The organism is Streptomyces sp. NPDC006624 (genome assembly GCF_040611555.1).
GTDB lineage: Bacteria > Actinomycetota > Actinomycetes > Streptomycetales > Streptomycetaceae > Streptomyces.
On record NZ_JBEXOM010000010.1, the window covers coordinates 112,764 to 167,896 of the forward strand.

The 55,133-nt window shown below is 68.1% G+C and carries 61 protein-coding genes, 3 tRNA genes and 1 pseudogene (1 of these 65 only partly in view); 58 read left to right on the forward strand and 7 right to left on the reverse strand.

Features of this window, described 5'->3' with window-relative positions; genetic code table 11:
• Both ABZY20_RS20150 and ABZY20_RS20155 read right to left on the reverse strand, forming a co-directional pair.
• Positions 1-35, reverse strand: partial view of a transposase family protein gene (locus tag ABZY20_RS20150; RefSeq protein WP_356442878.1) — the 5' end (the start) only. 736 nt of this gene lie to the left of the window's left edge; the window shows 35 of its 771 coding nt (coding positions 1-35); the start codon lies at positions 33-35; its stop codon lies beyond the left edge, outside the window.
• Between the two features lie 52 nt (positions 36-87).
• Positions 88-491: pseudogene (locus tag ABZY20_RS20155) on the reverse strand (MFS transporter); the annotation flags it as partial.
• A 253-nt stretch (positions 492-744) separates the two neighbouring features.
• Between ABZY20_RS20155 and ABZY20_RS20160 the strand changes: the two are divergent.
• The gene (locus ABZY20_RS20160) at positions 745-957 is read left to right on the forward strand and encodes a hypothetical protein (RefSeq protein ID WP_356442879.1); all 213 of its coding nucleotides are present in this window, start codon (positions 745-747) and stop codon (positions 955-957) included.
• 79 nt (positions 958-1,036) lie between these two features.
• Here ABZY20_RS20160 and ABZY20_RS20165 read toward each other — a convergent pair whose 3' ends face one another.
• Positions 1,037-1,693, reverse strand: coding sequence for an NAD(P)H-binding protein (locus tag ABZY20_RS20165; protein WP_356442880.1), 657 nt, complete (start codon positions 1,691-1,693; stop codon positions 1,037-1,039).
• 148 nt (positions 1,694-1,841) lie between these two features.
• Positions 1,842-3,086, reverse strand: coding sequence for an amidohydrolase family protein (locus ABZY20_RS20170; RefSeq protein ID WP_356443008.1), 1,245 nt, complete (start codon positions 3,084-3,086; stop codon positions 1,842-1,844).
• Positions 3,087-3,356: 270 nt separating this feature from the next.
• On the opposite strand from ABZY20_RS20170, the gene ABZY20_RS20175 reads away from it, so the two are divergent.
• From ABZY20_RS20175 to ABZY20_RS20215, 9 genes are all read left to right on the forward strand, one after another.
• Positions 3,357-3,429 (forward strand) — tRNA-Thr (locus tag ABZY20_RS20175).
• A gap of 45 nt (positions 3,430-3,474) precedes the next feature.
• Positions 3,475-3,547, forward strand: a tRNA-Met gene (locus tag ABZY20_RS20180).
• A gap of 88 nt (positions 3,548-3,635) precedes the next feature.
• On the forward strand, positions 3,636-3,800 hold the full coding sequence (gene rpmG / locus ABZY20_RS20185; RefSeq protein ID WP_003948671.1) for a 50S ribosomal protein L33: 165 nt from the start codon (positions 3,636-3,638) through the stop codon (positions 3,798-3,800).
• A gap of 101 nt (positions 3,801-3,901) precedes the next feature.
• Positions 3,902-4,354 (forward strand): MaoC family dehydratase N-terminal domain-containing protein, encoded by a 453-nt coding sequence (locus ABZY20_RS20190; RefSeq protein ID WP_356442881.1) that lies wholly within the window; start codon positions 3,902-3,904, stop codon positions 4,352-4,354.
• Between the two features lie 8 nt (positions 4,355-4,362).
• Positions 4,363-4,791: a MaoC family dehydratase gene (locus ABZY20_RS20195; RefSeq protein ID WP_356443009.1), complete on the forward strand. Its 429-nt coding sequence runs from the start codon at positions 4,363-4,365 to the stop codon at positions 4,789-4,791.
• A 142-nt stretch (positions 4,792-4,933) separates the two neighbouring features.
• Positions 4,934-5,503 carry a TetR/AcrR family transcriptional regulator gene (locus ABZY20_RS20200; RefSeq protein ID WP_356442882.1) on the forward strand — a complete coding sequence of 190 codons (570 nt, stop codon included), beginning with the start codon at positions 4,934-4,936 and terminating at the stop codon, positions 5,501-5,503.
• Positions 5,504-5,613: 110 nt separating this feature from the next.
• Positions 5,614-7,050 carry an MFS transporter gene (locus tag ABZY20_RS20205; RefSeq protein WP_356442883.1) on the forward strand — a complete coding sequence of 479 codons (1,437 nt, stop codon included), beginning with the start codon at positions 5,614-5,616 and terminating at the stop codon, positions 7,048-7,050.
• Positions 7,051-7,081: 31 nt separating this feature from the next.
• Positions 7,082-7,462, forward strand: a complete 381-nt coding sequence (locus ABZY20_RS20210) for a DUF3291 domain-containing protein (protein ID WP_356442884.1) — start codon at positions 7,082-7,084, stop codon at positions 7,460-7,462.
• A 95-nt stretch (positions 7,463-7,557) separates the two neighbouring features.
• Positions 7,558-8,613, forward strand: coding sequence for a UDP-N-acetylmuramate dehydrogenase (locus ABZY20_RS20215; protein WP_356442885.1), 1,056 nt, complete (start codon positions 7,558-7,560; stop codon positions 8,611-8,613).
• A 305-nt stretch (positions 8,614-8,918) separates the two neighbouring features.
• On the opposite strand, the gene ABZY20_RS20220 is transcribed toward ABZY20_RS20215, so the two are convergent.
• A complete protein-coding gene (locus tag ABZY20_RS20220) occupies positions 8,919-9,950 on the reverse strand; it encodes an adenosine deaminase (RefSeq protein WP_356442886.1) in 1,032 nt (343 codons plus the stop codon).
• A gap of 137 nt (positions 9,951-10,087) precedes the next feature.
• The gene (locus ABZY20_RS20225; RefSeq protein ID WP_356442887.1) at positions 10,088-11,314 is read right to left on the reverse strand and encodes a pyridoxal phosphate-dependent aminotransferase; all 1,227 of its coding nucleotides are present in this window, start codon (positions 11,312-11,314) and stop codon (positions 10,088-10,090) included.
• 262 nt (positions 11,315-11,576) lie between these two features.
• On the opposite strand from ABZY20_RS20225, the gene ABZY20_RS20230 reads away from it, so the two are divergent.
• The 16 genes from ABZY20_RS20230 to tuf all read left to right on the forward strand — a co-directional run bounded on the left by ABZY20_RS20230 (position 11,577) and on the right by tuf (position 31,154).
• Positions 11,577-11,649, forward strand: a tRNA-Trp gene (locus tag ABZY20_RS20230).
• Between the two features lie 108 nt (positions 11,650-11,757).
• Positions 11,758-12,042, forward strand: a complete 285-nt coding sequence (secE, locus tag ABZY20_RS20235; RefSeq protein ID WP_030839741.1) for a preprotein translocase subunit SecE — start codon at positions 11,758-11,760, stop codon at positions 12,040-12,042.
• A gap of 80 nt (positions 12,043-12,122) precedes the next feature.
• Positions 12,123-12,947, forward strand: coding sequence for a transcription termination/antitermination protein NusG (nusG, locus tag ABZY20_RS20240; protein WP_356442888.1), 825 nt, complete (start codon positions 12,123-12,125; stop codon positions 12,945-12,947).
• Positions 12,948-13,115: 168 nt separating this feature from the next.
• The gene (rplK, locus tag ABZY20_RS20245; RefSeq protein ID WP_003992325.1) at positions 13,116-13,550 is read left to right on the forward strand and encodes a 50S ribosomal protein L11; all 435 of its coding nucleotides are present in this window, start codon (positions 13,116-13,118) and stop codon (positions 13,548-13,550) included.
• 77 nt (positions 13,551-13,627) lie between these two features.
• Positions 13,628-14,353: a 50S ribosomal protein L1 gene (gene rplA, locus ABZY20_RS20250; protein WP_010036794.1), complete on the forward strand. Its 726-nt coding sequence runs from the start codon at positions 13,628-13,630 to the stop codon at positions 14,351-14,353.
• Positions 14,354-14,480: 127 nt separating this feature from the next.
• Positions 14,481-15,341, forward strand: a complete 861-nt coding sequence (locus tag ABZY20_RS20255) for a hypothetical protein (protein WP_356442889.1) — start codon at positions 14,481-14,483, stop codon at positions 15,339-15,341.
• Between the two features lie 92 nt (positions 15,342-15,433).
• Positions 15,434-16,264, forward strand: coding sequence for an LppX_LprAFG lipoprotein (locus tag ABZY20_RS20260; RefSeq protein ID WP_356442890.1), 831 nt, complete (start codon positions 15,434-15,436; stop codon positions 16,262-16,264).
• 298 nt (positions 16,265-16,562) lie between these two features.
• On the forward strand, positions 16,563-17,093 hold the full coding sequence (gene rplJ / locus ABZY20_RS20265; RefSeq protein ID WP_356442891.1) for a 50S ribosomal protein L10: 531 nt from the start codon (positions 16,563-16,565) through the stop codon (positions 17,091-17,093).
• Positions 17,094-17,208: 115 nt separating this feature from the next.
• Complete coding sequence (gene rplL / locus ABZY20_RS20270) at positions 17,209-17,595, forward strand: 50S ribosomal protein L7/L12 (protein WP_184987123.1); 387 nt, start codon at positions 17,209-17,211, stop codon at positions 17,593-17,595.
• Positions 17,596-18,168: 573 nt separating this feature from the next.
• Positions 18,169-21,654, forward strand: coding sequence for a DNA-directed RNA polymerase subunit beta (gene rpoB, locus ABZY20_RS20275; protein ID WP_356442892.1), 3,486 nt, complete (start codon positions 18,169-18,171; stop codon positions 21,652-21,654).
• Between the two features lie 94 nt (positions 21,655-21,748).
• Positions 21,749-25,648: a DNA-directed RNA polymerase subunit beta' gene (locus ABZY20_RS20280; protein ID WP_356442893.1), complete on the forward strand. Its 3,900-nt coding sequence runs from the start codon at positions 21,749-21,751 to the stop codon at positions 25,646-25,648.
• Between the two features lie 281 nt (positions 25,649-25,929).
• A complete protein-coding gene (locus ABZY20_RS20285; RefSeq protein ID WP_356442894.1) occupies positions 25,930-26,451 on the forward strand; it encodes a DUF1707 and DUF4190 domain-containing protein in 522 nt (173 codons plus the stop codon).
• A gap of 343 nt (positions 26,452-26,794) precedes the next feature.
• Positions 26,795-27,166, forward strand: a complete 372-nt coding sequence (rpsL, locus tag ABZY20_RS20290) for a 30S ribosomal protein S12 (protein WP_003948652.1) — start codon at positions 26,795-26,797, stop codon at positions 27,164-27,166.
• 2 nt (positions 27,167-27,168) lie between these two features.
• Complete coding sequence (gene rpsG / locus ABZY20_RS20295; protein WP_003998848.1) at positions 27,169-27,639, forward strand: 30S ribosomal protein S7; 471 nt, start codon at positions 27,169-27,171, stop codon at positions 27,637-27,639.
• Between the two features lie 39 nt (positions 27,640-27,678).
• Positions 27,679-29,805, forward strand: coding sequence for an elongation factor G (fusA, locus tag ABZY20_RS20300; protein WP_356442895.1), 2,127 nt, complete (start codon positions 27,679-27,681; stop codon positions 29,803-29,805).
• A 155-nt stretch (positions 29,806-29,960) separates the two neighbouring features.
• Positions 29,961-31,154 carry an elongation factor Tu gene (gene tuf, locus ABZY20_RS20305; protein ID WP_016434619.1) on the forward strand — a complete coding sequence of 398 codons (1,194 nt, stop codon included), beginning with the start codon at positions 29,961-29,963 and terminating at the stop codon, positions 31,152-31,154.
• A gap of 186 nt (positions 31,155-31,340) precedes the next feature.
• Here the strand turns inward: tuf and ABZY20_RS20310 are convergent, their stop codons facing one another.
• Positions 31,341-32,642, reverse strand: a complete 1,302-nt coding sequence (locus ABZY20_RS20310; protein ID WP_356442896.1) for a family 16 glycosylhydrolase — start codon at positions 32,640-32,642, stop codon at positions 31,341-31,343.
• A gap of 339 nt (positions 32,643-32,981) precedes the next feature.
• Here ABZY20_RS20310 and ABZY20_RS20315 point away from each other — a divergent pair, with 339 nt between their 5' ends.
• The 32 genes from ABZY20_RS20315 (at position 32,982) to rpsK (ending at position 55,043) form a co-directional block, all read left to right on the forward strand.
• Positions 32,982-33,629, forward strand: a complete 648-nt coding sequence (locus ABZY20_RS20315) for a hypothetical protein (protein WP_356442897.1) — start codon at positions 32,982-32,984, stop codon at positions 33,627-33,629.
• Positions 33,630-33,686: 57 nt separating this feature from the next.
• Positions 33,687-34,661: an SUKH-3 domain-containing protein gene (locus ABZY20_RS20320; RefSeq protein WP_356442898.1), complete on the forward strand. Its 975-nt coding sequence runs from the start codon at positions 33,687-33,689 to the stop codon at positions 34,659-34,661.
• Positions 34,662-34,798: 137 nt separating this feature from the next.
• Positions 34,799-39,301 carry a DUF6531 domain-containing protein gene (locus tag ABZY20_RS20325; protein ID WP_356442899.1) on the forward strand — a complete coding sequence of 1,501 codons (4,503 nt, stop codon included), beginning with the start codon at positions 34,799-34,801 and terminating at the stop codon, positions 39,299-39,301.
• Positions 39,302-39,347: 46 nt separating this feature from the next.
• Entirely contained in the window at positions 39,348-39,845 is a 498-nt protein-coding gene (locus ABZY20_RS20330) for a hypothetical protein (protein WP_356442900.1), read from the forward strand.
• Positions 39,846-40,405: 560 nt separating this feature from the next.
• On the forward strand, positions 40,406-40,714 hold the full coding sequence (gene rpsJ, locus ABZY20_RS20335) for a 30S ribosomal protein S10 (RefSeq protein ID WP_003948644.1): 309 nt from the start codon (positions 40,406-40,408) through the stop codon (positions 40,712-40,714).
• Between the two features lie 17 nt (positions 40,715-40,731).
• Positions 40,732-41,376 carry a 50S ribosomal protein L3 gene (gene rplC / locus ABZY20_RS20340; RefSeq protein ID WP_010036739.1) on the forward strand — a complete coding sequence of 215 codons (645 nt, stop codon included), beginning with the start codon at positions 40,732-40,734 and terminating at the stop codon, positions 41,374-41,376.
• Positions 41,377-41,380: 4 nt separating this feature from the next.
• Positions 41,381-42,037 (forward strand): 50S ribosomal protein L4, encoded by a 657-nt coding sequence (gene rplD, locus ABZY20_RS20345; protein WP_356442901.1) that lies wholly within the window; start codon positions 41,381-41,383, stop codon positions 42,035-42,037.
• Positions 42,037-42,456, forward strand: coding sequence for a 50S ribosomal protein L23 (gene rplW, locus ABZY20_RS20350; RefSeq protein ID WP_356442902.1), 420 nt, complete (start codon positions 42,037-42,039; stop codon positions 42,454-42,456). Before rplD ends, rplW begins: the two co-directional genes overlap by 1 nt.
• 38 nt (positions 42,457-42,494) lie before the next feature.
• Positions 42,495-43,331, forward strand: a complete 837-nt coding sequence (gene rplB, locus ABZY20_RS20355) for a 50S ribosomal protein L2 (protein WP_167991126.1) — start codon at positions 42,495-42,497, stop codon at positions 43,329-43,331.
• A gap of 12 nt (positions 43,332-43,343) precedes the next feature.
• Positions 43,344-43,625 carry a 30S ribosomal protein S19 gene (gene rpsS, locus ABZY20_RS20360; RefSeq protein WP_053759516.1) on the forward strand — a complete coding sequence of 94 codons (282 nt, stop codon included), beginning with the start codon at positions 43,344-43,346 and terminating at the stop codon, positions 43,623-43,625.
• A gap of 44 nt (positions 43,626-43,669) precedes the next feature.
• The gene (rplV, locus tag ABZY20_RS20365; protein ID WP_010036727.1) at positions 43,670-44,017 is read left to right on the forward strand and encodes a 50S ribosomal protein L22; all 348 of its coding nucleotides are present in this window, start codon (positions 43,670-43,672) and stop codon (positions 44,015-44,017) included.
• The gene (gene rpsC, locus ABZY20_RS20370) at positions 44,017-44,844 is read left to right on the forward strand and encodes a 30S ribosomal protein S3 (protein WP_030839666.1); all 828 of its coding nucleotides are present in this window, start codon (positions 44,017-44,019) and stop codon (positions 44,842-44,844) included. The genes rplV and rpsC overlap by 1 nt, the downstream gene beginning before the upstream one ends.
• Before the next feature lie 5 nt (positions 44,845-44,849).
• The gene (gene rplP / locus ABZY20_RS20375) at positions 44,850-45,269 is read left to right on the forward strand and encodes a 50S ribosomal protein L16 (protein ID WP_004984526.1); all 420 of its coding nucleotides are present in this window, start codon (positions 44,850-44,852) and stop codon (positions 45,267-45,269) included.
• Complete coding sequence (gene rpmC, locus ABZY20_RS20380) at positions 45,269-45,493, forward strand: 50S ribosomal protein L29 (RefSeq protein ID WP_010036720.1); 225 nt, start codon at positions 45,269-45,271, stop codon at positions 45,491-45,493. Before rplP ends, rpmC begins: the two co-directional genes overlap by 1 nt.
• Positions 45,493-45,780 carry a 30S ribosomal protein S17 gene (gene rpsQ / locus ABZY20_RS20385; protein WP_010036717.1) on the forward strand — a complete coding sequence of 96 codons (288 nt, stop codon included), beginning with the start codon at positions 45,493-45,495 and terminating at the stop codon, positions 45,778-45,780. Before rpmC ends, rpsQ begins: the two co-directional genes overlap by 1 nt.
• 103 nt (positions 45,781-45,883) lie before the next feature.
• The gene (gene rplN, locus ABZY20_RS20390; protein WP_003998823.1) at positions 45,884-46,252 is read left to right on the forward strand and encodes a 50S ribosomal protein L14; all 369 of its coding nucleotides are present in this window, start codon (positions 45,884-45,886) and stop codon (positions 46,250-46,252) included.
• A 2-nt stretch (positions 46,253-46,254) separates the two neighbouring features.
• A complete protein-coding gene (gene rplX, locus ABZY20_RS20395) occupies positions 46,255-46,578 on the forward strand; it encodes a 50S ribosomal protein L24 (protein WP_003992365.1) in 324 nt (107 codons plus the stop codon).
• The gene (rplE, locus tag ABZY20_RS20400; RefSeq protein ID WP_356442903.1) at positions 46,578-47,135 is read left to right on the forward strand and encodes a 50S ribosomal protein L5; all 558 of its coding nucleotides are present in this window, start codon (positions 46,578-46,580) and stop codon (positions 47,133-47,135) included. The genes rplX and rplE overlap by 1 nt, the downstream gene beginning before the upstream one ends.
• A gap of 5 nt (positions 47,136-47,140) precedes the next feature.
• Positions 47,141-47,326 (forward strand): type Z 30S ribosomal protein S14, encoded by a 186-nt coding sequence (locus tag ABZY20_RS20405; protein ID WP_003948630.1) that lies wholly within the window; start codon positions 47,141-47,143, stop codon positions 47,324-47,326.
• A 212-nt stretch (positions 47,327-47,538) separates the two neighbouring features.
• A complete protein-coding gene (gene rpsH / locus ABZY20_RS20410; protein ID WP_015658459.1) occupies positions 47,539-47,937 on the forward strand; it encodes a 30S ribosomal protein S8 in 399 nt (132 codons plus the stop codon).
• A 24-nt stretch (positions 47,938-47,961) separates the two neighbouring features.
• Positions 47,962-48,501: a 50S ribosomal protein L6 gene (rplF, locus tag ABZY20_RS20415; RefSeq protein WP_356442904.1), complete on the forward strand. Its 540-nt coding sequence runs from the start codon at positions 47,962-47,964 to the stop codon at positions 48,499-48,501.
• A gap of 3 nt (positions 48,502-48,504) precedes the next feature.
• Positions 48,505-48,888 (forward strand): 50S ribosomal protein L18, encoded by a 384-nt coding sequence (rplR, locus tag ABZY20_RS20420; protein WP_010036704.1) that lies wholly within the window; start codon positions 48,505-48,507, stop codon positions 48,886-48,888.
• A 36-nt stretch (positions 48,889-48,924) separates the two neighbouring features.
• Positions 48,925-49,530: a 30S ribosomal protein S5 gene (rpsE, locus tag ABZY20_RS20425; protein WP_094054455.1), complete on the forward strand. Its 606-nt coding sequence runs from the start codon at positions 48,925-48,927 to the stop codon at positions 49,528-49,530.
• 2 nt (positions 49,531-49,532) lie between these two features.
• Positions 49,533-49,715 carry a 50S ribosomal protein L30 gene (rpmD, locus tag ABZY20_RS20430; RefSeq protein WP_003974250.1) on the forward strand — a complete coding sequence of 61 codons (183 nt, stop codon included), beginning with the start codon at positions 49,533-49,535 and terminating at the stop codon, positions 49,713-49,715.
• 2 nt (positions 49,716-49,717) lie between these two features.
• Positions 49,718-50,173: a 50S ribosomal protein L15 gene (gene rplO / locus ABZY20_RS20435; protein ID WP_094054456.1), complete on the forward strand. Its 456-nt coding sequence runs from the start codon at positions 49,718-49,720 to the stop codon at positions 50,171-50,173.
• Positions 50,174-50,408: 235 nt separating this feature from the next.
• Positions 50,409-51,722 carry a preprotein translocase subunit SecY gene (gene secY, locus ABZY20_RS20440; RefSeq protein ID WP_356442905.1) on the forward strand — a complete coding sequence of 438 codons (1,314 nt, stop codon included), beginning with the start codon at positions 50,409-50,411 and terminating at the stop codon, positions 51,720-51,722.
• Positions 51,722-52,384, forward strand: coding sequence for an adenylate kinase (locus ABZY20_RS20445; RefSeq protein ID WP_356442906.1), 663 nt, complete (start codon positions 51,722-51,724; stop codon positions 52,382-52,384). Before secY ends, ABZY20_RS20445 begins: the two co-directional genes overlap by 1 nt.
• 133 nt (positions 52,385-52,517) lie before the next feature.
• Positions 52,518-53,354, forward strand: a complete 837-nt coding sequence (gene map / locus ABZY20_RS20450; protein WP_356442907.1) for a type I methionyl aminopeptidase — start codon at positions 52,518-52,520, stop codon at positions 53,352-53,354.
• 238 nt (positions 53,355-53,592) lie between these two features.
• The gene (gene infA / locus ABZY20_RS20455; RefSeq protein WP_003948620.1) at positions 53,593-53,814 is read left to right on the forward strand and encodes a translation initiation factor IF-1; all 222 of its coding nucleotides are present in this window, start codon (positions 53,593-53,595) and stop codon (positions 53,812-53,814) included.
• A 72-nt stretch (positions 53,815-53,886) separates the two neighbouring features.
• Positions 53,887-54,000, forward strand: a complete 114-nt coding sequence (rpmJ, locus tag ABZY20_RS20460; RefSeq protein WP_003974245.1) for a 50S ribosomal protein L36 — start codon at positions 53,887-53,889, stop codon at positions 53,998-54,000.
• A gap of 191 nt (positions 54,001-54,191) precedes the next feature.
• Positions 54,192-54,572, forward strand: coding sequence for a 30S ribosomal protein S13 (gene rpsM, locus ABZY20_RS20465; RefSeq protein WP_004984507.1), 381 nt, complete (start codon positions 54,192-54,194; stop codon positions 54,570-54,572).
• 66 nt (positions 54,573-54,638) lie between these two features.
• On the forward strand, positions 54,639-55,043 hold the full coding sequence (gene rpsK / locus ABZY20_RS20470; protein WP_003956432.1) for a 30S ribosomal protein S11: 405 nt from the start codon (positions 54,639-54,641) through the stop codon (positions 55,041-55,043).
• The last annotated feature ends 90 nt before the right edge of the window (positions 55,044-55,133 follow it).

A 55,133-nucleotide genomic window follows, 5' to 3' on the forward strand; every position in this document is an offset into this window, starting at 1 on the left:
ACCCACAACGGCTCAGCCCTCAACACCCCACGCATACAGGGGAAATGCCCTCCCCGCCGCCTTCTGCAACACGCTTTAGACGACCTGGGCCAGCGGCCGGTGCTTTTGGGAGTTGACCGCGACGGGCACCGGCCCTGGCACCAGGACGGTGACGGTGAACTCACCCAGCGCATCGGCGCGTTCGGTGCCCGCACCTCCCCTGCCCGTGCACGTCGGTCACGATGACCACGGCCTCGGCGACCGGCCTCCCCGCCGTCCGCGGACCGCACCACACCGGCGAGGCCGCTGGTACCGCTCGGCAGCAGCACGTCGTACGCCACCGGCTCCCCCTCCACGACGACTGTCGAGGCCTGCGGCCGGCAGCCCTCCGAGGAGGCGATGAGGACGTACGAGCCCGCGCCCGGCGCGTCCACGCCGTACGACCCGTCGCTCCGCGAGACCGACCGCCCGAACTGCTTCCCGCCGAGCGGGATCAACGTCACCGCGGCCCGCGACCGCCGACCGATCGCCCGCGCGAACACGGCCCCGGCGGGAATCCCGACCCCTGCGACCGCTCGTCGGCAGCCCCCTGGACAGTCGCCCCGTCGAGAACCGGTCCGACGACAGCCACCTCAGCCCTCACCGACGACTCAGCCGCCACCGGCTCCGCCACCACCGCCCCGAGGCCGTCGGCCCTCGTCGGCGCGCTGAGCGGCAGCAGCCTCCGCCGTGAGGGAATGGGTGTGCGCGCGGCACACTGGCCCCATGTCCTCCCGCCGCAGAATCTGCCCCGAGTGCCGCCGCGAGATCGCCGTCGTCGCCGGGCGGTACGCGCGCCACGACCCGCCCGGCGCCCGCGAGCACGGAGAACTCACCTCCTGCCCTGGCTCCCGGCGCCGCGCCCACCCCGGCCCCGAGCAGCCGTCCCTGGACGGCTACACGGTTCCGGAGTTCCCGGGTCAACTCCCCTTGTTCTGAGCCCGTACCGGCGAAGGCCGAGGTCCACCGGGGCACCCGCCCGGTCCCGGGGCACCCGCCCGGTCCCGGGGTGCCCGCCCTAGTTCCCCGCCACCGACTTCACAGCGACCGACACCGGCGCCGACCCGCTGATCAGCTCCAGCGTGAGCCCGGCCGTCGCCGGGGTGTCCACCAGCTCCGCCAGCACGGCGGCCACGTCGTCACGCGGGATCGGCCCGCGGCCCGTGTGGGCCTCCAGGCGGACGAGGCCGGTGCCGGCGTCGTCGGTGAGCTGACCGGGGCGCAGAATCGTCCAGTCCAGCGCGTCCAGACCGCGCACGTACGCGTCCGCCTCGCCCTTCGCGCGCAGGTACACGTCGAAGATCCCGTCGCCCTGGTGCTGCGGGTCGGCACCCATGGACGACACGATCACGTACCGCCGTACGCCCGCCCGCACCGCCGCGTCCGCGAAGAGGATCGCCGCGGCCTTGTCCACCGTGTCCTTGCGGGCCGCCCCCGAGCCGGGTCCGGCGCCCGCCGCGAACACCGCCGCGTCGGCGCCCCGCAACCGCGCCGCGACCTCGTCCACGGACGCCGACTCCAGGTCGAGCACGATCGGTTCGGCACCGGCCTGCCGCAGATCGTCGGCCTGCTCGGCCTTGCGGATGATGCCCGCCACCTCGTCCCCGCGCGCGGCGAGCAGCCGCTCCAGCCGCAACGCGATCTGACCATGACCACCAGCGATGACAATGCGCATGCCTTCGACCGTACGCCCGCACGGCCCCGTCCGCCGCACGACTCCGGCCAAGCCCTCGGCACCCCACATGCGTGAACGCCTGAACACATGAACACCGAGGGCGTCCACCCACCCCACCCCCGACCCCACCCCACCCCCGACCCCGCCCCTACCCCCGCCCCTGCCGCGGCAGCCCCAGTTCCACCGACGCCGCCGAACTGCAGTACTCCCGCACCGCGCTGGTCCGCGCCACCACGCGCCCCCGGTGCACGACCACGCGGCTGTACGCCAGTGACAGCGCCCCCGCCAGCCGGTTCCCGCGCACCGCGAGCAGCTCGGCCGGGAAGCCCGCCTCCACCCGCACCTCGGGCAGCCCCAGCACCGCCCGCGCCGAGGAACTCACCGTGTCGTACGCCTCCTCGGGCGACATCCCGTAGCGCGAGGCCAGCAGGAAGGCCGCCTCCAGCGGGTCGCCGCGCCCCACCGGGTTGGACACGTCCCGCAGCGCCCCGCTCCCGGCGGCCACCCGGACCCCGGCCGCGCGCAGCAGCCGCACCGGAGCCGCGCCCCGCCGGTCGACGCCGCCGCAGCCGCCCTGCGGCAGGCAGACCACCGCCACCCCGGCCGCCGCGAGCTGGTCGGCGGTCCGCGAGGCCACCTCGGACGGCAGCCGCCCGAGGTCCCCGCACGGGCTGAGGGTCACCCCGGGACGCAGCCCGCCCGCCATCGCCGCCAGCCGGGCCAGCCGCGCGGGATCCCCGGCGTCGGTGTGCAGGTCGACGGGGCAGCCGTGCTCGGAGGCCACCTCCAGCACCGCCTCCACGTACCCGGCGGGATCCGGATCCAGGTCGGGCCGGCCCCCCACCACCGAGGCGCCCATCTTCACCGCGTCCCGCAGCATCGCCAGCCCGTCCGCCCCGGCCACCCCGGTCAGCACCCGGGGCATCGCCACCGTCGTCAGCTCGGCCAGTCCGCGCAGCGCCCGCCGGGCCTGCAGCACGGCAGTCAGCGCGCCCAGCCCCTGCACGTCCCCCACGCGCACGTGCGCGCGCAGTGCCGTCGCCCCGTGCCCGAGCTGGAGCAGCGCGGCCTCGGTCGCCCGGCGCTGGACGTCCTGCGGCTCGTACGAGACCGGGCCCTCCGTGTCGGCGGACAGAGCCGTGTCGGCGTGGGCGTGCGGCTCGGCCGGGGCCGGCAGGAGCAGATAGCCGGTGAGGTTCACCCGCGCCCCGCACGCGCGCGTGCCGCCCAGGCTGCCGGCCGTCCCGACCGCCTCGATGCGCCCGCCGCCCAGCCGTACGTCCACGGTCCTGCCGTCGGTGAGCCGCGCCCCGCACAACAGCAGCGAGGACGGGTCGGCCGGACCCGGCGAGGACGACGAGGAGGGTGGTGGGTGCGGCTGGCTGTCGGGCATCGCGCTCCAGGGGCTCGGGCTGCGCACGGGAGGACGCATGATCACGCAGAGTGAGACGAGCCTAGGGCGGCCGTACGCCGGTGTCGGGGAGGAGCGCAATAGTCGTACCGGTGTGGTCCAGTGCGGTCCGGTGTGGTCCCTGAGCCGTCCTCCCCGCTGGAACGCGCGGCACGGACGAGGCTCCCGGGAGGGCCGCCGGAGGGCCCGGCGCGGACGCCTCGAAACGGATTTGGGCGAACGGCGGGCGAGCGTGTAATGTCTTCATCGCTCGCCCCAATAGCTCAGTCGGCAGAGCGTCTCCATGGTAAGGAGAAGGTCAACGGTTCGATTCCGTTTTGGGGCTCTGGTGTGATCGGTTCCGTCGCGAGACGGGGCCGGGCCACATCAAAGCGGTGTAGCTCAGTCGGTAGAGCAAGCGGCTCATAATCGCTGTGTCACCGGTTCAAGTCCGGTCACCGCTACTCTCAGTAGCCGATTGCGGGGTCGGTCCTTCGATCGGCTACTCTTCTTGCGTTAAACAGTCCATCCGTTCGTCTTAGGAGCACTCACGTGGCTGCCACCGACGTCCGCCCGAAGATCACGCTGGCCTGCGTGGAGTGCAAGGAGCGGAACTACATCACCAAGAAGAACCGGCGTAACAACCCGGATCGTCTGGAGATGAAGAAGCACTGCCCGCGTTGCAACGCGCACACCGCGCACCGCGAAACGCGATAAATCAGGCTCGTACACGAGGCCGTTCCCGAGACAATCGGGGGCGGCCTCGCGTCGTTGAGTGAGCCGTACCGTTCAGTAGTGCAATCAGGAGGTGCCGGGCCATGGCGCTCGACCAGTCCTTCGTGGGGCGGACGTACCCGCCCACCGAGCCCTACGAGGTGGGCCGGGAGAAGATCCGTGAGTTCGCCGAGGCGGTCGGGGACGCCAACCCTGCGTACACGGACGCGGAGGCAGCCAAGGCGCTCGGCCACCCGGACGTGATCGCCCCGCCGACCTTCGTCTTCGCGATCACCTTCAAGGCCGCGGCGCAGGCCGTCCAGGACCCCCAGCTGGGCCTGGACTACAGCCGCGTGGTGCACGGCGACCAGAAGTTCGCCTACCGCCGCCCGGTCCGCGCCGGCGACCGGCTCTCGGTCACCTCGACGATCGAGTCGATCAAGTCCCTCGCGGGCAACGACATCCTGGACATCCGCGGCGAGGTCCACGACGAGGCCGGCGAGCACGTCGTGACCGCCTGGACCAAGCTCGTGGCCCGCGCGGCCGAGGAGGCGTGAGCGTTCCCATGACGGCGAAGATCTCCTACTCCGACGTCGAGGTCGGCACCGAACTGCCCGCGCAGACCTTCCCCGTGACCCGGGCCACCCTCGTCCAGTACGCGGGTGCCTCCGGCGACTTCAACCCGATCCACTGGAATGAGAAGTTCGCCAAGGAGGTCGGCCTGCCGGACGTCATCGCGCACGGCATGTTCACCATGGCCGAGGCGATCCGCGTGGTGACGGACTGGACCGGCGACCCGGGCGCGGTCGTCGAGTACGGCGTCCGCTTCACCAAGCCGGTCGTCGTCCCGAACGACGACCGGGGCGCCGTGATCGAGGTCGCCGGCAAGGTCGCCGCCAAGCTCGACGACAACACGGTCCGCGTGGACCTGACGGCCACCAGTGCCGGGCAGAAGGTGCTCGGCATGTCGCGTGCGGTCGTACGGCTGGCCTGAGCCGCGGACGGACCGGGTAAGGGGTGCCCTCCACTGCGGGGCGCCCCTTACGCATCGGTGGGCGGCGTATCGATGGGCCGTGTATCGATGGGCGTTCTCCCGCGCTTGACGTAGTTAGTGATTGAGTACTAACTTACGTTGCATGGTCAGGATGAGTGCGGAGGAGAGGCGCGAGAGCGTCATCCGGGCGGCGACGACCGAGTTCGCCCGCGGTGGCTACCACGGCACGTCGACCGAGGCGATCGCCCGGCGCGTCGGGGTCTCGCAGCCGTACCTCTTCCGGCTCTTCCCGGGCAAGAAGGCGATCTTCCTGGCGGCGGCCGAACGCTGTGTGGAGGACACCGTCCGCACCTTCGAGGAGGCGTCCCGGGGGCTCCACGGCGAAGAGGCCCTGCACGCCATGGGGCATGCGTACACCAAGGTCATCGAGGAGCGGCCCGAGCGGCTGCTGATGCAGATGCAGATGTACGTCGCCGTGAAGGCCGCCGAGGAAGAGGGTGACCACGAGTTCGGCGAGTCGGTGCGCAAGGGCTGGATGCGGCTGTGGGACACCGTCCACGTGCCGCTCGGCGCCGACCCGGGAGAGACGACCATGTTCATGGCGTACGGCATGCTCATCAACTGCCTGGTCGCCATGGGCTTCCCGCCCGAGCACCGCGTGTGGGAGGGGATGTACCCCTCGGTGCGTGCGCGGGGCCGGTCGCAGGACTGACAGAACGAGACACCGTGGCTGTGCCTTTCTCTGGCCGCAGAAGTTAGTAATCAATAACTAATCGATCACCGCAGAGAGCAGAGACTCGCAGACGACTCCATGGGGGAGCGATGTCACAGCAGACAGCACGACGCGGGGGAGCCGCCTGGGCCCTCGTCATCACCAGCGTCGCCGGATTCATGGCGGCCCTGGACAATCTCGTCGTCACGACCGCCCTGCCGTCCATCCGTGAGGACCTGGGCGGGGCGCTGCACGACCTGGAATGGACCGTGAGCGCCTACACGCTCACCTTCGCCGTCCTGCTGATGTTCGGCGCGGCCCTCGGCGACCGCTTCGGGCGCCGCCGGCTCTTCATCGCCGGGCTCACCGTCTTCACCGCCGCCTCCGCCGCGGCGGCCCTGGCACCCGGCATCGACTCCCTGATCGCCGCCCGTGCCGTCCAGGGCGCCGGCGCGGCGGTGATGATGCCGCTGACGCTCACGCTGCTGACCGCGGCCGTGCCCGCCGCCAAGCGCGGGATGGCGTACGGCATCTGGGGAGCCGTCAACGGGCTCGCCGTCGCCTCCGGACCGCTGGTCGGCGGGACCCTCACCGAACACATCTCCTGGCAGTGGATCTTCTGGCTGAACGTCCCGCTCGGCCTGGCCCTGCTGCCCCTGGCCCGACTGCGTCTCGCCGAGTCCCGCGGCACCGGGGCACCGCTCGACCTCCCCGGCACCCTGCTCGCCAGCGGCGGCCTCTTCGGCATCGTCTACGGCCTGGTCCGCGGTCCCGTCGACGGCTGGACCGGCACCACGGTCCTGCTGGGCCTGTTCACCGGCTCCGCGCTGCTCGTCGCCTTCGTCCTCTACAGCGCCCGGGCCAGGAACCCCATGCTCCCGATGCGGCTGTTCCGCTCCCGGGCGTTCTCCGGCATCAACGCGGCGAGCCTGCTGATGTTCCTGGGCATGTTCGGCTCGATCTTCCTGCTCAGCCAGTACATGCAGGGCGTCCTCGGCTACTCGCCCACCGAGGCGGGCCTGCGGATGCTGCCCTGGACCGGCATGCCGATGCTGGTCGCGCCGATCGCCGGCATCCTGGCCGACCGCATCGGCGGCCGCCCGGTCGTCGCCACCGGCCTGTTCCTGCAGGCCCTGGGCCTGGCCTACATGTCCGTCGTGGCCACCGCGGACGCCTCCTACGGCGCCCAGCTGCCCGCCCTGATCATCAGCGGCATCGGCATGGCCCTGTTCTTCGCCCCCGCCTCCCACCTGGTGATGTCCAGCGTCCGCACCCAGGAGCAGGGCATCGCCTCCGGCGCGAACAACGCGCTGCGCGAGGTCGGCGGAGCGCTCGGCATCGCCGTCATGGCCTCGATCTTCTCCGCCCAGGGCGGCTACGAGACCGGCCAGACCTTCGTCGACGGCATGCGGCCCGCCCTGGTCGTGGGCTCCGCGGTGGTCGCCCTGGCGGGCGTCGCGGCCCTGGCCGTCCCGTCCCGCCGCCGCACCGGGCAGCAGGCGGCACCGGCCGAACCGGCGCTCGTGCCCGAGACGGCCTCCCACTGATCCCGAAGGACCACGACGAGGAGGAGCAGCCGTGCCGACCCTTCCCTGGACCGTCCCGAACACCCCGCCCCGCGACACCGAGGTGCACGTCTTCGCCTCCCGCTTCGAGACCCGCACCCTGTGGGGAGCGCTGAAGTTCCTCGCCGGGACCCCGGCCGTCTGGCGGCAGGTGCGCCGCAGCCCCGGCGTCTACGGGGCGACCCTGAGGGCGAAGCCTCTGCGGCGGACCTTCTGGACCCTGTCGGCGTGGGAGTCGAAGGACGCGCTGCGGTCCTTCGTCCGCGCCGGCGCCCACGGGCCCGCCGCGAGCGGCCTCGCCCCGCTGATGAAGGACTCCGCCTTCACCACCTGGCAGGTGAGCAGCGAGGACCTCCCGCTGTCCTGGCCCGAGGCGCTCCGCCGCCTGCCCTGACCGCCACCACGCGCGCGTGCGGCCCGCGTCTCCTCGACGGGGGCCGCACACACGCGTGCGGAGGGCCGTCAGTACCGTCTCGTACTCTTGAGCCCGTGCAGGAACTCCACGACGCCCCCCTCGCCCCGCTGACCACGTTCCGGCTGGGCGGCCCCGCGACCCGGCTGGTCACCGCGACGACGGACGACGAGGTCATCGCCGTCGTCCGCGAAGCCGACGGGACGGGCACGCCGCTGCTGCTCATCGGCGGCGGTTCGAACCTCGTCATCGGCGACAAGGGCTTCGAGGGCACCGCCCTGGTCATCGCCACACGCGGCTTCACCCTCGACGGCACGCGGCTGGAGCTGGCCGCGGGCGAGGTCTGGACCGACGCCGTGGCCCGCACGGTCGAGGCGGGCCTGGCGGGCATCGAGTGCCTGGCCGGCATCCCCGGCTCGGCGGGCGCCACCCCCATCCAGAACGTCGGGGCGTACGGCCAGGAGGTCTCCTCGACGATCACGGAGGTCGTCGCCTACGACCGGCGGACCGGCGAGACGGTCACGCTGTCCAACGAGGACTGCGCCTTCTCCTACCGCCACAGCCGCTTCAAGTCCGACCCGGAGCGCTACGTCGTCCTGCGCGTCCGCTTCGCCCTAGAGGACGCCGACGGCCTCTCCGCGCCGCTGCGCTACGCCGAGACGGCCCGCGCCCTCGGGGTCGAGGCGGGCGACCGGGTCCCCCTCGCGCAGGCCCGCGAGACGGTGCTCAAGCTGCGCGCCGGCAAGGGCATGGTCCTGGACCCCGAGGACCACGACACCTGGTCGGCCGGCTCCTTCTTCACCAACCCGATCCTCACGGACGCGGACTTCGCGACGTTCCGCGCGCGCGTGCGGGAGCGGCTCGGCGAGGGCGTCGAGCCCCCCGCGTACCCGGCCGGCGAGGGCCGCACCAAGACCTCGGCGGCCTGGCTGATCGACAAGGCGGGCTTCACCAAGGGCTACGGCGACGGCCCCGCCCGGATCTCCACCAAGCACACCCTGGCGCTGACGAACCGCGGCAGCGCGACGACGGAGGACCTCCTCGCCCTGGCCCGCGAGGTCGTCGCCGGGGTCCACGAGGCGTTCGGCATCACGCTGGTGAACGAGCCGGTGACGGTGGGGGTCAGCCTGTAGGCGCTCGGCGTCGTCGCCACGCCAGGGCGTTGCACAACCCGGCGGAACGGGGTACCGCTGCGCCCACCCGTGCCGCCCCAGCGGCACCACTGCCCGCAGCTGGGCGGGGACCCGCACCCGCGCACGCACGGAAGGGGACGTGCCGGGGGGTGTCCGCCCGCAGCGGTCGGCGCGTCAAAGAACAGTCAGCCGGCACGCAACTCCATCGCGCCGATCCGAGGACGGACACCCCCCGGCGCGGCCCCGCCCCACCCACTGCCGGAAGGCGCAACCCGCAGGCACCCACCCCGCCCACCCCGCCACCCCTACGACCGCAACCAGTCGTCGATCCCGTCCAGCAGCTTCGCCTTCACGCCCTCCGGCGCCGCCGACCCCCGCACCGACTGCCGGGCCACCTCCGCAAGCTCCGCGTCCGTGAACGCGTGATGCTGCCGCGCGATCTCGTACTGCGCCGCCAGCCGGGACCCGAACAGCAACGGGTCGTCCGCGCCCAGCGCCAGGGGGACCCCCGCCTCGAACAGCGTCCGCAGCGGCACGTCCTCCGGCTTCTCGTACACCCCCAGCGCCACGTTCGACGCCGGGCACACCTCGCAGGTCACCTGCCGGTCGGCCAGCCGCTTCAGCAGCCGCGGGTCCTCCGCCGCGCGCACCCCGTGCCCCAGCCGGTGCGCCCCCAGGTCGTCCAGGCAGTCCCGCACCGACGCCGGCCCCGTCAGCTCACCCCCGTGCGGCGCCGACAGCAGCCCGGCCTCCCGCGCGATCGCGAACGCCCGGTCGAAGTCCCGGGCCATGCCGCGCCGCTCGTCGTTGGACAGCCCGAACCCGACCACGCCCCGGTCCGCGTACCGCACCGCCAGCCGTGCCAGCGTCCGCGCGTCCAGGGGGTGCTTCATCCGGTTCGCCGCCACCAGCACCCGCATCCCGAGCCCGGTCTCCCGCGACGTCGTCTCCACCGCGTCCAGGATGATCTCCAGCGCCGGGATCAGCCCGCCCAGCCGCGGCGCGTACGAGGTCGGGTCGACCTGGATCTCCAGCCACCCCGACCCGTCCCTCAGGTCCTCCTCCGCGGCCTCCCGCACCAGCCGCTGGATGTCCTCCGGCTCCCGCAGGCACGAGCGCGCCGCGTCGTACAGCCGCTGGAAGCGGAACCAGCCCCGCTCGTCCGTCGCCCGCAGTCTCGGCGGCTCCCCGCCGACCAGCGCCTCGGTCAGCGCGTCGGGCAGCCGTACCCCGTGCTTGTCGGCCAGTTCCAGCACGGTCGAGGGCCGCATGGACCCGGTGAAGTGCAGGTGCAGATGGGCTTTCGGCAACTCAGAGACATCACGTACACGCTCCATCCCAGGATCTTGCCGTACGCCTCAGCCACCCCGGAAGCCGTTTCCCCGAACGTGGTCTTGCTCGCACGAGCACACGACGGAAGCGGGCCGCTCCCCCAAAGGGGAACGGCCCGCCGCCACCTCACGTGAGGTGCGGGTCAGTCCCTGGCCTCCGCCAGCAGCTTCTGGATGCGGCTCACGCCCTCGACGAGATCCTCGTCACCCAGCGCGTACGACAGCCGCAGATACCCCGGCGTGCCGAACGCCTCACCGGGGACGACCGCGACCTCGGCCTCCTCCAGGATCAGCGCGGCGAGCTCCACCGTGTCCTTGGGGCGCTTGCCCCGGATCTCCTTGCCGACCAGCGCCTTCACCGACGGGTAGGCGTAGAACGCGCCCTCCGGCTCCGGGCACACCACGCCGTCGATCTCGTTGAGCATCCGCACGATCGTCTTGCGGCGCCGGTCGAACGCCTCGCGCATCGCCGCGACGGCGTCCAGGTCACCGGAGACGGCGGCCAGCGCCGCGGCCTGGGCGACGTTGGAGACGTTGGACGTGGCGTGCGACTGCAGGTTCGTCGCGGCCTTGACGACGTCCTTCGGGCCGATGATCCACCCCACGCGCCAGCCGGTCATCGCGTACGTCTTCGCGACACCGTTGACCACGACGCACTTGTCGCGCAGCTCGGGCAGCACAGCCGGCAGCGACACCGCGGAGGCGCCGCCGTAGACCAGGTGCTCGTAGATCTCGTCGGTCATCACCCACAGGCCGTGCTCCACGGCCCAGCGGCCGATGGCCTCGGTCTCCTGCTCGCTGTAGACCGCGCCGGTCGGATTGGACGGGGAGACGAACAGGACGACCTTCGTCTTCTCCGTCCGGGCCGCCTCCAGCTGCTCGACGGTCACCCGGTAGCCGGTCGTCTCGTCGGCGACGACCTCCACGGGGACACCCCCGGCGAGCCGGATCGACTCCGGGTACGTCGTCCAGTACGGCGCGGGCACGATGACCTCGTCGCCCGGGTCGAGGATCGCGGCAAACGCCTCGTAGATGGCCTGCTTTCCGCCGTTGGTGACGAGGATCTGCGACACGTCGGGCTCGTAGCCGGAGTCCCGCAGTGTCTTCGCGGCGATGGCGGCCTTCAGCTCGGGCAGGCCGCCGGCCGGCGTGTAGCGGTGGTACTTCGGGTTCTTGCAGGCCTCGATCGCGGCCTGGACGATGTAGTCCGGGGTCGGGAAGTCGGGCTCACCGGCGCCGAAGCCGATCACCGGCCGCCCGGCGGCCTTGAGGGCCTTGGCCTTGGCGTCCACGGCGAGGGTGGCGGACTCGGAGATCGCGCCGACTCGGGCGGAGACCCGGCGCTCGGTGGGAGGGGTTGCAGCGCTCATGGGCCCCATCGTTTCAGACCGGAAACCTGCGCGGCACGGGGGTTTCACAGACTGAACAACGCCGGGCAAACCCTGGAACAACAGTCCGGATCACCCCCGCGACCGGGTCGATCTTCCGCCAACGTGCCCGCCCCGCGGCCCTATCTGTTCGACGACCGGCCGCGGACCACGTACACTCACACCTCGTTGGCCTTCAACAGGCCGCGCCCGTTCGGTGCACACCAAGCATCCGGACGGATGCGGTACGTTGGGGAGCACACAAAGGGTCGTAGCTCAATTGGTAGAGCACTGGTCTCCAAAACCAGCGGTTGGGGGTTCAAGTCCCTCCGGCCCTGCTACACACACCTTCGCCAGGATGTGTGCGCATGTACGTACAGCAATGCACCGCCGTGCGGCTCAGACCGGGCGCGGCACGGCCACGACCCGGAATCAGGTGAGGACGAGTGACGGACGCCGTGGGCTCCATCGACATGCCTGATGCCCAGGACGAGGCGCCGGAGTCCAAGAAGACCCGCAAGGGCGGCAAGCGCGGCAAGAAGGGCCCGCTGAAGCGCCTTGCCCTCTTCTACCGCCAGATCGTCGCGGAGCTGCGCAAGGTCGTCTGGCCGACCCGCAACCAGCTGACGACGTACACGACCGTGGTGATCATCTTCGTCGTCATCATGATCGGCCTGGTCACCGTGATTGACTATGGGCTCAGCAACGCCGCCAAGTACGTGTTCGGCTGAGCAGCCAGCGAAGAGCGCCGAGGTACCCGGCGCTCCTTTCGCATGTTCCACCCCTATGTATCCAGGAAGAAGCAGCCACCGTGTCTGACCCGAACGTGAACGACGCCATCGAGCCGGTCGAGTCCGTCGAGGACGAGCTCGACACCGTCGAGGGCGCGGACAGCGAGGACACCGAGACCTCCGCCGAGGTCGAGGCTGCCGACGCCGTCGCGGACGACGCCGCCGAGGCGGAGACCGAGGCCGGCGAAGAGGCCGCGGACGAGTCCGAGGAAGAGCCCGAGGACGACCGCGACCCGATCGAGAAGCTCCGCGAGGAACTGCGCGTCCTGCCCGGCGAGTGGTACGTCATCCACACCTACGCCGGCTACGAGAACCGCGTGAAGACCAACCTGGAGCAGCGCGCCGTCTCGCTGAACGTCGAGGACTACATCTTCCAGGCCGAGGTGCCGCAGGAAGAGGTCGTCCAGATCAAGAACGGCGACCGCAAGACGATCAAGCAGAACAAGCTCCCGGGCTACGTCCTGGTCCGCATGGACCTGACGAACGAGTCCTGGGGTGTCGTCCGCAACACGCCCGGCGTCACCGGCTTCGTGGGCAACGCCTACGACCCGTACCCGCTGACCCTGGACGAGATCGTCAAGATGCTCGCCCCGGAGGCCGAGGAGAAGGCCGCCCGCGAGGCCGCCGAGGCCGAGGGCAAGCCGGCTCCGCAGCGCAAGGTCGAGGTCCAGGTGCTGGACTTCGAGGTGGGCGACTCGGTCACCGTCACCGACGGCCCGTTCGCCACGCTGCAGGCGACCATCAACGAGATCAACCCCGACTCGAAGAAGGTCAAGGGCCTCGTGGAGATCTTCGGCCGCGAGACGCCGGTCGAGCTCTCCTTCGACCAGATCCAGAAGAACTAGTTTCTTCCGGACCCACACTTCCGCGCAGGTCAGGCGAACGCTCCGGCGCTTGCCTGACCTGCGCGGTTTTTGGCCGCACATCCATACCCGTTATCGTTGTGCGGTATGCCTGCATCCGGGTGGTCCCCGGGCGCGGGCAGGACCCGAACCGAAAGGACCCGGAGAGCTATGCCTCCCAAGAAGAAGAAGGTCACGGGGCTCATCAAGCTCCAGATCCAGGCCGGTGCCGCCAACCCGGCCCCGCCGGTCGGCCCCGCGCTGGGTCAGCACGGCGTCAACATCATGGAGTTCTGCAAGGCCTACAACGCCGCGACCGAGTCGCAGCGTGGCTGGGTCATCCCGGTGGAGATCACGGTCTACGAGGACCGCTCCTTCACCTTCATCACCAAGACCCCGCCGGCCGCCAAGATGATCCTGAAGGCCGCGGGCATCGAGAAGGGCTCCGGCGAGCCGCACAAGACCAAGGTCGCGAAGATCACGCGTGACCAGGTCCGCGAGATCGCCACCACGAAGATGCCCGACCTCAACGCCAACGACCTGGACGCCGCCGAGAAGATCATCGCCGGCACCGCCCGTTCCATGGGCGTCACGGTCGAGGGCTGAGCCCCAACCTCCATCAGCAGAAGTGGCAGGGCCTGCTCGGCCCGGACCACGACTCCTCAGCATCCACAGGAGCAGTAGTGAGCAAGCGCAGCAAGTCCCTTCGCGCTGCGGACGCCAAGATCGACCGGGAGAAGCTCTACGCCCCGCTCGAGGCCGTCCGTCTCGCCAAGGAGACCTCCACGACCAAGTTCGACGGCACCGTCGAGGTCGCCTTCCGCCTGGGTGTCGACCCGCGCAAGGCCGACCAGATGGTCCGTGGCACCGTGAACCTCCCGCACGGCACCGGCAAGACCGCCCGGGTCCTGGTCTTCGCGACCGGTGACCGTGCCGAGGCCGCGCGTGCCGCGGGCGCCGACATCGTCGGCGCCGACGAGCTGATCGACGAGGTGTCGAAGGGCCGTCTGGACTTCGACGCCGTCGTCGCCACCCCGGACCTCATGGGCAAGGTCGGCCGCCTCGGCCGCGTGCTCGGTCCGCGTGGTCTGATGCCGAACCCGAAGACCGGCACCGTCACCCCCGACGTCGCCAAGGCCGTCACCGAGATCAAGGGCGGCAAGATCGAGTTCCGTGTCGACAAGCACGCGAACCTGCACTTCATCATCGGCAAGTCGTCCTTCGACGACACCAAGCTGGTGGAGAACTACGGCGCGGCGCTGGAGGAGATCCTCCGTCTGAAGCCGTCCGCCGCCAAGGGCCGGTACATCAAGAAGGCCGCCATCACCACCACGATGGGCCCCGGCATTCCGGTCGACCCGAACCGCACCCGCAACCTCCTCGTCGAGGAGGACCCGGCCGCGGTCTGAGCCTGACGGCTCACCCAACCGGTCACGGGCCCCGCACCTCTTACAGGTGCGGGGCCCGTTCCCTTTTCCGGTACGGACCCGCGCGACCTGGGTTAACGTGCGGGAAGACGAAGGGAACGGGGGACGTATGCAGGGCACGACGGTGCGCCGCCGGGCGCTGCTGGCGCTCGCGGTGGCGACCGCGGTGACGGGGGTGGCCGCCTGCACCGCCCCGGACCGCTCCGAGCGGCCCGGCCCCGACGGCCGCGGCGTCCGCGGCAGCTCCCTGGCGGCCCTGCGCTCCGCCGAACGCGCCACGGAGCGGGCCGGGTCCGCCCGCGTCGCGTCCACGACCACCATGGGCTCGCTGATGTCGATGACCGCCCGCGGTGCCCTCGGCTGGGACGGCGGGATCACCGGCACCCTCACCCTCACCTACACCGGCGGCACGATCGCCGACACCATGCGCCGGCTCGGCACCACCTCCATGGAGGCCCGCTACCTGCCCGACGCCTACTACGCGCGCATGGGCGAGAAGTTCGCCGACAAGGCCGGCGGCAAGCGGTGGATCCGGTACGACTACGACGACCTCGAAGCCCTCGCGGGCGGCTCCGGGGCCCACCTGGGCGACCAGATGCGCTCCACCACGCCGAACCAGTCCGTCAAGCTCCTGCTGTCCTCCGGGGACGTCCGCGAGGTCGGACGCGAGACCGTGCGCGGACGGCGGGTCACGCACTGGTCCGGCACCGTGGCCACGGCGGACGTCACCGACGCCGCCCTGAGGAAGCGGCTCACCGAGGCCGGAGTCACCAGCGAGACCGTGGACATCTGGCTGGACGAGCGGAACCTCCTGGTCAAGAAGGTGGAGAAGGCACGCATGGCCGGCGGCCCGATGACCCAGATCGCGCACTACGCGGACTACGGCGTACGGGTACGCGCCGAGCGGCCCCCCGAGGCCGACACCGGGGACTTCGAGGACCTCGTGCGGCAGGGGTCCGGCACGCCCTGAGGCCCCCGGAATCCCGATAGATCACTTCTCCCCGCCTGGGATAGGCTCGCGGCCTTGCTGTGCAGCAAGCATGCATTCCTTGGGGGGAATCAATGAACAAGTCCATACCTGCCGCCGGTCTCGGTGCCCTGCTGCTCGCCGCCGGCGCGGTCGGCTGCGGAACCGAGCAGTCGCCGGAGATGACGCCGGCGGCCGCGGTCGCCAAGGCCGCGAAGAACACCGAGGACATCACGTCGCTCAGCTACCGCATGAGCGGTACGGCGCCGGAGTCCGGCAAGGTCGAGGGCGAGGCGTCCATGCGCCTGAAGCCCACGATCGCCATGAGCATGAAAATCTCGGCGGCCGGCCAGGCGGCCACCGCCGGCGAAACCGAGATCCGTCTCGTCGACAAGGCCATGTACATCGGTGGGGGAGCCGAGATGGCCAAGGAGATGGACGGCAAGACCTGGATGAAGTTCGACCTGTCCGGTTCCGACGCCGGCAAGGAACTGGACCAGATGGGGTCCACGAGCCAGGCCGAGCAGAACCCGGCCGCGGAGTCCACCTTCCTCACCGGCGCCAAGGACGTGAAAAAGGTCGGCACCGAGGAGGTCGACGGCGTCGAGACCACCCACTACTCGGGCACGGTCACCCTCGCCGACCTGCGCGCCCTCCTCAAGAAGGAGGACGCGGAGACCCGCGAGCGGCGCGAGAAGAGCATCCAGCAGTACGAGAAGATGGGCATCGAGAAGCTCTCGATGGACACCTGGATCGACGGCGACGACCGCACCAAGCAGTTCCGCATGAAGGGCGCCAGCGACAAGGGTCCGCTCGACATGACGATCACCTTCGTCGACTACAACAAGCCGGTGGAGATCAAGGCCCCGCCCGCCGAGGACGTCGCCGATCTCGCCGACCTGTTCAAGGACCTCGACGCGAGCTGATCCGTCGTTCGGGCGGATTTGCCTGACGGCGATTCGTTCCCGTACTCTCCTACAGAAGCCAAAGACCGCTGGTCGTTACCGCGTGCTCGGGAAGAGGGCGCGGTGGCCGAAGGATCCGCTGAACGACGGACGGCCCGCGCAGGTGACATTGGATGAGTTCCCGGAGCAGTTCGCCGCCGTGTGCGTGCGGACCGACCGGTCGAGCTACGCCCCGTGCGCCTGCGCCGGGGCGTTTCGTTTTCCCCAGTCCTCCTTCGGGTCCGCGCGGTCCGAATCACCCGGAAGGAGGCCGAGGCTCATGGCGAGGCCTGACAAGGTCGATGCCGTCGAGGAGATGCGGGACAAGTTCCGCGACTCCAACGGCGCCGTCGTCACCGCGTACACCGGTCTCACCGTGGCTCAGCTCCAGCAGCTGCGCCGTTCACTCGGTGAGAACGCTCATTACCGTGTGGCGAAGAACACGCTGACCAAGATTGCGGCCAACGAGGCCGGGATCACCACGATCGACGACCTCTTCACGGGTTCGTCGGCCGTCGCCTTCGTGACCGGTGACCCGGTCGAGGCGGCGAAGGGTCTCCGTGACTTCGCCAAGGACAACCCCAACCTGGTCATCAAGGGCGGCGTCCTTGACGGCAAGGCGTTGTCCGCAGACGAGATCAAGAAGCTTGCGGACCTCGAGTCCCGCGAGGTTCTGCTCTCCAAGCTGGCCGGTGCCATGAAGGGCAAGCAGTCGCAGGCTGCCTCTGTCTTCCAGGCGCTGCCGTCGAAGCTCGTCCGCACCGTGGACGCGCTCCGTGCCAAGCAGGACGAGCAGGGCGGTGCCGAGTAACTCGGCTCGCATCCCGGCCGCCGCTGCCTGAACGCGGCGACCGTAGCGGGCCAGTAGTACGCCCGCCTCACATGTACATCCGGCACCTGCCGATTTAGTGGAAGGACCGCCAATCATGGCGAAGCTCAGCCAGGAAGACCTGCTCGCGCAGTTCGAGGAGATGACCCTCATCGAGCTCTCCGAGTTCGTGAAGGCGTTCGAGGAGAAGTTCGACGTCACCGCCGCCGCCGCCGCGGTCGCCGTCGCGGGCCCGGCCCAGGGTGGCCCGGCTGCCCCGGCCGAGGAGGAGAAGGACGAGTTCGACGTCATCCTCACCGGTGCCGGCGACAAGAAGATCCAGGTCATCAAGGTCGTGCGTGAGCTGACCTCCCTGGGCCTGAAGGAGGCCAAGGACCTCGTGGACGGCGCCCCGAAGCCCGTTCTCGAGAAGGTCGCCAAGGACGCCGCCGAGAAGGCCGCCGAGTCCCTCAAGGGCGCCGGCGCCTCCGTCGAGGTCAAGTAAGACCTTCCGGATCCGCCAGGATCCCCGACACGTCCCCCTGGACGTGTAACGCGTAAGCGCGGAAGAGCGATCATCCATCCGGGTGGTCGCTCTTCGGCGTTCCGGGGGTCCGGCCACGGTTGCCTTGAACCCTCTGTGGCGGGGGGTATGGTGATCTTCGTCGTGTCTCCGGGGCGGCCCCGGATCGGGCAGGGGGGCCTTGACGAACCGCACGCAGCGCGCAATTCTCAGGACGCGTCGTCACAAGGATCCAATCCGAGGCATGGATCGGCGACGAAGAGGGCAGTATCAACGTGCGTTGAGGGCAGCGCCTTGTCGCAGGAGTGGAACAACGAGGGTGAACACGGGTTTGACAACCCGCACTGGACATCAGTGGGCCAAGTGGCTACACTGACCCTTTGCGCTGCCTGTTAGCTGTCCCCTGCCCGTCACCAGGGGTCTGCCCTCGCCCGAGCATCGACGACAAGACATGGTTGACCTGGCCTTTCGGCTCTGTCGGCTCAGCTTGTCTCCGTGTACGGGAGAGGGGCCGGTACGCGCGTAGTGAGTCCGAGCCCTCGGAAGGACCCCCTCTTGGCCGCCTCGCGCAACGCCTCGACCGCGAATACGAACAACGCCGCCAGCACTGCCCCGCTGCGCATCTCTTTTGCAAAGATCAAGGAGCCTCTTGAGGTTCCGAACCTGCTCGCGCTGCAGACCGAGAGCTTCGACTGGCTGCTCGGCAACACCGCCTGGCAGAGTCGGGTCGAGGAGGCTCTCGAGAACGGTCAGGACGTCCCCACCAAGTCCGGGCTCGAGGAGATCTTCGAGGAGATCTCCCCGATCGAGGACTTCAGCGGGTCGATGTCGCTGACCTTCCGCGACCACCGCTTCGAGCCGCCGAAGAACTCGATCGACGAGTGCAAGGAGCGCGACTTCACGTACGCGGCCCCGCTCTTCGTCACCGCCGAGTTCACCAACAACGAGACCGGCGAGATCAAGTCCCAGACGGTCTTCATGGGCGACTTCCCGCTCATGACGAACAAGGGCACCTTCGTCATCAACGGCACCGAGCGTGTCGTGGTGTCGCAGCTCGTCCGTTCGCCCGGTGTCTACTTCGACTCCTCCATCGACAAGACGTCCGACAAGGACATCTTCTCCGCCAAGATCATCCCGTCCCGGGGTGCCTGGCTGGAGATGGAGATCGACAAGCGCGACATGGTCGGTGTGCGCATCGACCGCAAGCGCAAGCAGTCCGTCACCGTCCTGCTCAAGGCGCTCGGCTGGACCACCGAGCAGATCCTGGAGGAGTTCGGCGAGTACGAGTCCATGCGCGCCACCCTGGAGAAGGACCACACCCAGGGCCAGGACGACGCGCTGCTCGACATCTACCGCAAGCTGCGTCCGGGCGAGCCCCCCACGCGTGAGGCCGCGCAGACGCTGCTGGAGAACCTCTACTTCAACCCCAAGCGCTACGACCTGGCCAAGGTCGGCCGTTACAAGGTCAACAAGAAGCTGGGCACGGACACCCCGCTGGACGCCGGGATCCTGACCGTCGAGGACATCATCGCGACGATCAAGTACCTGGTGAAGCTGCACGCCGGCGAGACCGAGACGGTCGGTGACAACGGCACCTCCGTGGTCGTCGAGACCGACGACATCGACCACTTCGGCAACCGCCGCCTGCGCAGCGTCGGCGAGCTCATCCAGAACCAGGTCCGCACGGGTCTGGCGCGTATGGAGCGTGTGGTCCGGGAGCGGATGACGACCCAGGACGTCGAGGCGATCACGCCGCAGACCCTGATCAACATCCGGCCGGTCGTCGCCTCCATCAAGGAGTTCTTCGGCACCAGCCAGCTGTCCCAGTTCATGGACCAGAACAACCCGCTGTCGGGTCTGACGCACAAGCGGCGTCTCTCCGCGCTCGGCCCGGGTGGTCTGTCCCGTGAGCGGGCCGGCTTCGAGGTCCGTGACGTGCACCCCTCGCACTACGGCCGCATGTGCCCGATCGAGACGCCCGAAGGCCCGAACATCGGTCTGATCGGCTCGCTCGCCTCCTACGGCCGGGTCAACGCGTTCGGTTTCGTCGAGACCCCCTACCGCAAGGTGTTCGAGGGCCAGGTCACCGACGAGGTCGACTACCTGACCGCCGACGAGGAGGACCGCTTCGTCATCGCGCAGGCCAACGCGCAGCTGACGGACGACCTCCGCTTCGCCGAGGCCCGGGTGCTCGTCCGCCGTAAGGGCGGCGAGGTCGACTACGTCACCGGCGAGGACGTCGACTACATGGACGTCTCGCCGCGCCAGATGGTGTCGGTCGCGACCGCCATGATCCCCTTCCTCGAGCACGACGACGCCAACCGTGCCCTCATGGGCGCGAACATGATGCGTCAGGCCGTGCCGCTGATTAAGTCCGAGGCACCGCTCGTCGGCACCGGCATGGAGTACCGCTCCGCGGTCGACGCCGGCGACGTGGTCAAGGCCGAGAAGCCCGGTGTGGTCCAGGAGGTCTCCGCGGACTACATCACCACGGCCAACGACGACGGCACGTACATCACGTACCGCCTGGCCAAGTTCGCCCGCTCCAACCAGGGCACCTCGGTCAACCAGAAGGTCATCGTCAACGAGGGCGACCGGATCATCGAGGGCCAGGTCCTGGCCGACGGTCCGGCCACCCAGAACGGCGAGATGGCGCTGGGCAAGAACCTGCTCGTGGCGTTCATGCCGTGGGAGGGTCACAACTACGAGGACGCGATCATCCTGTCGCAGCGCCTCGTGCAGGACGACGTCCTCTCCTCGATCCACATCGAGGAGCACGAGGTCGACGCCCGTGACACCAAGCTCGGCCCCGAGGAGATCACCCGGGACATCCCGAACGTCTCCGAGGAGGTCCTCGCCGACCTCGACGAGCGCGGCATCATCCGCATCGGCGCCGAGGTCATCGCCGGCGACATCCTCGTCGGCAAGGTCACGCCCAAGGGCGAGACCGAGCTGACGCCCGAGGAGCGCCTGCTGCGCGCGATCTTCGGCGAGAAGGCCCGTGAGGTCCGTGACACCTCGCTGAAGGTGCCGCACGGCGAGACCGGCAAGGTCATCGGCGTCCGCGTCTTCGACCGCGAGGAGGGCGACGAGCTTCCCCCCGGTGTGAACCAGCTGGTGCGCGTCTACGTCGCGCAGAAGCGCAAGATCACCGACGGTGACAAGCTCGCCGGCCGTCACGGCAACAAGGGCGTCATCTCCAAGATCCTGCCGATCGAGGACATGCCGTTCCTCGAGGACGGCACGCCGGTCGACATCATCCTCAACCCGCTCGGTGTCCCGTCCCGAATGAACCCGGGACAGGTGCTGGAGATCCACCTCGGCTGGCTCGCCAGCCAGGGCTGGGACGTCTCCGGTCTCGCCGACGAGTGGGCGCAGCGCCTGCAGGCCATCGACGCCGACCAGGTCCCGCCGCGGACCAACGTCGCGACGCCGGTCTTCGACGGTGCCCGCGAGGACGAGCTGGCCGGTCTGCTGAACCACACCATCCCGAACCGCGACGGCGAGCGCATGGTGCTCCCGTCCGGCAAGGCCCGGCTGTTCGACGGCCGCTCCGGTGAGCCGTTCCCGGACCCGATCTCCGTCGGGTACATGTACATCCTCAAGCTGCACCACCTGGTCGACGACAAGCTGCACGCCCGCTCGACCGGTCCGTACTCCATGATCACCCAGCAGCCGCTGGGTGGTAAGGCCCAGTTCGGTGGCCAGCGCTTCGGCGAGATGGAGGTGTGGGCGCTCGAGGCGTACGGCGCCGCCTACGCGCTCCAGGAGCTGCTGACCATCAAGTCCGACGACGTCACCGGCCGCGTGAAGGTCTACGAGGCCATCGTCAAGGGCGAGAACATCCCCGAGCCCGGCATCCCCGAGTCCTTCAAGGTGCTCATCAAGGAGATGCAGTCCCTGTGCCTCAACGTGGAGGTGCTGTCCTCGGACGGCATGTCCATCGAGATGCGCGACACCGACGAGGACGTCTTCCGCGCTGCGGAGGAGCTTGGCATCGACCTGTCCCGGCGCGAGCCGAGCAGCGTCGAAGAGGTCTGACGGGAGTCCGGAGGCCTTCGCGATGAAGGCCTCCGGCCCCAGGACCCCCGTATCAGACCCCATGACTTACAACCCTGAGAGGGATTGACGCATAGTGCTCGACGTCAACTTCTTCGACGAGCTCCGGATCGGTCTGGCCACCGCTGACGACATCCGTCAGTGGAGCCACGGCGAGGTCAAGAAGCCCGAGACCATCAACTACCGCACCCTCAAGCCCGAAAAGGACGGACTCTTCTGCGAGAAGATCTTCGGTCCGACCCGGGACTGGGAGTGCTACTGCGGCAAGTACAAGCGCGTCCGTTTCAAGGGCATCATCTGTGAGCGCTGTGGCGTCGAGGTCACGCGCGCCAAGGTGCGCCGTGAGCGGATGGGCCACATCGAGCTCGCCGCGCCCGTCACGCACATCTGGTACTTCAAGGGTGTCCCGAGCCGGCTGGGCTACCTGCTCGACCTGGCTCCCAAGGACCTCGAGAAGGTCATCTACTTCGCGGCGTACATGATCACGTACGTCGACGAGGAGCGCCGTACGCGCGACCTGCCCTCGCTGGAGGCCCACGTCTCCGTCGAGCGCCAGCAGATCGAGCAGCGCCGCGACGCCGACCTGGAGGCCCGCGCCAAGAAGCTCGAGACCGACCTGGCCGAGCTGGAGGCCGAGGGCGCCAAGGCGGACGTGCGCCGCAAGGTGCGCGAGGGTGCCGAGCGTGAGATGAAGCAGCTGCGCGACCGTGCGCAGCGCGAGATCGACCGCCTCGACGAGGTGTGGAACCGGTTCAAGAACCTCAAGGTCCAGGACCTCGAGGGCGACGAGCTGCTCTACCGAGAGCTGCGCGACCGCTTCGGCACCTACTTCGACGGCTCGATGGGTGCCGCGGCGCTGCAGAAGCGCCTGGAGTCCTTCGACCTCGACGAGGAGGCCGAGCGCCTCCGCGAGATCATCCGTACCGGCAAGGGCCAGAAGAAGACCCGTGCGCTCAAGCGCCTGAAGGTCGTCTCCGCGTTCCTGCAGACCAGCAACAGCCCCAAGGGCATGGTGCTCGACTGCGTGCCGGTCATCCCGCCGGACCTCCGCCCGATGGTGCAGCTGGACGGTGGCCGCTTCGCGACCTCCGACCTGAACGACCTGTACCGCCGTGTGATCAACCGGAACAACCGCCTGAAGCGCCTTCTCGACCTCGGTGCGCCCGAGATCATCGTGAACAACGAGAAGCGCATGCTCCAGGAGGCCGTGGACGCGCTGTTCGACAACGGCCGTCGTGGCCGCCCGGTCACCGGTCCCGGCAACCGCCCGCTGAAGTCCCTCAGCGACATGCTGAAGGGCAAGCAGGGCCGCTTCCGTCAGAACCTGCTCGGCAAGCGCGTGGACTACTCCGCGCGTTCCGTGATCGTCGTCGGTCCGCAGCTGAAGCTGCACCAGTGCGGTCTGCCGAAGGCGATGGCGCTGGAGCTGTTCAAGCCGTTCGTGATGAAGCGCCTGGTCGACCTGAACCACGCGCAGAACATCAAGTCGGCCAAGCGCATGGTCGAGCGCGGCCGCACGGTCGTGTACGACGTGCTGGAAGAGGTCATCGCGGAGCACCCGGTTCTGCTGAACCGTGCGCCCACGCTGCACCGCCTCGGCATCCAGGCCTTCGAGCCGCAGCTGGTCGAGGGCAAGGCCATCCAGATCCACCCGCTCGTCTGCACCGCGTTCAACGCGGACTTCGACGGTGACCAGATGGCCGTGCACCTGCCGCTGTCCGCGGAGGCGCAGGCCGAGGCCCGCATCCTGATGCTGTCCTCGAACAACATCCTCAAGCCGGCCGACGGCCGCCCGGTGACGATGCCGACCCAGGACATGGTCCTCGGTCTGTTCTTCCTCACCACCGACGGCGAGATGCGCGACCTCAAGGGCGAGGGCCGTTCCTTCGCCTCGGTCGCCGAGGCGATCATGGCCTTCGACGCGGGCGAGCTGTCGCTCCAGTCGAGGATCGACGTCCGCTTCCCGGTCGGCACCATCCCGCCGCGCGGCTGGACCCCGCCGGCGCGCGAGGAGGGTGAGCCCGAGTGGCAGCAGGGTGACAGCTTCCGGCTGAACACCACGCTGGGCCGCGCGCTCTTCAACGAGCTGCTGCCCGAGGACTACCCGTTCGTCGACTACGAGGTCGGCAAGAAGCAGCTCTCCGAGATCGTCAACGACCTCGCCGAGCGCTACCCGAAGGTCATCGTGGCGGCGACGCTCGACAACCTGAAGGCGGCCGGCTTCTACTGGGCCACCCGCTCCGGCGTCACCGTCGCGATCTCCGACGTCGTCGTCCCCGAGGCGAAGAAGGAGATCGTCCGCGGCTACGAGGCGCAGGACGAGAAGGTCCAGAAGCAGTACGAGCGCGGTCTGATCACCAAGGACGAGCGCACGCAGGAGCTCATCGCGATCTGGACCAAGGCGACCAACGAGGTCGCCGAGGCGATGAACGACAACTTCCCGAAGACCAACCCGATCTTCATGATGGTGAACTCGGGTGCACGAGGCAACATGATGCAGATGCGTCAGATCGCCGGTATGCGTGGTCTGGTGTCGAACGCGAAGAACGAGACGATCCCGCGTCCGATCAAGGCGTCGTTCCGTGAGGGCCTGTCCGTGCTGGAGTACTTCATCTCCACGCACGGTGCCCGTAAGGGTCTGGCGGACACCGCTCTGCGTACCGCCGACTCGGGTTACCTCACGCGTCGTCTGGTCGACGTCTCCCAGGACGTCATCATCCGCGAGGAGGACTGCGGCACCGAGCGCGGTCTGCGTCTGAAGATCGCCGACCGGAACGCCGAGGGCACGCTGCTCAAGGCGGAGGACGTCGAGACGTCCGTGTACGCGCGCTGCCTCGCCGAGGACATCGTGGTCGACGGTCAGGTGCTGGCCCCGGCCGGTACCGACCTGGGCGACGTCCTCATCGAGGAGCTCGTCTCCCGCGGCGTCGAGGAGGTCAAGACCCGCTCGGTCCTGACCTGCGAGTCCGCCGTCGGCACCTGCGCGATGTGCTACGGCCGTTCGCTCGCCACCGGCAAGCTGGTCGACATCGGTGAGGCGGTCGGCATCATCGCCGCCCAGTCCATCGGTGAGCCCGGCACCCAGCTGACGATGCGTACCTTCCACACCGGTGGTGTGGCCGGTGACGACATCACCCAGGGTCTGCCGCGTGTCGTCGAGCTCTTCGAGGCCCGTACCCCGAAGGGTGTCGCCCCGATCTCCGAGGCCTCCGGCCGCGTCCGGATCGAGGAGACCGAGAAGACCAAGAAGATCGTCGTCACCCCGGACGACGGCAGCGACGAGACGGCGTACCCGATCTCGAAGCGCGCCCGTCTCCTGGTCAGCGAGGGCGAGCACGTCGAGGTGGGCCAGAAGCTCACCGTGGGTGCCACCAACCCGCACGACGTGCTGCGCATCCTGGGCCAGCGCGCCGTCCAGGTCCACCTGGTCGGCGAGGTCCAGAAGGTCTACAACTCGCAGGGTGTGTCGATCCACGACAAGCACATCGAGATCATCATCCGGCAGATGCTGCGCCGCGTGACGATCATCGAGTCCGGCGACGCCGAGCTGCTGCCCGGCGAGCTGGTCGAGCGCTCGAAGTTCGAGCACGAGAACCGTCGTGTGGTCCAGGAGGGCGGTCACCCGGCCTCCGGTCGTCCGCAGCTCATGGGTATCACCAAGGCCTCGCTGGCCACGGAGTCCTGGCTGTCGGCGGCGTCCTTCCAGGAGACGACCAGGGTCCTCACGGACGCGGCGATCAACGCCAAGTCCGACTCCCTGATCGGCCTCAAGGAGAACGTCATCATCGGTAAGCTCATCCCGGCCGGTACGGGTCTGTCCCGCTACCGCAACATCCGGGTCGAGCCGACCGAGGAGGCCAAGGCCGCGATGTACTCGGCCGTCGGCTACGACGACATCGACTACTCGCCGTTCGGCACGGGCTCCGGCCAGGCCGTTCCGCTGGAGGACTACGACTACGGTCCGTACAACCAGTAAGCGGGTCGCTTGACGAAGGGCGGTCACCCTGCGGGGTGGCCGCCCTTCGGCGTGCGCGCCCCGATCCTGCGTACGCCCCCGGGTGCGCCCCTGTGCCTCCTCGCGCCGCCTGCCGGTCTCCCGGGACCGCGCAGGCCCCTGGCGGCCCTGTCAGAGGGCCGTGAGCGGTATCACCGGCCCCGCGCCCGGCCGGCACGCGCCGCCCGTGGGCGAACGCACCGATGCCGGAACCGTCACTTCGGCGCATCATGGAAGGACTCCGGTCAACGGGGAGGTGCTCCGTGTCGCAGCCGCCCTATCCGTCCTGGCAGCCGTGGCAGGGCTACAACGGCCCGTCGATGCTGGCGTCGCACGCCGACCGGGAGCGGGCCGTGGACGTGCTCAGAGCGGGGTACGGCGAGGGGCGCATGGAGCGGGAGGAGTTCGAGAAGCGGGTGGCGCGGGCGTACGCGGCGCGGACCGTGGGGGAGCTGGCGCTGCTCGTCGCGGACCTGCCGCAGGGGCCGCTGCCGCAGGCCCTGCCGGTCGCGCACGTGCCGCCGGCGTTCCTGCCGGTGCCCCGGCCCCGGACGAACGCGAAGGCCGTCGCCGCCGGGGTGTGCGGGCTGCTGTGTGTGCCGACGATGGGGCTGACCGGGATCCCGGCCGTGGTGCTGGGGCACGTGGCCCGGGCCGAGATCCGCAGCCGCGGGGAGCTGGGGGAGGGGCTCGCGCTGACCGGGCTCGTGCTCGGGTGGCTGTCCACGGCAGGGTGGGCACTCGTCGTGGTGCTGCTGACCCTGGTGTCCCTCGCGGCCGGCTGACATCGGGCCGGCGGTGCACGTAAGGTAGGCAAATCGGACAGCTGCCGCTGAATTGAAGATCGAGAACGGCCGAGGGTCTTGACATGTCCCGCATGGCGATGCGGGCGGCGCCCATTTGTTTTGACCGCAGCGAATGCGATAGGTACGCTCAGACCTTGTGCCTGGGGTGTGCCCTGGCTCTCGTGCGTGCCATCAACCGCACAGCGAGCTGACACCGGCCACCGTAATCCGCGCTTAATTCTGCCTCGCGGCGGGAGTCCGCGGGATTCGACACACCCGACCGCGTGGGTCGGCGACGTTCCAGGTTAGCTTCACCAATCGGCACACAGAAACCGGAGAAGTAGTGCCTACGATCCAGCAGCTGGTCCGCAAGGGCCGGCAGGACAAGGTCGAGAAGAACAAGACGCCCGCACTCGAGGGTTCCCCTCAGCGCCGTGGCGTCTGCACGCGTGTGTTCACGACCACTCCGAAGAAGCCGAACTCGGCCCTCCGTAAGGTCGCGCGTGTGCGTCTGACCAGCGGCATCGAGGTCACGGCTTACATTCCGGGTGAGGGACACAACCTGCAGGAGCACTCCATCGTGCTCGTGCGCGGCGGCCGTGTGAAGGACCTGCCGGGTGTTCGTTACAAGATCATCCGCGGCTCGCTCGACACCCAGGGTGTCAAGAACCGCAAGCAGGCCCGCAGCCGCTACGGCGCCAAGAAGGAGAAGTAAGAATGCCTCGTAAGGGCCCCGCCCCGAAGCGCCCGGTCATCATCGACCCGGTCTACGGCTCTCCTCTGGTGACCTCCCTGATCAACAAGGTGCTGCTGAACGGCAAGCGCTCCACCGCCGAGCGCATCGTCTACGGCGCCATGGAGGGCCTGCGCGAGAAGACCGGCAACGACCCGGTCATCACGCTGAAGCGCGCTCTCGAGAACATCAAGCCGACCCTCGAGGTCAAGTCCCGCCGTGTCGGTGGTGCCACCTACCAGGTCCCGGTCGAGGTCAAGCCCGGCCGTGCCAACACCCTGGCGCTGCGCTGGCTCGTCGGTTACTCCCGCGCCCGTCGCGAGAAGACCATGACCGAGCGTCTGCTCAACGAGCTCCTCGACGCCAGCAACGGCCTGGGTGCCGCTGTGAAGAAGCGCGAGGACACGCACAAGATGGCCGAGTCCAACAAGGCCTTCGCGCACTACCGCTGGTAGTCGCTACCCACATCGAGACCGAGAGAAGACTGAAGCCTTATGGCTACCACTTCACTTGACCTGGCCAAGGTCCGCAACATCGGGATCATGGCCCACATCGACGCGGGCAAGACGACCACCACCGAGCGGATCCTGTTCTACACCGGTGTGTCGTACAAGATCGGTGAGGTCCACGACGGCGCCGCCACCATGGACTGGATGGAGCAGGAGCAGGAGCGTGGCATCACGATCACGTCTGCTGCGACCACCTGTCACTGGCCGCTCGAGGACAACGACTACACCATCAACATCATCGACACCCCGGGGCACGTCGACTTCACCGTCGAGGTGGAGCGCTCCCTGCGTGTGCTCGACGGTGCCGTGACGGTGTTCGACGGTGTCGCCGGTGTCGAGCCGCAGTCCGAGACGGTGTGGCGTCAGGCCGACCGTTACGGCGTGCCGCGTATCTGCTTCGTCAACAAGCTGGACCGTACCGGCGCCGAGTTCCACCGCTGCGTGGACATGATCTCGGACCGCCTGGGCGCGCAGCCGCTGGTCATGCAGCTGCCGATCGGTGCGGAGGCGGACTTCAAGGGCGTCATCGACCTCGTGACGATGAAGGCCCTGGTCTGGTCGGCCGAGGCGACCAAGGGCGAGATGTACGACACCGTCGACATCCCGGACACCCACGCCGAGGCTGCCGAGGAGTACCGCGGCAAGCTGCTCGAGGCCGTCGCCGAGAACGACGAAGAGCTGATGGAGCTGTACCTGGAGGGCACCGAGCCCACCGTGGAGCAGCTCTACGCCGCGATCCGCCGTATCACCATCGCGTCCGGCAAGGGCGGCGGCACCACCGTCACCCCCGTGTTCTGCGGCACCGCGTTCAAGAACAAGGGCGTTCAGCCCCTGCTCGACGCGGTCGTGCGCTACCTGCCCACCCCGCTCGACGTCGAGGCCATCGAGGGCCACGACGTCAAGGACCCGGAGCAGGTCATCTCGCGCAAGCCGTCGGAAGAGGAGCCCCTCGCCGCGCTCGCGTTCAAGATCATGAGCGACCCGCACCTCGGCAAGCTCACCTTCGTCCGGGTCTACTCGGGCCGCCTGGAGTCCGGCACCTCGGTGCTGAACTCCGTGAAGGGCAAGAAGGAGCGCATCGGCAAGATCTACCGCATGCACGCGAACAAGCGTGAGGAGATCGACTCGGTGGGCGCCGGCGACATCGTCGCCGTGATGGGTCTGAAGCAGACCACCACGGGTGAGACGCTGTCCGACGACAAGAACCCGGTCATCCTGGAGTCCATGGACTTCCCGGCGCCGGTCATCCAGGTCGCCATCGAGCCCAAGTCGAAGGGCGACCAGGAGAAGCTCGGCGTCGCGATCCAGCGCCTGGCCGAGGAGGACCCCTCCTTCCAGGTGCACTCCGACGAGGAGACCGGCCAGACCATCATCGGCGGTATGGGCGAGCTGCACCTCGAGGTGCTGGTCGACCGTATGCGCCGTGAGTTCAAGGTCGAGGCCAACGTCGGCAAGCCGCAGGTCGCCTACCGTGAGACGATCCGCAAGGCCGTCGAGAAGGTCGAGTTCACCCACAAGAAGCAGACGGGTGGTACCGGCCAGTTCGCGCGCGTCATCATCGCGATCGAGCCGATCGAGGGCGGCGACGCCTCGTACGAGTTCATCAACAAGGTGACCGGTGGCCGTGTGCCGAAGGAGTACATCCCTTCGGTGGACGCCGGTGCGCAGGAGGCCATGCAGTTCGGCATCCTCGCCGGCTACGAGATGACCGGTGTCCGCGTGACGCTGCTCGACGGTGCCTACCACGAGGTGGACTCCTCCGAGCTCGCGTTCAAGATCGCCGGTTCGCAGGCCTTCAAGGAGGCCGCGCGCAAGGCCAGCCCCGTGCTGCTCGAGCCGATGATGGCCGTCGAGGTCACCACGCCCGAGGACTACATGGGCGAGGTCATCGGTGACATCAACTCCCGCCGTGGTCAGATCCAGGCCATGGAGGAGCGGGCCGGTGCCCGCGTCGTGAAGGGCCTCGTGCCCCTCTCGGAGATGTTCGGCTACGTCGGCGACCTGCGCAGCAAGACGTCCGGCCGTGCGAGCTACTCCATGCAGTTCGACTCCTACGCCGAGGTTCCGCGGAACGTCGCCGAGGAGATCATCGCGAAGGCCAAGGGCGAGTAACGCAGCGCGTCTGCACGCCGTAGGCTTGACTCCGGAGCCTTGAGGGGCATTCCACCGCAAATCGTGGTGAATGCCCCGGGGCCCGGGCTTTCCAGCAAAGATCACCTGGCGCCGATGAAGTAAGGCGTACCAGAACCACTCCCAGGAGGACCCCAGTGGCGAAGGCGAAGTTCGAGCGGACTAAGCCGCACGTCAACATCGGCACCATCGGTCACATCGACCACGGTAAGACGACCCTCACGGCCGCCATTACCAAGGTGCTGCACGACGCGTACCCGGACCTGAACGAGGCCTCGGCCTTCGACCAGATCGACAAGGCTCCCGAGGAGCGCCAGCGCGGTATCACCATCTCGATCGCGCACGTCGAGTACCAGACCGAGACGCGGCACTACGCCCACGTCGACTGCCCCGGTCACGCGGACTACATCAAGAACATGATCACGGGTGCGGCGCAGATGGACGGCGCCATCCTCGTGGTCGCCGCCACCGACGGCCCGATGCCGCAGACCAAGGAGCACGTGCTCCTGGCCCGCCAGGTCGGCGTTCCGTACATCGTCGTCGCCCTGAACAAGGCCGACATGGTGGACGACGAGGAGATCCTGGAGCTCGTCGAGCTCGAGGTCCGTGAGCTGCTCTCCGAGTACGAGTTCCCGGGCGACGACCTGCCGGTCGTCAAGGTCTCCGCGCTCAAGGCCCTCGAGGGCGACAAGGAGTGGGGCAACTCCGTCCTCGAGCTGATGAAGGCCGTGGACGAGAACATCCCGCAGCCCGAGCGTGACGTCGACAAGCCGTTCCTGATGCCGATCGAGGACGTCTTCACGATCACCGGTCGTGGCACCGTCGTCACCGGTCGTATCGAGCGTGGTGTCCTCAAGGTCAACGAGACCGTCGACATCGTGGGCATCAAGCCGGAGAAGACCACCACCACGGTCACCGGCATCGAGATGTTCCGCAAGCTGCTCGACGAGGGCCAGGCCGGTGAGAACGTCGGTCTGCTCCTCCGTGGCATCAAGCGCGAGGACGTCGAGCGCGGCCAGGTCATCATCAAGCCGGGCTCGGTCACCCCGCACACCGAGTTCGAGGCGCAGGCCTACATCCTGTCCAAGGACGAGGGTGGCCGCCACACGCCGTTCTTCAACAACTACCGCCCGCAGTTCTACTTCCGTACGACGGACGTGACCGGCGTGGTGACCCTCCCCGAGGGCACCGAGATGGTCATGCCGGGTGACAACACCGAGATGAAGGTGGAGCTCATCCAGCCCGTCGCCATGGAGGAGGGCCTGAAGTTCGCCATCCGTGAGGGTGGCCGGACCGTGGGCGCCGGCCAGGTCACCAAGATCAACAAGTGAGTCCTCGGACTGGCTTGAGGGTCTACTGACCTGAGTGGCTCGGAGGGGCCCGTACGACTTCGGTCGTGCGGGCCCCTTTGCCGTGCCGTGGGGGAGGGCGACGCCCCCGGCTCGTGGAGGAGCCGGGGGCGTCTGCGTGGGGGGTGCTGTGGGGCGTGGGGGTTGGTGCTGTGGGGCGGCAGGAGGTCAGCCGACCGTCCACTTCTGGTTGGCGGCGCCGGTGCACGTCCAGATCTGCAGCGGGGTGCCGTCGGCCGAGGAGTTGCCCTTGGCGTCCAGGCACTTGTCCGCGCCGACGTTGACCAGGTCGCGCGCCGCGGTGTGGACCCACTGCTGGGCCTTGGTGCCGTTGCAGGTGTAGAGCTGGACCGCGGCTCCGTCGGCGGTGGACCCGCCGCGCACGTCGAGGCACTTGCCGAGGGCGCGCACGGTGCCGTCGCTGCCGAGGGTCCACTTCTGGGCGTCGACACCGGTGCAGTGGTGGAGCTGGATGGGCGTGCCGTCGGCCGTCGAGGCGCCGGCGACGTCGGCGCACATGCCGCCGATGCCCTTGACGGAGCCGGTGGTGCCGGTGCCGCCGTCCGAGCCGTCGGACGTGGAGACGCGGACGTAGTCGACGGTCATCGTCTGCGGGAACTGGGTGTTCCCGTCCGGGCTGCCGGGCCAGTTGCCGCCGACGGCGAGGTTGAGGATCAGGAAGAAGGGGTGGTCGTAGACCCACTTCTTACCGCCGAGGTCGGCCGGGGTGCGTGTCTGGTAGGTCTGCCCGTCGACGGACCACATGATCTTCCCCGGCGTCCAGTCGACGGCGAAGACGTGGAAGTCGTCGGCGAAGGCCCGGCCGCCGGGGAGCGTGTACGCGGCGCCGATGCCGCCGCTGCCGGAGTAACCGGGGCCGTGCAGGGTGCCGTGGACGGTGCCGGGCTCGTGGCCGACGTTCTCCATGATGTCGATCTCGCCGCTGTTGGGCCATCCGACGCTGCCCAGGTCGTTGCCGAGCATCCAGAACGCGGGCCACATGCCCTGGCCGCGCGGCACCTTGATCCGGGCCTCGAAGTGGCCGTAGGCCTGCGTGAAGGTCTTGGCGGTGTTGAGCCGGGCGGAGGTGTACTGGCAGGTGCCGTACCAGCATTGGAGTCCGGGGTCGGAGTTCTTGCGGGCGGTGATGACCAGGTTGCCGTTGCCGTCGAGGGCAACGTTGTCTCTGGCGTTCGTGTAGTACTGCAGCTCGTTGTTTCCGTTGCCGGAACCGCCGGTCTCCACGGTCCACTTGGCCGGGTCCGGTGCGCTGCCGGCGGCGCCGTTGAACTCGTCGGACCAGGTCAGGGCGGCGGCTGCGGAGGTGGTAGTGGTCCCCGCCTGTGCGGCGGCATCGGCCTGTGCGGCGGACGGGCCGAGGGCGGTCAGGGTGAACGCGGCGGCGACGGAGGCGCAGACCAGCGGGACGAGCCCGCCGAGCGTTCGACGGCGTGTGCGATGAGCGGCCATGGCTGAACTCACCTTGTCTGTGGGGGATGGGGGGAGCGGCCGACGCTGTCGACCGTGGAGGGATGCTACGGACGGTTCAGCATGCAACCAACTGCCCGATTGGTCCGTCAAGGCCGCCTGAACTGGGGGGAGTTGGAGCAGGCCGGGTGACCTCCGGATCGCTTAAAGCGTGCTTAAGGCGGCGTTAGGGAGCGTCGGTCGTCACCGGCTGCGGCCAGGTGCAGGCGCAGGGTTGAGGTCCGCCGTATCCGTCTCACGCCGCTGCACTTGTCGTGTCCCGCCCTCGTGCGATGGGACGATAGGCGCACGAGTGATCGAGAGAACGGGGAGGCCGGCGTCATGGCCCGCTACGTGGAGACCCTGACCGTCGAGCGGGGCGGTTTCCGGATCAAGGTGCCGGAGTCGTGGTGGGAGTTCGACGTCCGGCCGGAGTCGCGGGACGACTCGATCCGGCGCATGGTGACCGAGCGGGTACGGCAGCGCCCGGAGCTGGAGCAGTACCGGGACACGTACGTCGACTTCCTCCGCAAGGCCGCGGCGGACGCGTGGAAGTCGGGCGCGCTGTACTGCGGTTGCATGGCGGAGAACTTCGGCGGCGACACGCCGATCACGGGGTCCGTGACCGTCTCCCTGGTCGGAGGCCGCAACGAGCGCGGTGAGCCGCTGTCCAACGACCCGGCGGCCATCGCGAGCCAGCTCGCGGTGAAGGAGGCCAAGCGGGAGGGCGACTCCTGGCGCAAGGTGACGACGGTCGACATCCCGGGCGTCGGCCCGGCGGCGCGTACGTACGGCATCGAGGACATCGCCGTACCGGGCGATGAGCTCAACCGCACCGTCCGGGCCGTGCTGATGCAGACGTACATCCCGGTGCCGGGCCAGGAGGGCAAGGTCGCCCTGGTCGCGGGCAGCAGCCAGGTGCTCGACCTCGCGGACTCGTTCTTCGACATCTTCGACGCGATCACGTCGACGTTCCGGTTCACGAGCTGATCGGTTTCCCGACGCTGCACTGGCGTTCGAGGGCGTTCTGGTGAGCGACGGTGGGGTGTGAGCGACGGTGACACGCGGGACTGGCCCCCGCAGACGGAAGCCGTACTGCGCCGTGCGGGCTGGCACCCCGGGCGCTCGGTGCCGACGGTCACTTGGGAGGCGGTCCTGAACGAGCGTGGGGACTTCGTGGCCCACGACGCGGCACGCCGGTTCCTCTCCGCCTTCGGCGGGCTGGTGACCTACGGCTGGCCCGCGGATTCGATCAGCACGTCGTCCGCCGTCCGCTTCGATCCCTTGCGCGCGCAATGGCAGGACGAGCGGTTCGTGAGGGCCAGCGGGGAGGCCGGAGCGCTCCTCTACCCTGTGGGTACGGCGGACGAGGGTGCCAGTTTCCTGGGCATCGCCGAGGACGGCGCCCTTCACCTCGTGAGGGACCGTGTGGAACTGCTCGCCCCGACCACCGGCCGGGCGCTGTCCCGCCTGGTCGAGGCGCAGGGCGCCCGGTCCGCCCTCTGGACGCTCGGCGTTGCGACGGCCGAGAGCCCTTTCTGGAGACGACTGCACTCGGTGGAGACCGGTCCGGATGCCGGGTCGCGCTGGCCCGAGGAGACGGACCGGGTGCTGCGGGCCGGCGGCTGGTTCCCCGGCCGGTCGATCCCCACGGAGACGTGGGAAGGCATCCTCCAGCAGGCCGGCGCATCCGAGGTCCACGACGCGGCACGGTGCTTCCTGTCCGAGTTCGGCGCCATGGGCGTATCCCACCGGGATCCGTGGGACTCGATGCCGTGGATGGAGTTCTCGCTGGATCCGCTGGCGGCGTTCTGGGACGCGGAGATCATCGACGACCTCTCCGAGCAGGCGGGCGTCGCCCTGTACCCGATCGGCACGCGCGACCGCGGGAACCAGTATCTGGCCATGGCCGAGGACGGCTCGGTCTATGCCGGCATGGACAGCGTCTGGCTACTGGCCCCCACGCCCGACGAAGCTCTCCGGAGGCTCACGAGCAGGATCCGGCCGACGGCTTCCTACTGAAGGCTGCGGCCCTGCCTTCTCGCCGAACCACTCCGCCTTGTAAGTTCACGTGTGCATACGGCTGTTGATGTAGGTGCGTACGTGACGGGGGTTGCGGTATGGCGGGGCACAGGCCGACGGATTGGCATGTCCTGGACTTGGACAAGGATCCGACGCCTGGTGATCCGCAGCGGGTGCGCACGCTGGCCAAGACGCTGCACGACTTCGCCGACGATGTCTCGGATGCGTTGCGTCTGGTCAAGGGCATGGCGGGCGAGGGGACGCTGCTGGAGTGGGCGGGCAAGTCGGCGGACGTCTTCAAGGAGGACTTCGGGGATGTCCCGAAGAACCTCAAGAAGCTGAAGAAGTCCTATGAGATGTGCGGGGACGCGCTGGCGGACTTCTGGCCGAAGCTGGAGCGTGCGCAGTCCCTGGCGGACAAGGCCCTGCGCAAAGGGCGCGAGGCCCGCGACAGCCTCTCCTCCGCCCAGTCCCGCCTCGCCTCCGCCGACTCGTGGGTGACGCGGGCCGGCAAGGAGGCGGACAAGTACAAGGACGATCCGACGGGCAGCAAGTCGGATGCGGACAAGCCGGACGAGGCCAAGGTCCGTGCGGCGACGCGGGATGTGCAGCACGCGAAGTCCGCCCAGACCAAGGCCCAGTCGGACGTCTCCGACGCGCAGGACGCGCTCGCCGCGGCGAAGAAGATGGCCGAGGACGCGCGCAAGATGCGTGAGGAGGCCGCGCGGGAGGCCAAGTCGAAGATCGACGAGGCCTCGGACGCGGGTATTCAGAACCGGTCGTGGTGGGAGGAGGTCGGCGACTGGTTCACGGACAACTGGGACACCATCGTCGCGGTGTGCAAGGTCGTCGTGGCGGTCGTCGGGATCGTCGCGATGATCATCGGTGGGCCGATTCTGGGCGCGATCGTGCTGATAGCGGCCGCTGTCGTGCTCGCGGACACGCTCTACAAATACTCAAAGGGCCAAGCGTCCCTATGGGACGTGGGGTTGGCGGCGCTGGACTGCATCCCGGGCATGAAGGGCCTGACGACCCTGGGCGGCATGGCCAAGGGCCTGAAGGCTTTCGGGAAGACCGGGCTCAAAGGCATGGCACTGGGGGTCAAGGGGCTTGGCAAGGGCACCCGAGCCCTCAGCCGCCAGATGAAGAAACTCGTCACATGTGGTGACCCGGTCGACATGGCCACCGGCCAGATGGTCATGTCCGAAACAGACGTCACGCTGGACGGCGTACTCCCTCTGGAACTTGAGCGTCACCACCGCACCGGTCTGTGTACCGGCCGCTGGTTCGGTCCCGCTTGGGCATCCACTCTGGACCAAAGACTGATACTCGAACCGGACGGAGTCCGCTTCACCACGGCCGACGGCATGGTCCTCACCTACCCCGTCCCGGAGCCCGGCGTCTCTGTGCAGCCGGTCGAGGGCCCACGCTGGCCCTTGGAGTGGGACGGCTTGGATGGCGGCGCCATGTTCGTGCGGCTGCCGGACTCGGGGCTGACTCTCCACTTCGGGCCCCTACCGGGCCAGCCGGTCGCCGAACTCCCATTGACCATGGTCAAGGACCGCAACGGCAACGCGATGCAGGTGCGGTACGGGCCCGACGGAGAACCGCAGCAGATCACCCACACCGGCGGCTACCGCCTCGGCGTGACCACCGACCATGGCCGGATCACAGCCTTCGTCCTGCTGAGTGACGCCGAGCGACCGGTCCTCCAGCGCTACGGGTACGACGCCTTTGGGAACCTCACGGAGATCTACAACTCCTCCGGTCTGCCGCTGAAGCTCTCCTACGACGAACAGCGCCGTATTACTGGCTGGGAGGACCGCAGCGGGACCTGGTACCGCTACAGGTACGACCCGGAGGGCCGCTGTACTCGTACCCGAGGCACTGAGGGCATCCTCGACTACACCTACGCCTATGACACGGAGAACCGCACCTCCGTAGCAACGAACTCCCTCGGGCACAGCACCACGTACCAATTCAACGACGCCTACCAGCTCGTGACCGAGACCGATCCTCTCGGTCACACCACGACCCGCATCTGGGACCGCTACGACAACCTCCTCTCCCTCACCGATCCACTGGGCCGAACCACCTCCTACGAGTACGACGACGCCGGCAACACCCTCCGGGTCGTCCATCCCGACGGAAGCTCCGCCGCGTACGCGTACGACACCGACGGTGCTCTGGTCTCCACCACGGAGCAGGACGGCGCACAGTGGCGGTACGTCTATGACGAGCGTGGGAACGCAGTCGCGATCACTGATCCCGCTGGTGCGACCACCGTCTATGGCTACGACGAGCACGGCGCGGTCGCCTCGGTCACCGACTCGTTGGGCAACGAGAGCCGGGTCCACAGCAACAAGGCGGGGCTTCCGACGGCGGTGTTCTCCGCGCTGGGTGCGACCACGCACTTCGCCTACGACGCGTTCGGACGAGTCCGGGAGGTCGTCGAGCCCGATGGCGCGGTGACCACGGTCGACTGGACAACCGAGGGGCGTCCGGCGCGACGCGTGTACCCCGACGGCGCCATGGAGAGCTGGACCTACGACGCCGAGGGCAGTCCACTCACCCACACCGACACGGGTGGCCGCCTCACACGGTTCGAGCCCGCCCCCTTCGACAGGGTCGCGGCCCGGATCGCTCCTGATGGAACCCGGACAGAGATCAGCTACGACACCGAACTCCGTCCCGTGTGTGTCCGCAACGCCCTGGGGCAGGTGTGGACGTACACATATGACCCCCGGGGTAACGTCGTCCAGGAGACGGACTTCAACGGCCGGACCGTCACCTACCGCTACGACGCGGCGCACCGGATCACTGAGCGCACCAACGGCGCGGGACAAAGCGTTCGCTACAGCCATGACCTCCTGGACCGGGTGATCCAGCAGTGGGACTCGGACGGTTGCATCAGCACCTTCGAGTACGACCAGGCCGGTGGCCTGGTCAGGGCGGTCAATCAGGATGCCGATCTCCGCTTCACGTATGACGCGCTCGGCCGGGTGCTGACAGAAAGCTGCAACGGCCGAGTCCTGGCGAACACATATGACGCCTTGGGCCGGCGGCTGCAACGGCGAACCCCCGCGGGCGCGCTCAGCGCGTGGCAGTACGACGCCGATCACCGGCCGGTCGAACTGCGTGGCTCGTCTCACAAGGTTGCGTTCGCCTACGATGCGGCGGGTCGTGAGGTCCTGCGTTCCATGCCGACGGGAGCGTCCCTGCTCCAGGAGTGGACCGTCGGCCACCGGTTGCTGTCCCAGGCCGTACGGACATCGGGAACGCCGGCCGGTGGCCTCGACCGGCGATACGCCTACCGGTCCGATGGCCTGCCCGGCACTGTCACCGACTCCGCCACGGGCCCCGTGGCCTATGAGCTCGACCAGACCGGACGGGTCACGGCGGTCACCGCCACCGACCGGCGCGAGACGTATGCCTACGACGCGCTGGGCAACCTGATCCATTCCGAAGTCCGTGCCGGAAGCCTCGCCGAGGCCCATGACTCCGACAGCAGGGTTCAGGGGCGCATGACCTACAGCGGCACGCTGGTGCAGACCGCCGGACGGTCGCGGTACGAACACGACGCACAGGGCCGCGTGGTCCGTCACACCCGTGCACTGCTGTCCGGAGGGTCCCGTACCTGGCTCTTCAGCTGGGATGCGGAAGACCGCCTGCGAGCGGTCACCACGCCGGACGGGCGTCACTGGCGCTACCGCTATGACCCGCTGGGCAGACGCATCGCCAAGGAACTCCTCGCTCCGGATGGCGAAGTGGTGGTCGAGCGCACCGATTTCGCGTGGGACGGCACTCGGCTGGCGGAAGCATGCCGCTCCGACTCGGCAGAAACCAGTCGGCATCGCGTCACCACCTGGGACTGGGAACCCGGTGGCGACCGTCCTCTCGTCCAGCGCACCCGCTTGGAGGAGCGGCCGGCCGGCGATGCGTGGGTGGACGAGCGGTTCTACTCCATCGTCACCGACCTCGTGGGCACGCCCACGGAACTCGTCGATGAGGTGGGGCGCACGGTCTGGCGTTCGCGCGGCACCCTATGGGGTCTGCCGCTCCGTGACCCGCCCGCTGACCCCGTTGAGTGCCCGCTGCGCTTTCCGGGCCAGTACTTCGACGCCGAGTCAGGGCTGCACTACAACCATCATCGTTACTACGACCCCGCCACGGCGCGCTATCACAGCCCCGACCCACTCGGGCTGGAACCGGCACCGCACCACCACGCATATGTGATCAACCCGCTCGTCTGGGTCGACCCGCTGGGCCTTGCGCCTTCGTGCAAGGCGGTCATCCGGCACTACACCGACAAGAACGGCTACAACAAGATCATGGGTGGCGGTGGCAAGGACGGCATCACTCTCAAGGTTCCTACGAACACCAAGAGCAAGAACGCGGCTGCCGTATACGTCACGCCCATGAGTCCGGCCGACGTAGCCAAGAGGCCCGGTGGCTTCAAGTCCTACCTCGGTCTGACCAAGGAGAAGAGTGAATACATGATCGAGTTCGAGGTGGAAAAGAAGCTCTTCTCAGGACGACTCAGGGGTGGACGGGACCACATCTGGTTCTCCAACAACGACGTGGCCATCCCCCGTGACGCGATCAGGTATCACGGCCCGACATCGAAGTGGAAAGCCTGAAGGACGCGTCCGCTGCGACACCCCACAGCACATTTGAGGAATTCTCATGGATCTCACCGGTCACTCGACCGACTTCATCGCCGACGCGTCGTTCCCCGAGGCCATGCGCCGCTTCGTCCGACTCGGTCAGCAGCGGTGGCCGGGGCTCTTCGTGTACGGCGAACCGCTGACGGACGGCGCCGCAGCGGACTGGCGCCTGCCGGAGTCGGCCGACGATGACTTCCCGGGCATCGTCACCTTTTCTTCCGGTAGGGAAATGGAGGAGTTCTGGGAGGCGAACGGCTACGCCCTCGACGCCGCGAGGCAAGGACCGTATGCCGTCTTCTATCGCCATCACGGGCAACCGCTGCACGCGACCACGGTCTCCGGCGTGCACGTCCGCTCCCCGGAACAGGAAGCGGCGGCCGAAGGGACCCGACTCCTGCTGTCCCAGTACTACGCGGTCAGCGTCGTGACCCCGGAAGATCCAGACACCGACCCGTTCTCCAGGGATGTCGTGCGTGACTTCGTGGCATCCTTCGACCCCTCGGCAGCCGACTCGTAGGTTGCCGAAATCCACCGCCGCTGCGACCCGCGTCCGACGCGCCCGACCGGGGAAGGCCGCCATTGGGCCTGCGGCGCAACGCTGGAGCGGATCCTCCACCTGTGAGGCCCGGACGGGAGGCAGGGCCGCCCGGTCTTGTGTTTGACCAACATCACCCCCGGGGTACTCTCTCCGGCTCGATTGGCATCCCCACTGCCCCATATGGCAGACTGTCCGAGTTGCTCGGTCGAGTGTTGATGCTGCGCGCCTCCCGCCGGGGGGACCGGAAGCGAGTCCCACAGTACTCGTCGCCCTAACTGCCACCACGGCAGCGCTGGGGCGGACGTACGGGAATCTTCCGGGAAGTGTATGCGCGGCACCGGCCAGGCACCCGGTGGGCCTTTGCCCCCGGCTCGCGGTACCGGAAGGGCCGTGTGCAATCCCGCAGGGATGTTCGGACAAGGGACATCTGTGTCAGCGGGAGCGCGACACGCCCGACCGCGTGGGTCGGAGGAGCGAAGGCAGCAGAAGGAATCCGCCGGGTTCCAGAGCGTGAGAAGAGACAGGACTACTGAGTAGCCATGGCGGGACAGAAGATCCGCATCCGGCTCAAGGCCTACGACCACGAGGTCATCGACAGCTCGGCGAAGAAGATCGTCGAGACGGTGACGCGTACTGGTGCGTCGGTCGCGGGCCCGGTGCCGCTGCCCACTGAGAAGAACGTGTACTGCGTCATCAAGTCGCCGCACAAGTACAAGGACTCGCGCGAGCACTTCGAGATGCGCACGCACAAGCGCCTGATCGACATCCTCGACCCGACCCCCAAGACCGTTGACTCTCTGATGCGACTCGACCTCCCGGCCGGTGTCGACATCGAGATCAAGCTCTGAGGCCGGTGATCTGAGAGATGGCTAAGCAGATCAAGGGCATCCTGGGCGAGAAGCTCGGTATGACGCAGGTGTGGGACGCGAACAACCGCGTGGTCCCCGTCACCGTCGTCAAGGCCGGGCCCAACGTCGTCACCCAGGTCCGCACGAACGATGTCGACGGCTACGAGTCCGTCCAGATCGCCTTCGGCGAGATCGACCCGCGCAAGGTGAACAAGCCCCTCAAGGGCCACTTCGCCAAGGCCGACGTCACCCCCCGTCGCCACCTCGTCGAGATCCGCACCGCGGACGCCTCCGAGTACACGCTGGGCCAGGAGATCACCGCTGAGGTGTTCGAGGCCGGCGTGAAGGTCGACGTGACCGGCAAGAGCAAGGGCAAGGGCTTCGCCGGTGTCATGAAGCGCCACAACTTCCGTGGCCTCGGCGCCGGACACGGCACCCAGCGCAAGCACCGCTCTCCCGGTTCCATCGGTGGCTGCGCCACCCCGGGCCGTGTGTTCAAGGGCCTCCGCATGGCGGGTCGCATGGGCAACGAGCGGGTCACCACCCAGAACCTGACCGTCCACGCCGTTGACGCGGAGAAGGGTCTGCTGCTCATCAAGGGCGCGGTTCCCGGTCCGAACGGCGGCCTCGTCCTGGTCCGCACCGCGGCCAAGGGGGCCTGAGGTAATGAGCACTGTTGACATCCTTTCGCCGGCGGGCGACAAGGCCGGTTCCGTCGAGCTCCCCGCGGAGATCTTCGACGTCGAGAAGGTCAGCATCCCGCTGATCCACCAGGTCGTCGTCGCGCAGCTGGCCGCGGCCCGTCAGGGCACGCACAAGACCAAGACCCGTGGCGAAGTCCGCGGCGGTGGCAAGAAGCCGTACCGCCAGAAGGGCACCGGTCGCGCCCGTCAGGGTTCGACCCGCGCGCCGCAGTTCGCCGGTGGTGGCGTCGTGCACGGTCCCGTGCCGCGTGACTACTCGCAGCGGACCCCGAAGAAGATGAAGGCTGCCGCCCTGCGTCACGCCCTCACCGACCGGGCCCGCCACAACCGCATCCACGTCGTCTCCGGCGTGGTCGAGGGTGACAGCCCCTCGACGAAGGCCGCCCGGACGCTGTTCGGCAAGATCTCGGAGCGCAAGAACCTGCTCCTGGTCGTCGACCGCGCCGACGAGGCCGCGTGGCTGTCCGCCCGCAACCTGCCCCAGGTCCACATCCTGGAGCCGGGCCAGCTGAACACGTACGACGTTCTCGTCTCGGACGACGTGGTCTTCACCAAGGCCGCCTTCGAGTCCTTCGTGTCCGGCCCGAAGGCCAATGACACCGAAGGGAGCGAGGTCTGATGGCTATCCGTCACCCCGCAATCGCCTCCAAGGCGGCGAAGAAGGCCAAGGCCGCTCGCGTCGCCAAGGCGCGCCGCCACGCCGCCGAGGGCAAGAACACCGTCGAGACCCCGCTGAGCAAGTCCTTCACGGACCACCGTGACGTGCTGCTCAAGCCGGTCGTCTCCGAGAAGAGCTACGCGCTCCTCGACGAGGGCAAGTACACGTTCATCGTGGACCCGAGCGCCAACAAGACCCAGATCAAGCAGGCCGTCCAGGCGGTCTTCTCGGTCAAGGTCACCGGGGTCAACACGATCAACCGCCAGGGCAAGCGCAAGCGGACCCGCACGGGCTTCGGCCAGCGCGCGTCCACCAAGCGCGCGATCGTGACCCTCGCCGAGGGCGACCGTATCGACATCTTCGGCGGTCCGACCGCGTAAGCGGGTCGGATCGTCCGATATCGGACGAGGACTGAGAAATGGGAATCCGCAAGTACAAGCCGACTACGCCGGGCCGCCGTGGCTCGAGCGTCGCCGACTTCGTCGAGGTCACGCGGTCCACGCCGGAGAAGTCGTTGGTCCGCCCCCTGCACAGCAAGGGTGGCCGTAACAACTCCGGTCGTGTGACCGTCCGCCACCAGGGCGGTGGCCACAAGCGCGCCTACCGCGTGATCGACTTCCGTCGTCACGACAAGGACGGCGTGCCGGCGAAGGTCGCGCACATCGAGTACGACCCCAACCGCACCGCGCGCATCGCGCTCCTGCACTACGCGGACGGCGAGAAGCGCTACATCCTCGCGCCGCGTGGCCTGAACCAGGGCGACCGCGTCGAGAACGGTCCCGGGGCCGACATCAAGCCGGGCAACAACCTCGCCCTGCGCAACATCCCGGTCGGTACCACGCTGCACGCCATCGAGCTGCGTCCGGGTGGCGGCGCGAAGTTCGCCCGCTCCGCCGGCGCCTCGGTGCAGCTGCTCGCGAAGGAGGGCTCCATGGCCCACCTGCGCATGCCGTCCGGTGAGATCCGCCTGGTCGACGTCCGCTGCCGCGCCACTGTGGGCGAGGTCGGCAACGCCGAGCAGAGCAACATCAACTGGGGCAAGGCGGGCCGTAAGCGGTGGCTGGGCGTTCGCCCGACCGTCCGTGGTGTGGTCATGAACCCGGTTGACCACCCGCACGGTGGTGGTGAGGGCCGGACCTCCGGTGGTCGTCACCCTGTGTCCCCGTGGGGCAAGAAGGAAGGCCGTACTCGTTCGCCCAAGAAGGCGTCGAACAAGTACATCGTCCGCCGCCGCAAGACGAACAAGAAGCGCTAAGGACGGGTTGAGATGCCTCGTAGCTTGAAGAAGGGGCCCTTCGTCGACGACCACCTGATGAAGAAGGTGGACGCCCAGAACGAAGCCGGCACCAAGAACGTCATCAAGACCTGGTCCCGTCGCTCGATGATCGTGCCGGCCATGCTCGGCCACACGCTCGCGGTGCACAACGGCAAGACCCACATTCCGGTGTTCGTCACCGAGTCGATGGTCGGCCACAAGCTCGGCGAGTTCTCGCCGACCCGCACCTTCCGGGGCCACGTCAAGGACGACCGGAAGTCGAAGCGCCGCTAGTCGGCGGGGTGCAATCGACCATGACAGACACTGGAAGGACAACCATGGAAGCCAGGGCCCAGGCGCGGTACATCCGCGTCACGCCCATGAAGGCCCGCCGCGTGGTGGACCTCATCCGTGGCCTGAACGCCACGGAGGCTCAGGCGGTCCTGCGTTTCGCCCCGCAGGCCGCGAGCGTGCCGGTCGGCAAGGTGCTGGACAGCGCCATCGCCAACGCCGCGCACAACTACGACCACACCGATGTCGACAGCCTCTACATCTCCGAGGCCTACGTCGACGAGGGCCCGACCCTGAAGCGGTTCCGGCCGCGTGCCCAGGGCCGTGCCTACCGGATCCGCAAGCGGACCAGCCACATCACCGTGGTCGTCAGCAGCAAGGAAGGAACCCGGTAATGGGCCAGAAGGTAAACCCGCACGGGTTCCGGCTCGGTGTCACGACCGACTTCAAGTCGCGTTGGTACGCCGACAAGCTGTACAAGGACTACGTCAAGGAAGACGTCGCCATCCGCCGGATGATGACGTCCGGCATGGAGCGCGCCGGCATCTCCAAGGTCGAGATCGAGCGCACCCGTGACCGCGTGCGTGTGGACATCCACACCGCTCGTCCGGGCATCGTCATCGGCCGCCGCGGCGCCGAGGCCGACCGCATCCGCGGCGACCTCGAGAAGCTCACCGGCAAGCAGGTCCAGCTGAACATCCTCGAGGTCAAGAACCCCGAGACGGACGCTCAGCTCGTGGCCCAGGCCGTCGCCGAGCAGCTCTCGTCCCGCGTCTCCTTCCGCCGTGCCATGCGCAAGAGCATGCAGTCGGCGATGAAGGCCGGCGCCAAGGGCATCAAGATCCAGTGCGGTGGCCGCCTCGGCGGCGCCGAGATGTCCCGCTCGGAGTTCTACCGCGAGGGCCGCGTGCCCCTGCACACGCTCCGCGCGAACGTGGACTACGGCTTCTTCGAGGCCAAGACGACCTTCGGCCGCATCGGCGTGAAGGTCTGGATCTACAAGGGCGACGTCAAGAACATCGCCGAGGTCCGCGCCGAGAACGCCGCTGCCCGTGCGGGTAACCGCCCGGCCCGTGGTGGCGCCGACCGCCCGGCCCGTGGTGGCCGCGGTGGCGAGCGTGGCGGGCGCGGTCGCAAGCCGCAGCAGGCTGCCGGTGCCGAGGCCCCCAAGGCCGAGGCTCCCGCCGCCGCTCCGGCTGAGAGCACCGGAACGGAGGCCTGACCGACATGCTGATCCCCCGTAGGGTCAAGCACCGCAAGCAGCACCACCCCAAGCGCAACGGCATGTCCAAGGGTGGCACGCAGGTTGCGTTCGGCGAGTACGGCATCCAGGCGCTGACCCCGGCCTATGTGACGAACCGCCAGATCGAGGCCGCTCGTATCGCCATGACGCGTCACATCAAGCGTGGTGGCAAGGTCTGGATCAACATCTACCCGGACCGCCCCCTCACCAAGAAGCCGGCCGAGACCCGCATGGGTTCCGGTAAGGGTTCGCCGGAGTGGTGGGTGGCCAACGTCAAGCCCGGACGCGTGATGTTCGAGCTGTCGTACCCCAACGAGAAGATCGCGCGCGAGGCCCTGACCCGTGCGGCTCACAAGCTGCCGATGAAGTGCAAGATCGTCAAGCGCGAGGCAGGTGAAGCGTGATGTCGGCCGGTACCAAGGCGTCGGAGCTGCGCGAGCTGGGCAACGAGGAGCTTCTCAACAAGCTCCGCGAGGCCAAGGAAGAGCTGTTCAACCTCCGCTTCCAGGCGGCGACGGGCCAGCTCGAGAACCACGGTCGGCTCAAGGCCGTCCGCAAGGACATCGCGCGGATCTACACCCTGATGCGTGAGCGCGAGCTGGGCATCGAGACGGTGGAGAGCGCCTGATGAGCGAGAGCAACGTGACTGAAGAGACCAAGACGGACCGCGGTTTCCGCAAGACCCGTGAGGGTCTGGTCGTCAGCGACAAGATGGACAAGACCGTCGTCGTCGCCGTCGAGGACCGCGTCAAGCACGCGCTGTACGGCAAGGTCATCCGTCGTACGAACAAGCTCAAGGCCCACGACGAGCAGAACGCCGCGGGTGTCGGCGACCGCGTCCTCCTCATGGAGACCCGGCCGCTGTCCGCGACCAAGCGCTGGCGCGTCGTCGAGATCCTCGAGAAGGCCAAGTAATCCCTCCTAGGGGGACCCCCTAGGCATCGTTCCGCCAGGCTCGGCAGGGGCCGACTTCACGGGAAGCCCCTGCCGGGAACCGGCAGACAACCAGGAGATAGACGTGATCCAGCAGGAGTCGCGACTGCGTGTCGCCGACAACACGGGTGCGAAGGAGATTCTCTGCATCCGTGTGCTCGGTGGCTCCGGTCGCCGCTACGCGGGTATCGGTGACGTCATCGTCGCCACCGTCAAGGACGCGATCCCCGGTGGCAACGTGAAGAAGGGTGACGTCGTCAAGGCGGTCATCGTTCGCACCGTCAAGGAGCGCCGCCGTCCGGACGGCTCGTACATCCGCTTCGACGAGAACGCCGCCGTCATTCTGAAGAACGACGGCGACCCTCGTGGCACCCGTATCTTCGGCCCGGTCGGCCGTGAGCTGCGCGAGAAGAAGTTCATGAAGATCATCTCCCTCGCGCCGGAGGTGCTGTGAGCATGAAGATCAAGAAGGGCGACCTGGTCCAGGTCATCACCGGTAAGGACAAGGGCAAGCAGGGCAAGGTCATCGCGGCCTTCCCCCGCGAGGACCGCGTCCTGGTCGAGGGTGTCAACCGGGTCAAGAAGCACACCAAGGCCGGTCCGACGGCTCGCGGTTCGCAGGCCGGCGGCATCGTCACCACCGAGGCGCCGATCCACGTCTCCAACGTCCAGCTGGTCGTGGAGAAGGACGGCAACAAGGTCGTGACCCGCGTCGGTTACCGCTTCGACGACGAGGGCAACAAGATCCGCGTTGCCAAGCGGACGGGTGAGGACATCTGATGGCTACCACCACCACTCCGCGTCTGAAGCAGAAGTACCGTGAGGAGATCACGGGCAAGCTGCGTGACGAGTTCCAGTACGAGAACGTCATGCAGATCCCCGGTCTCGTCAAGATCGTGGTCAACATGGGTGTCGGCGACGCCGCCCGTGACTCGAAGCTGATCGAGGGCGCCATCCGCGACCTCACCACGATCACCGGTCAGAAGCCGGCCGTCACCAAGGCCCGCAAGTCCATCGCGCAGTTCAAGCTGCGCGAGGGTCAGCCGATCGGTGCCCACGTCACGCTCCGTGGCGACCGCATGTGGGAGTTCCTGGACCGCACCCTGTCGCTCGCGCTGCCGCGCATCCGCGACTTCCGCGGCCTGTCCCCCAAGCAGTTCGACGGCCGTGGCAACTACACCTTCGGTCTCACGGAGCAGGTCATGTTCCACGAGATCGACCAGGACAAGATCGACCGCGTCCGGGGTATGGACATCACCGTGGTGACCACGGCGACCAACGACGCTGAGGGCCGCGCGCTCCTTCGTCACCTCGGCTTCCCGTTCAAGGAGGCGTGAGCGAGATGGCGAAGAAGGCTCTGATCGCTAAGGCTGCTCGCAAGCCCAAGTTCGGTGTGCGTGGCTACACCCGCTGCCAGCGCTGCGGCCGCCCGCACTCCGTGTACCGCAAGTTCGGCCTGTGCCGCGTGTGCCTTCGTGAGATGGCTCACCGTGGCGAGCTGCCGGGCGTGACCAAGAGCTCCTGGTAATCCCCCACTTAGGGATTCCCGGAAGACTCTCGGTAAGCATCTGGGTGGACAGGGGCCCGCCCCGCATGGCTTAGGCTTGTGGGGTTGGGCGCCTGTCGCGCCCGTACGACTTACTACGCCGTAGGTCCACCGCGCCGCACCCGTCCCGTCTCGGATCGGGGAGAGGGATGGCGCACCAGGAAACCCCGGCGAGAGAGGCCGAAGGCCAATTCATGACCATGACTGATCCGATCGCAGACATGCTTACGCGTCTGCGGAACGCGAACTCGGCGTACCACGACACCGTGGCGATGCCGCACTCCAAGATCAAGTCGCACATCGCGGAGATCCTCCAGCAGGAGGGCTTCATCACGGGCTGGAAGGTCGAGGACGCCGAGGTCGGCAAGAACCTCGTCCTGGAGCTGAAGTTCGGCCCCAACCGTGAGCGCTCCATCGCGGGCATCAAGCGGATCTCCAAGCCCGGTCTGCGGGTTTACGCGAAGTCCACCAACCTGCCGAAGGTGCTCGGCGGCCTCGGCGTGGCGATCATCTCCACGTCGCACGGGCTCCTCACCGACAAGCAGGCCGGCAAGAAGGGCGTAGGCGGAGAAGTTCTCGCCTACGTCTGGTAACGGAAGGGAACGGAGGAAACAGCTATGTCGCGCATCGGCAAGCTCCCCATCGCGGTTCCCGCCGGCGTGGACGTCACCATCGACGGCCAGACGGTCTCGGTCAAGGGCCCCAAGGGCACGCTGACCCACACCGTCGTGGCGCCGATCGAGATCGCCAAGGGTGAGGACGGCGTGCTGAACGTCACCCGCCCCAACGACGAGCGTCAGAACAAGGCCCTGCACGGCCTGTCCCGCACGCTGGTGGCGAACATGATCACCGGCGTGACCGAGGGTTACGTGAAGAAGCTCGAAATCAGCGGTGTCGGTTACCGCGTTGTCGCCAAGGGCTCGAACCTGGAGTTCTCCCTCGGCTACAGCCACCCGATCCTGGTCGAGGCGCCCGAGGGCATCACCTTCAAGGTGGAGGCCCCCACGCGCTTCTCGGTCGAGGGCATCGACAAGCAGAAGGTCGGCGAGGTTGCGGCCAACATCCGCAAGCTGCGCAAGCCCGACCCGTACAAGGCCAAGGGTGTCAAGTACGAGGGCGAAGTCATCCGCCGCAAGGTCGGAAAGGCGGGTAAGTAAGCCATGGCATACGGGCAGAAGATCCTCAAGGGCGACGCCTACAAGCGCGCCGCGATCAAGCGCCGTCACATCCGGATCCGCAAGCGGATCAACGGTACGGCGGAGCGTCCCCGTCTGGTCGTGACCCGCTCCAACCGCCACATCGTGGCGCAGGTGATCGACGACCTGAAGGGCCACACCCTGGCGTCGGCGTCCACCCTGGACAGCTCGATCCGCGGTGGCGAGGGCGACAAGTCCGCGCAGGCGAAGCAGGTCGGCGCCCTGGTCGCCGAGCGTGCCAAGGCCGCCGGTGTCGAGGCCGTCGTGTTCGACCGTGGTGGCAACCAGTACGCCGGGCGCATCGCCGCCCTGGCGGACGCCGCCCGCGAAGCCGGGCTCAAGTTCTGAGCCGCTTGTAGCTAGCGGAAAGAGAGAGGTAATCCAATGGCTGGACCCCAGCGCCGCGGAAGCGGTGCCGGTGGCGGCGAGCGGCGGGACCGGAAGGGCCGTGACGGCGGCGCTGCTGCCGCCGAGAAGACCGCGTACGTTGAGCGCGTCGTCGCGATCAACCGCGTCGCCAAGGTTGTGAAGGGTGGTCGTCGCTTCAGCTTCACCGCGCTGGTCGTGGTGGGCGACGGTGACGGCACCGTGGGTGTCGGATACGGCAAGGCCAAGGAGGTGCCGGCCGCCATCGCCAAGGGCGTTGAGGAGGCCAAGAAGCACTTCTTCAAGGTCCCCCGCATCCAGGGCACCATCCCGCACCCCATCCAGGGTGAGAAGGCTGCCGGCGTCGTGCTGCTCAAGCCCGCGTCCCCGGGTACCGGTGTGATCGCCGGTGGTCCGGTGCGTGCCGTGCTCGAGTGCGCCGGTATCCACGACGTGCTGTCGAAGTCGCTCGGCTCCGACAACGCCATCAACATCGTGCACGCCACCGTGGCGGCCCTGAAGGGCCTGCAGCGTCCCGAGGAGATCGCGGCCCGCCGCGGTCTGCCCCTCGAGGACGTCGCCCCCGCGGCTCTCCTGCGTGCGCGTGCCGGGGCGGGTGTGTGATCATGGCGCAGCTCAAGATCACGCAGGTCAAGTCCTACATCGGCAGCAAGCAGAACCACCGTGACACCCTGCGCTCCCTTGGTCTCAAGGGCATCAACACGCAGGTCGTCAAGGAGGACCGCCCCGAGTTCCGCGGCATGGTGCACACCGTCCGCCACCTCGTGACGGTCGAGGAGGTCGACTGATCATGGCGGAGCAGAACCCGCTCAAGATCCACAACCTCCGTCCCGCCCCGGGCGCCAAGACCGCCAAGACCCGTGTCGGTCGTGGTGAGGCGTCGAAGGGTAAGACGGCCGGTCGTGGTACCAAGGGCACCAAGGCCCGCTACCAGGTTCCGGAGCGCTTCGAGGGTGGCCAGATGCCCCTCCACATGCGTCTCCCGAAGCTGAAGGGCTTCAAGAACCCGTTCAAGACCGAGTACCAGGTCGTGAACCTCGACAAGCTGGCCGCGCTCTACCCCGAGGGTGGCGAGGTCACCGTCGAGGGTCTGGTGGCCAAGGGTGCCGTTCGCAAGAACGCGCTCGTCAAGGTCCTCGGCCAGGGCGAGATCTCCGTGGCGCTGCAGGTGACGGTCGACGCCGTCTCCGGCTCCGCCAAGGAGAAGATCACCGCCGCCGGCGGTTCCGTCACCGAGCTCGTCTGAACACCACAGGCGTCTCGATGACCTGAGCGATCCCGACCGGGGATACCCCACATATGGGGTATCCCCGGTTGGTCGTTCCTAGGGCGGCAGTCTCGCCGGTAAGGTGGCTTGCACTGCCCTCTTTACACAGGGTGCTGCACTTCCGGCACTCTGAGCGGCAGTTGACCGTTACTTATTCGTCGAACCTCAAGACCGTCACCCTTGACGCAGTTGCGCGGGGGTCGCAGGAGGCACCGTGCTAACCGCGTTCGCCCGGGCGTTCAAGACGCCCGACCTGCGCAAGAAGCTGCTCTTCACGCTCGGCATCATCGTGATCTACCGGGTGGGTACGCACATCCCGATCCCCGGTGTCGACTACCGCAACGTCCAGACGTGTATCGACAGCGCACAGGCCAACCAGGGCCTGTTCGGTCTGGTGAACATGTTCAGCGGTGGCGCCCTGCTCCAGATCACGATCTTCGCGCTGGGCATCATGCCGTACATCACGGCGAGCATCATTCTGCAGCTGCTGACCGTGGTGATCCCACGCCTGGAAGCCCTCAAGAAGGAGGGTCAGGCCGGTACGGCGAAGATCACGCAGTACACCCGTTACCTGACGATCGCCCTCGCCATCCTCCAGGGCACCGGCCTCGTCGCCACCGCCCGCAGCGGCGCCCTGTTCCAGGGCTGCCCGGTGGCGAGCCAGATCGTCCCCGACCAGTCGATCTTCGTCACCGTCACCATGGTCATCACCATGACCGCCGGTACGGCGACCGTGATGTGGCTCGGTGAGCTCATCACCGACCGCGGCATCGGCAACGGCATGTCCATCCTGATGTTCATCTCGATCGCCGCCACCTTCCCGTCCGCGCTGTGGGCCATCAAGGAGCAGGGCTCGCTGGCCGGCGGCTGGATCGAGTTCGGCACCGTCATCGCGGTCGGTCTCGTCGTGATCGGCCTGGTGGTCTTCGTCGAGCAGGCCCAGCGCCGCATTCCGGTCCAGTACGCGAAGCGCATGATCGGCCGCCGGTCCTACGGCGGTACGTCGACGTACATTCCGCTGAAGGTCAACCAGGCCGGCATCATCCCTGTGATCTTTGCCTCGTCGCTGCTCTACATCCCGGCGCTGATCGCGCAGTTCGCCGGTGGGAACTCCGGCTGGAAGGTCTGGATCGAGAAGAATCTCGCGCTTCCGGATGCCCCGGCGCACATCGTCCTCTACTTCCTTCTGATCATTTTCTTCGCCTTCTTCTACGTGGCGATCTCCTTCAACCCCGAGGAAGTCGCCGACAACATGAAGAAGTATGGTGGCTTCATCCCGGGCATCCGGGCTGGCCGACCGACCGCTGAGTACCTGTCGTACGTGCTCAACCGGATCACCTGGCCGGGTTCGCTGTACTTGGGGCTGATCGCTCTCGTGCCGACGATGGCGTTGGCTGGTTTCGGGGCAAACCAGAACTTCCCGTTCGGCGGGACCAGCATCCTGATCATCGTGGGTGTCGGTCTCGAGACCGTGAAGCAGATTGAGAGCCAGCTTCAGCAGCGCAATTACGAAGGGTTCCTCCGCTGATGCGAATCGTCCTCGTCGGGCCGCCGGGTGCCGGTAAGGGAACGCAGGCCGCGTTCCTGGCCAAGAACCTGTCGATCCCGCACATCTCCACGGGCGACCTGTTCCGGGCCAACATCAGCCAGCAGACGGAACTCGGCAAACTGGCGAAGTCCTACATGGACGCGGGCAATCTCGTGCCCGACGAGGTCACCATCGCGATGGCGAAGGACCGCATGGAGCAGCCGGACGCCGAGCACGGTTTCCTGCTGGACGGCTTCCCGCGCAACGTGTCGCAGGCCGAGGCGCTGGACGAGCTCCTCGAGGCCGAGGGCATGCAGCTCGACGCGGTGCTGGACCTGGAGGTCCCCGAGGACGAGGTCGTCAAGCGGATCGCCGGCCGCCGCGTCTGCCGCAACGAGTCGGCGCACGTCTTCCACGTGACGTACAAGCCGCCGGCCAAGGAGGGCGTCTGCGACGTCTGCGGCGGCGAGCTCTACCAGCGGGACGACGACTCCGAGGAGACCGTCCGCAAGCGGCTGGAGGTCTACCACACCCAGACCGAGCCGATCATCGACTACTACAAGGCCCAGGGCCTGGTGGTCACGATCTCCGCGCTCGGCAAGGTGGAGGACGTCACGACGCGCGCCATGGAGGCGCTCAAGCGTGGCGAGGACGACAAGTAGTCGGTCTGCACGCAGCTACGGCCGCGGCTCCCCTCGGGGGCCGCGGCTGCTGTGTGAGACCGGGCGGGGCGTGCGGCCCCGTATCGTTGATGGGGTCCGCAGTCCCCGAAGGTCCAGAAAGGCCGTAGCCCCCATGGTGCAGATCAAGAGCCCCGAGCAGATCGCGAAGATGCGTGAGGCGGGGCTGGTCGTCGCCGCCATCCACGCGGCGACCCGTGAGGCCGCCGTGCCCGGGGCCACGACGAAGGATCTGGACCAGGTCGCCCGCAAGGTCCTCGCCGAGCACAACGCCAAGCCGAACTTCCTCGGCTACGGCGGCTTCCCGGCGACGATCTGCACCTCGGTCAACGAGGTCGTCGTCCACGGCATCCCCTCCGACGACGTCGTCCTCAAGGACGGGGACGTCATCTCCATCGACTGCGGCGCCATCATCGACGGCTGGCACGGCGACGCCGCCTACACGGCCTTCGTGGGCTCCGGTCACGCCCCGGAGCTGGTCGAGCTCTCCCGGGTGACCGAGGAGTCGATGTGGGCCGGCATCGCGGCCATGAAGCAGGGCAACCGCCTGGTCGACGTCTCCCGGGCGATCGAGACGTACATCCGCCGCCAGCCCAAGCCGGGCGGCGGCAAGTACGGGATCATCGAGGACTACGGCGGCCACGGCATCGGCACCGAGATGCACATGGACCCGCACCTGCTGAACTACGTCGACCGGCGGCGCGGCAAGGGCCCCAAGCTGGTGCCCGGCTTCTGCCTGGCGATCGAGCCGATGGTGTCGCTGGGGACGCCGAAGACGGAGGTCCTGGAGGACGACTGGACGGTCGTCACCACGGACGGTACGTGGTCGTCGCACTGGGAGCACTCCGTCGCGCTGACGGAGCAGGGGCCGCTGGTGCTGACGTCTCCCGACGGGGGCAAGGCGAAGCTCGCGGAGCTGGGTGTCGTGGCCGCGCCGGATCCGCTGGGCTGAGTGCCATCGGGGGAGGGCGGGTGGTCCTGCCCGGGGGCGGCTGCGGGTGTGTGAGGGCTCGTCGCGCAGTTCCCCGCGCCCCTCACGGGGCGCTTAAAGCTCTTTCTGCCGGGGCAGACTCTCTCGATTCGTGTTTCCGAGGGCCCTGACGTAGACTGACTCGTCGGCTCTTGTGTACCCGCATGCCTGCATGCACCCGCACAGAGTCGATCAAGGTAGTCGATTCGAAGGGCGAAGCGTGGCCAAGAAGCAAGGTGCCATCGAGATCGAGGGCACTGTCGTCGAGTCTCTTCCGAACGCCATGTTCAAGGTCGAGCTCCAGAACGGCCACCAGGTCCTGGCACACATCAGCGGCAAGATGCGTATGCACTACATCCGCATCCTCCCTGACGACCGGGTCGTGGTGGAGCTGTCTCCGTACGACCTGACGCGTGGCCGGATCGTCTACCGCTACAAGTAGATCTTGTCTGCACCCCAGGTACCGCGTGCGGTGACTGGGGTCGCCGGCACTGACCCGGAGAACCTCAATCCCATGAAGGTCAAGCCGAGCGTCAAGAAGATCTGCGACAAGTGCAGGGTGATCCGCCGTCACGGTCGGGTCATGGTCATCTGCGACAACCCGCGCCACAAGCAGCGCCAGGGCTGACGCACGACCGATCCCTCTGCCCTCTCGCAGAGACTCGCGCGACGCAAGCTGAACAGTTCATACGCAGGACCCAGCCGGACAGTGATCCGTCTGACACCCCCGGTCGGAGGCCGGGGACCCAGTTCGTACCTGGTACGGCGGCTGGGAGTCGGTTCTGTGGAAGACCTCCGTCAAGTAACTGGAGCCATTGAATGGCACGCGTTTCCGGTGTTGACATCCCGCGCGAAAAGCGCGTGGAGATCGCCCTCACCTATGTGTTCGGCATCGGCCGGACCCTCTCGCAGCAGACGCTGGCCGCCACCGGCGTCGACCCGAACACCCGCGTTCGCGACCTCTCCGAGGAGCAGCTCGTCGCGATCCGCGAGTACGTCGACAACAACATCAAGACCGAGGGTGACCTCCGTCGCGAGATCCAGGCCGACATCCGCCGCAAGGTCGAGATCGGTACCTACCAGGGTCTGCGTCACCGCCGCGGCCTGCCCGTCCGCGGTCAGCGCACCAGCACGAACGCCCGTACCCGCAAGGGTCCGCGTCGCGCCATCGCCGGCAAGAAGAAGCCGGGCAAGAAGTAGTCCGCAGCGGACTCGCCGTCCAGCGGTCTTCGCTGTAGGACCGACCACCTCCCGTAGGAGTAAAAGATGCCCCCCAAGGGTCGTCAGGGCGCTGCCAAGAAGGTGCGCCGCAAGGAAAAGAAGAACGTCGCTCACGGCCACGCGCACATCAAGAGCACGTTCAACAACACGATCGTCTCGATCACGGACCCGTCCGGCAACGTGATCTCCTGGGCCTCCGCCGGCCACGTCGGCTTCAAGGGCTCCCGGAAGTCCACGCCGTTCGCCGCGCAGATGGCCGCCGAGTCGGCCGCCCGCCGCGCCCAGGAGCACGGCATGCGCAAGGTCGACGTGTTCGTCAAGGGCCCGGGCTCCGGTCGTGAGACCGCGATCCGCTCCCTGCAGGCCACGGGCCTCGAGGTCGGCTCCATCCAGGACGTCACCCCGACCCCGCACAACGGCTGCCGTCCGCCGAAGCGCCGCCGCGTCTGACGCCGGCGTTTCCAGGGCTTGCTGTGCCTCCGGTCCTTCCGGCCGGGGGTGTGGGGGTTGCCCCCCGCATGTAACAGCCGGGCGGTACGG

What these genes read in the sequence shown, in the direction of transcription:
- ABZY20_RS20445 (WP_356442906.1), top strand. Translation starts at nt 51,722, where the DNA reads ATGCGAATCGTCCTCGTCGGGCCGCCGGGTGCCGGTAAGGGAACGCAG.
- rpsH (WP_015658459.1), top strand. Translation starts at nt 47,539, where the DNA reads ATGACCATGACTGATCCGATCGCAGACATGCTTACGCGTCTGCGGAAC.
- rplC (WP_010036739.1), top strand. Translation starts at nt 40,732, where the DNA reads ATGGCTAAGCAGATCAAGGGCATCCTGGGCGAGAAGCTCGGTATGACG.
- ABZY20_RS20165 (WP_356442880.1), bottom strand. Translation starts at nt 1,693, where the DNA reads ATGCGCATTGTCATCGCTGGTGGTCATGGTCAGATCGCGTTGCGGCTG.
- rplO (WP_094054456.1), top strand. Translation starts at nt 49,718, where the DNA reads ATGGCGGAGCAGAACCCGCTCAAGATCCACAACCTCCGTCCCGCCCCG.
- rplW (WP_356442902.1), top strand. Translation starts at nt 42,037, where the DNA reads ATGGCTATCCGTCACCCCGCAATCGCCTCCAAGGCGGCGAAGAAGGCC.
- rplF (WP_356442904.1), top strand. Translation starts at nt 47,962, where the DNA reads ATGTCGCGCATCGGCAAGCTCCCCATCGCGGTTCCCGCCGGCGTGGAC.
- rplV (WP_010036727.1), top strand. Translation starts at nt 43,670, where the DNA reads ATGGAAGCCAGGGCCCAGGCGCGGTACATCCGCGTCACGCCCATGAAG.
- ABZY20_RS20315 (WP_356442897.1), top strand. Translation starts at nt 32,982, where the DNA reads ATGGCCCGCTACGTGGAGACCCTGACCGTCGAGCGGGGCGGTTTCCGG.
- rpsS (WP_053759516.1), top strand. Translation starts at nt 43,344, where the DNA reads ATGCCTCGTAGCTTGAAGAAGGGGCCCTTCGTCGACGACCACCTGATG.
- rpsE (WP_094054455.1), top strand. Translation starts at nt 48,925, where the DNA reads ATGGCTGGACCCCAGCGCCGCGGAAGCGGTGCCGGTGGCGGCGAGCGG.
- rpsQ (WP_010036717.1), top strand. Translation starts at nt 45,493, where the DNA reads ATGAGCGAGAGCAACGTGACTGAAGAGACCAAGACGGACCGCGGTTTC.
- ABZY20_RS20190 (WP_356442881.1), top strand. Translation starts at nt 3,902, where the DNA reads ATGGCGCTCGACCAGTCCTTCGTGGGGCGGACGTACCCGCCCACCGAG.
- ABZY20_RS20170 (WP_356443008.1), bottom strand. Translation starts at nt 3,086, where the DNA reads ATGCCCGACAGCCAGCCGCACCCACCACCCTCCTCGTCGTCCTCGCCG.
- rplP (WP_004984526.1), top strand. Translation starts at nt 44,850, where the DNA reads ATGCTGATCCCCCGTAGGGTCAAGCACCGCAAGCAGCACCACCCCAAG.
- rpmC (WP_010036720.1), top strand. Translation starts at nt 45,269, where the DNA reads ATGTCGGCCGGTACCAAGGCGTCGGAGCTGCGCGAGCTGGGCAACGAG.
- ABZY20_RS20220 (WP_356442886.1), bottom strand. Translation starts at nt 9,950, where the DNA reads ATGGAGCGTGTACGTGATGTCTCTGAGTTGCCGAAAGCCCATCTGCAC.
- rplE (WP_356442903.1), top strand. Translation starts at nt 46,578, where the DNA reads ATGGCTACCACCACCACTCCGCGTCTGAAGCAGAAGTACCGTGAGGAG.
- rplD (WP_356442901.1), top strand. Translation starts at nt 41,381, where the DNA reads ATGAGCACTGTTGACATCCTTTCGCCGGCGGGCGACAAGGCCGGTTCC.
- ABZY20_RS20255 (WP_356442889.1), top strand. Translation starts at nt 14,481, where the DNA reads ATGCAGGGCACGACGGTGCGCCGCCGGGCGCTGCTGGCGCTCGCGGTG.
- rpsJ (WP_003948644.1), top strand. Translation starts at nt 40,406, where the DNA reads ATGGCGGGACAGAAGATCCGCATCCGGCTCAAGGCCTACGACCACGAG.
- rpmJ (WP_003974245.1), top strand. Translation starts at nt 53,887, where the DNA reads ATGAAGGTCAAGCCGAGCGTCAAGAAGATCTGCGACAAGTGCAGGGTG.
- fusA (WP_356442895.1), top strand. Translation starts at nt 27,679, where the DNA reads ATGGCTACCACTTCACTTGACCTGGCCAAGGTCCGCAACATCGGGATC.
- rpsM (WP_004984507.1), top strand. Translation starts at nt 54,192, where the DNA reads ATGGCACGCGTTTCCGGTGTTGACATCCCGCGCGAAAAGCGCGTGGAG.
- rplJ (WP_356442891.1), top strand. Translation starts at nt 16,563, where the DNA reads ATGGCGAGGCCTGACAAGGTCGATGCCGTCGAGGAGATGCGGGACAAG.
- ABZY20_RS20260 (WP_356442890.1), top strand. Translation starts at nt 15,434, where the DNA reads ATGAACAAGTCCATACCTGCCGCCGGTCTCGGTGCCCTGCTGCTCGCC.
- rplR (WP_010036704.1), top strand. Translation starts at nt 48,505, where the DNA reads ATGGCATACGGGCAGAAGATCCTCAAGGGCGACGCCTACAAGCGCGCC.
- ABZY20_RS20330 (WP_356442900.1), top strand. Translation starts at nt 39,348, where the DNA reads ATGGATCTCACCGGTCACTCGACCGACTTCATCGCCGACGCGTCGTTC.
- ABZY20_RS20205 (WP_356442883.1), top strand. Translation starts at nt 5,614, where the DNA reads ATGTCACAGCAGACAGCACGACGCGGGGGAGCCGCCTGGGCCCTCGTC.
- ABZY20_RS20405 (WP_003948630.1), top strand. Translation starts at nt 47,141, where the DNA reads ATGGCGAAGAAGGCTCTGATCGCTAAGGCTGCTCGCAAGCCCAAGTTC.
- rplK (WP_003992325.1), top strand. Translation starts at nt 13,116, where the DNA reads ATGCCTCCCAAGAAGAAGAAGGTCACGGGGCTCATCAAGCTCCAGATC.
- rpmD (WP_003974250.1), top strand. Translation starts at nt 49,533, where the DNA reads ATGGCGCAGCTCAAGATCACGCAGGTCAAGTCCTACATCGGCAGCAAG.
- rplL (WP_184987123.1), top strand. Translation starts at nt 17,209, where the DNA reads ATGGCGAAGCTCAGCCAGGAAGACCTGCTCGCGCAGTTCGAGGAGATG.
- rpsC (WP_030839666.1), top strand. Translation starts at nt 44,017, where the DNA reads ATGGGCCAGAAGGTAAACCCGCACGGGTTCCGGCTCGGTGTCACGACC.
- rplB (WP_167991126.1), top strand. Translation starts at nt 42,495, where the DNA reads ATGGGAATCCGCAAGTACAAGCCGACTACGCCGGGCCGCCGTGGCTCG.
- rpsG (WP_003998848.1), top strand. Translation starts at nt 27,169, where the DNA reads ATGCCTCGTAAGGGCCCCGCCCCGAAGCGCCCGGTCATCATCGACCCG.
- rplX (WP_003992365.1), top strand. Translation starts at nt 46,255, where the DNA reads ATGAAGATCAAGAAGGGCGACCTGGTCCAGGTCATCACCGGTAAGGAC.
- rpsK (WP_003956432.1), top strand. Translation starts at nt 54,639, where the DNA reads ATGCCCCCCAAGGGTCGTCAGGGCGCTGCCAAGAAGGTGCGCCGCAAG.
- ABZY20_RS20195 (WP_356443009.1), top strand. Translation starts at nt 4,363, where the DNA reads ATGACGGCGAAGATCTCCTACTCCGACGTCGAGGTCGGCACCGAACTG.
- map (WP_356442907.1), top strand. Translation starts at nt 52,518, where the DNA reads ATGGTGCAGATCAAGAGCCCCGAGCAGATCGCGAAGATGCGTGAGGCG.
- ABZY20_RS20200 (WP_356442882.1), top strand. Translation starts at nt 4,934, where the DNA reads ATGGTCAGGATGAGTGCGGAGGAGAGGCGCGAGAGCGTCATCCGGGCG.
- ABZY20_RS20225 (WP_356442887.1), bottom strand. Translation starts at nt 11,314, where the DNA reads ATGAGCGCTGCAACCCCTCCCACCGAGCGCCGGGTCTCCGCCCGAGTC.
- ABZY20_RS20310 (WP_356442896.1), bottom strand. Translation starts at nt 32,642, where the DNA reads ATGGCCGCTCATCGCACACGCCGTCGAACGCTCGGCGGGCTCGTCCCG.
- ABZY20_RS20160 (WP_356442879.1), top strand. Translation starts at nt 745, where the DNA reads ATGTCCTCCCGCCGCAGAATCTGCCCCGAGTGCCGCCGCGAGATCGCC.